Source organism: Pseudomonas sp. MWU13-2517, from assembly GCF_023242545.1.
Classification (GTDB): Bacteria; Pseudomonadota; Gammaproteobacteria; order Pseudomonadales; family Pseudomonadaceae; genus Aquipseudomonas.
Genome location: NZ_JALMFA010000022.1, coordinates 57,672 through 107,250, shown reverse-complemented (window position 1 = coordinate 107,250; position 49,579 = coordinate 57,672). Strand labels below are relative to the sequence as shown.

Genomic DNA, 49,579 nt, shown 5'->3' with positions numbered 1-49,579 from the left:
CAACGAGTAACTTGTGGCGAGGGAGCTTGCTCCCGTTGGGCTGCGTAGCAGGCCCAGTCTTTTCAAGTCCAAATCTGGGGCCGCTTCGCGACCCAGCGGGAGCAAGCTCCCTCGCCACAGTGACTATGCTCATCCTTAACTGACTGGCATTTAGCAAACCTGGCTCGATTACGAGTTGCCCGACCTGCGAAGCCTCGATCGGGCTTTTCGTTGGAGCTTATGAAACCAAGCGGCAAATGCTGGTTGTCGTGAATATCCGAGCAGGCAATGTATTGTGGAATTTCATGCAGACCGACGCCAAGGCACTGAACACGCGTCGTCATGGAGAGCTGCCGTACAAGCGCTACCAACTTTTATAACGGGCAAAGAAAAGGGCAGCTCTCTCGAACTGCCCTAAGTTAGCGCGCTTGATATTCATATACACACCCTCAAGCAGGGAGGTGGAGGTCTCACCCTACGCTGACGTCCAGCCATCAACGGGGTTCCTACGCCAGTTATTGCCGCTGGAGGCAACTGGTTTCGCGCTCAGGTCCAGTGTTGACGTGCTACTCGCTTTGAGCAACCCCCAAACTTCAGACCAGAATTGACGTCCCAGTCATCTCTTTAGGCTTCTCCAGCCCCATCAGCTTGAGCATGGTCGGTGCCACGTCCGCCAGCACGCCGCCTTCGCGTACTTTCAGGTCGCGCTTGCCGACATAGATGAACGGTACCGGTTCGGTGGTGTGTGCCGTGTGGGCCTGGCCGGTCGATTCGTCGGACATCTGTTCGCAGTTGCCGTGGTCGGCAGTGATCAGCGCTTCGCCACCGACTTTTTCCAGGGCGTCGACGATACGGCCGACACAGGTGTCCAGGCATTCAACGGCTTTGATCGCTGCTTCCAGGTTGCCGCTGTGGCCAACCATGTCGCCGTTGGCATAGTTGACCACGATCACGTCATAACGCTGGTGGTCGATGGCATCAACGATCTTGTCGGTCACTTCCGGCGCGCTCATCTCCGGTTGCAGGTCGTAGGTGGCGACTTTCGGTGACGGGATCAGGATGCGTTCTTCGCCTGGGAACGGCTCTTCGCGGCCACCGGAGAAGAAGAAGGTCACGTGGGCATATTTCTCGGTTTCGGCGATGCGCAGCTGGGTCTTGCCGTTTTTCGCGAGATAGTCGCCCAGCACGTTTTCCAGGCTGCCCGGCGCAAATGCCGAGGGGGCCGGGATATTGGCGGCGTATTGGGTCAGCATCACGAACTCGACGTTGGGCTGGCGCGAGCGCTCGAAGTCCTTGAAACCTTTGTCGACGAACACGTGGCTCAGCTCGCGGGCACGGTCGGCCCGGAAGTTCATGAACACCACGGCATCGCCGTCTTCCACTTTCACCGGCTCACCGATGGTGGTGGCTTTGACGAACTCATCGCTCTCGCCACGCTCGTATGCAGCTTGCAGACCTTCCTGTGCGGTGGCTGCGTTGAATTCGGCCTGGCCATTGACGATCAGGTTGTAAGCCTGGGACACGCGGTCCCAACGGTTGTCGCGGTCCATGGCGAAGTAACGGCCCACCAGGCTGGCGATGCGGCCCTTGCCAAGGGCGGCGAAGGTGGCGTCCAGCAGTTCGATGGACGATTGCGCGCTTTTCGGCGGGGTGTCGCGGCCGTCGAGGAAGGCATGCAGGTAAATCTTGTCGGCGCCGCGCTTGAAGGCCAGTTCGGCCATGGCGACCAGGTGATCCTGGTGGCTGTGAACGCCACCGTCGGAGAGCAAGCCCATGAAGTGCACGGCCTTGCCGGCCGCGACTGCTTTATCCACCGCCGCGCAGATGGTCGGGTTCTCGAAGAACTCGCCATCGCGAATCGCTTTGGTCACACGTGTGAAGTCTTGGTATACCACTCGTCCGGCGCCGAGGTTCATGTGGCCGACTTCCGAGTTGCCCATCTGACCGTCCGGCAGGCCCACGTCCATGCCGGAGCCGGAGATCAGGCCATTGGGCACAGTGGCGGTCAGGCGGTCCAGCACGGGCTTGTTGGCCGAATACACGGCGTTGTCGTGGTGGCTTTCGCTGTGTCCGAAGCCATCGAGAATTATCAGGACCAAAGGTTTAGGCGTAGTAGTCATAGATCCTCTCGTGGCGCTAATAAAGGAAGACAATTGAAAAGGGAGTGGCAGTTTAAAGCGAAGTTCCCACCACGTCACCGCTTTACGGGGGTTGGCCCCCCCTGGCGGCTGTGTATACTTACCGCCATTTTAACGCCCTGGAACCTCCTTGATGGTTGATCACCTGATTGCATTTGCCACTGCCCACTACCTGCTCGCGGGTGCCTTTGTCATCCTGCTGGCGCTGCTGATCGCTCATGAAATGAGCCGCGGTGGCCGCAGCCTGAGCACGTCGGAGCTGACCGCGCTGGTCAACAAGGATGAAGCCGTTGTCGTGGATATTCGCCCGGCCAAGGATTTTGCCGGCGGCCACATCGTTGGCGCCCTGAACATTCCGCAGGACAAGCTGATCGCACGCCTGGCCGAGCTGGAAAAATACAAAGCCAAGACCATCATTCTGGTCGACGCCCAAGGCCAGCACGCCGGCACCCACGCCCGCGAAATGCTCAAGGCCGGTTTCACCGCCGCCAAACTGTCCGGCGGTATCGGCAGCTGGAAGGCCGATAACCTGCCGCTGGTGAAGTGATATGAGCCAGGTTGTCGTGTATTCCAGCGATTGGTGCCCTTACTGCATGCGGGCCAAGGCCCTGCTTGAGAAGAAGGGCGTTGCCTTCGAAGAGATCAAGGTCGACGGCAAACCTCAGGTGCGTGCCGAAATGGCCCAGAAAGCGGGGCGCACGTCCGTGCCGCAGATCTGGATCGGCGCCAGGCACATCGGTGGTTGCGATGACCTGTTCGCTCTGGAGCGCGCCGGTAAGCTCGATGCGCTGCTCGGCTGACTCCCAAACCCTAAAAGACCCCAAGATTAAGAAGGATCTGCGATGACTGACCAACAGAACACCGAAGCGGCAGAAGCCCAAGGCCCACAATTCTCGCTGCAGCGCATTTACGTGCGTGACCTGTCGTTCGAAGCGCCGAAAAGCCCGGCCATCTTCCGTCAGGAATGGACCCCAAGCGTTGCGCTGGACCTGAACACCCGCCAGAAAGCCCTGGAAGCCGACTTCCACGAAGTCGTGCTGACCCTGTCGGTAACCGTCAAGAACGGCGACGAAGTGGCCTTCATCGCTGAAGTGCAACAGGCCGGTATCTTCCTGATCCAGGGCCTGGACGAAGCGTCAATGAGCCACACCCTGGGTGCTTTCTGCCCGAACATTCTGTTCCCGTATGCCCGTGAGACCCTGGACAGCCTGGTTACCCGTGGCTCGTTCCCGGCGCTGATGCTGGCTCCGGTGAACTTCGATGCCCTGTACGCTCAAGAGCTGCAGCGCATGCAACAGGAAGGTTCGTCGACGGTTCAGTAATTTCGAACCCAATGTGGGAGGGGGCTTGCTCCCGATAGCGGAGGACCAGTCACATAAGTGTCGACTGGCACTCCGTCATCGGGGGCAAGCCCCCTCCCACATTTGTTTGTGTATTACTTGAAACCGAGTTGCCGCCAGCCTTCATAGACAGCCACGGCTACGGTATTCGACAGGTTCAGGCTGCGGCAGCCCTCACGCATCGGCAAGCGCAGACGATGGCCGTCGGGCAGGGCGTCGAGTACATCGGCCGGCAGGCCACGGCTTTCCGGGCCGAACAGGAAGGCGTCGCCTTCGGCAAAGCTGGCATCATGAAATGGCCGCGAGCCTTTGGTGGTGAACGCGAACAGGCGCGGGTGGCCCAGGCTTTCCAGGCAACTGGCGAGGTCAGCATGACGCTTGAGGGTGGCGTACTCGTGGTAGTCCAAACCGGCGCGGCGCAGACGCTTGTCGTCCATGTCGAAGCCCAGCGGTTCGATCAAATGCAGGTGGCAGCCACTGTTGGCGCACAGCCTGATAACGTTGCCGGTATTCGGCGGAATTTCTGGTTGAAAAAGGATGACGTGAAACATGCACGGCTCCGAAGGCAAAGATGCGCTGCATTCTACCCCTGAAGACGACCCAAGGCCGAAGCTATTGCCGCGGGTCATGGGCTCTTTAGCGATTGTCGGTCTGATGATTGGCTTGATGATCGGCCGCCTGACCACGTCCGATCCCGTCGAGTTACAGCAGGTAGAGGCACAGGCGGACGGCTTGGTGGTGTGGTTCAACAGCGAACCCAAGCTGCACGGCGAGCATATCGACGGCACCGTGGCGCTGCTGTTCGAGGCCCAGGGCAAGGCCGCCGCGGGGCAACTCAAGGTCAACGACAAGGATGTGAACTGGCGCGTGCGCAAGACCGATGGCGGCTTGCTGCTGAACCTGGTGGCCGCTCGGCCCTTACTCGGGGAGTGGAAAGGGGATGAGGCCGATGGCCGCTGGCGATTGGAGATCCATCTCCAGGAGCAATAAAAGAGGGAATCCCCGGCCTGCCTGTACCAAGGTCCCCAAAACGGGCGGCTGCTGCGGGCGCTGTGCCGCATAAGCCTCGGGTGTAAAGAAGGGAGTTCCCGGCCTGCCTGTACCAGGGCTCCCAAAACTGGGTGAAGCCACGAAGGCTTCGGTGTTAAAGAGGGGATTCTCGGCCTGCCTGTACCAAGGTCCCCGAAACTGGGTAGTACCAGGGGTATTGCAGGGCGCGTGCCAGAACTGGAAATCTGTGCCGAAAATTTTTTCCAGAAAGCGCAAAGCCCCGGAATACGGGGCTTTGGTTTTTTCGAGTGTCTCAAAACACCAGTAGAGCCAGGCTTACGGGCTTTCGAATCGTGCGCGATGCCGGTTCATGGTGCATTGAAGCGGTGCACGCAATGTGGGGCTGAGATTCAGGCGTCATCGCCCTCGTCATCGTCACCACCGTCGACTTTCATCCCCAGCTCCTTGATCTTGCGAGTCAGGGTATTGCGGCCCCAGCCCAGCAGCACAGCGGCGTCGCGGCGGCGGCCGGCGGTGTGCTTCAGGGCGGTTTCGATCATGATCCGCTCGAAGGCCGGCACGGCGCTGTCCAGCAAGTTCGACTGGCCACGTGCCAAGGCCTGATCGGCCCATTGGCGCAGCGCCTGTTCCCAGTTGGTCACGGGGGCCGAATCCTGCGGCAGGCTCAACAGTTCCGGCGGCAGGTCGCTGATATGCACTTCACGGCCGGACGCCATCACCGTGATCCAGCGGCAAGTATTTTCCAACTGGCGCACGTTGCCGGGCCACGGCAGGTTCTTCAGGTATTCCTCGGTCTCGCTTTTAAGCAGCTTCGGTTCGACGGCCAGCTCCTGGGCTGCGCGGCTGAGGAAGTGGCGGGCGAGCGTCGGGATGTCTTCACGGCGATCCGACATACGCGGGATGTGGATGCGGATTACATTCAGACGGTGGAACAAGTCTTCACGGAATTTGCCCGCATGCACCAGGGTTTCCAGGTTCTGATGGGTCGCGGCGATGATGCGCACGTCCACTTTGACCGGTGTATGCCCGCCGACACGGTAGAACTCACCGTCCGCCAAAACGCGCAGCAAGCGGGTTTGGGTGTCGGCCGGCATGTCGCCGATTTCGTCGAGGAACAGCGTGCCGCCATCGGCCTGTTCAAAGCGGCCGCGACGCAGGTTGGCGGCACCGGTGAATGCGCCTTTCTCATGGCCGAACAGCTCGGACTCCATCAAGTCCTTTGGAATCGCCGCCATGTTCAGTGCGATGAACGGCGAGGCCGCCCGTGGGCTGTGACGGTGCAGGGCATGGGCCACCAGTTCTTTGCCGGTGCCCGATTCGCCGTTGATCAACACGGTGATGTTGGAGTGGCTCAAACGCCCGATGGCACGAAAAACTTCCTGCATTGCCGGCGCTTCGCCGATGATTTCCGGGGTGCGGGTCAGGGTGGGCGGGGCTTCCTGGTTTTGCTGTTCCTGGGCGTGCTGGTTCGCACGCTTGACCAGTGCCACCGCTTCGTCCACGTCGAACGGCTTGGGCAGGTATTCGAAGGCGCCGCCCTGATAGGACGCGACAGCGCTGTCCAGGTCGGAGTGCGCAGTCATGATAATCACCGGCAGGCGCGGGTGCTGCTCACGGATACGCGCCAGCAAGTCCAGGCCACTGGCACCGGGCATGCGTATGTCGGAGATGATCACGTCCGGCTGCTGGCGGGCCAGGCGGCTCATCACCCCGTCGGCGCTGTCGAAGCTCTGGGTGGCCATGCCTTCCTGTTGCAAGGCTTTCTCGAGGACCCAGCGGATAGAACGGTCGTCATCGACGATCCACACAGTTTCACTACGGCTCATGTCGATGGGGCTCCTTGTTCCAGGGGTAGAAAGATCGAGAAGGTGGTGTGGCCGGGATGGCTTTCACATTCGATCAGGCCCTGGTGCTGGCTGATGATGTTCTGGGTAATGGCCAGGCCCAGCCCGGTACCGTCCGGGCGGCCGCTGACCATGGGAAAGAAGATGGTTTCCTGAAGTTCCGCGGGAATGCCCGGGCCGTTGTCGATGATCTCGACCTTGGTCACCAGGCGATGGCGCACGTGGCCGATGGTGAACTGGCGCAGGGCACGTGTACGCAGGCTGATGCGGCCCAGTCGCAGCTCGTTCTGGCTGCTGATGGCTTGCATGGCGTTGCGCACGATATTGAGCACCGCCTGGATCATCTGCTCGCGGTCGATCAATACGTCGGGAATGCTTGGGTCGTAGTCGCGTACCAGGGTGATACAGCCTTGGCTTTCGGCTTCTACGAGCTGGCAGACTCGCTCCAGTACCTCATGCACGTTGGTCATCGCCAGGGACGGCAGCTTGTTGGAGCCGAGCATGCGGTCTACGAGGTTACGCAGGCGGTCGGCTTCTTCGATGATGACGTTGGTGTAGTCCTTGAGGTGCTCGTCCGGCAGCTCGCGGGCCAGCAATTGCGCCGCGCCGCGAATACCGCCCAGGGGGTTCTTGATCTCGTGGGCCAGGCCGCGCACCAGCATTTTGCTGGTTTCCTGCTTGGACAACTGGGCTTCTTCCTTGGTGATGCGCAGCAGTCGGTCGCGGGGGTGCACTTCCAGCAGCAGCAAAGTGGCGCCGTTGCTCAGGATCGGGGTCACGGCATAGTCGACGGTCAGCGTCTGGCCGGTGAGGGCGGTGAGCATCGCTTCGCGCTTGGTGAACGGGTGTGCCTGCTCCACTGCCTGGCGCAACGAGCTCAGGGCCTCGGCCGACTCGGTGAACAATTCGCTGATGAACTGCCCATGGCTGCGCTGGCCGCTGATCGCCAGGAGCATCTCCGCCGCCGGGTTCATGTACTCAAGGCGCAGGTCGTCGTTGAGCAGGATGGTCGCGGTGGTCAGGTTATCGAGTAGCAAACGGTGCAGTGCATCGCTGATGGTCATCAGGACCTCTTTTGGAGCAAGGCGCGGGCTTGAGGCTCACGCTGATACCGAGAAAATGCAAAAACCAAACCAAGGCTCCGAAAAGAAGCGCGAAACCTCTGGAATGGGGGGTTAAGGCGCGAAACTGTGGCGTTCTGCCAGCTCGATCGTGAAGTTTCGAACCAAAATGGGCTGGACAGAGGGGAAGAGTGCAACCACGCGCACCAATATAGTGCGGTTTTGTGGGTCTTGTTCAGCAAACAGCGAATTCACCCAAATCAAATGTGGAAGGGGCAAGCCCTCCCACATTCCTGGAGCGGGTTTACAGCCTTAGCCTTTGTAGATGCACAGCTCGGCCGTAGCGCGAATCATCGCCAGTTGCCGCATCGGGTCGTTCAACGGTTCATGGACGGCCTGTGCCAGCCATTGCGGGCACTGCGGGTCGGTGCGTTGTGGGGCGAAGTCCGCCAGTTGCCGGAGCAGGCGTTTTTGCAGTTCGTCCAATTGCGGGCGGATCTGCTTCACCAGATCCGGACGCGGGTCGTCGGGTGCCTTGCCCTGGAACTGCCAGTCGGACAGCAGGGTGTATTGCACCAGCTTGTTGGCTTCGATCTGCGCCGAGAAAAATTGCTCGGCGGCGGCGGTGTCCAGTTTGTAGCCGGGGGCTTGGGCGACCACGCTGGCGATCACCTCTTGTTCGCGCTTTTTGTCTTCTACCGGCTTGTGGCTGTCCCATTTGCTCAGGGCGACCTGGTCGGCGATGGCCAGGCGTTCGGCGATGCTATTGAGCAATGGTTCAAGCGTGGGCGGCGCGGCCGATGCGGCGGCACTGACAAACATCAAGGCAAACACGAATCGAAATTTCAAAGGAGATCCCCTGTAGGAGCGAGCTGGCTCGCGAAGGTCGCTAACGATAACGCGTAAATGTTGAAGCAATGCGGGGGCCTGGCGTTTTTCGCGAGCCAGCTCGCGCCTACAGTGAACGTGTAGGGCATCAGGTGTCCGCTCAGCTGAATCCTACGCAAAAAAAAGACCTCCCGAAGGAGGTCTTTTTCGTCACGCTACATCAAGCAGCGCTACCGGATCAGCAGCTGTAGTACAGCTCGTATTCCAGTGGGTGCACGAAGGTGCGTACTTTGATTTCTTCTTCGCTTTTCAGCTCGATGTAAGCGTCGATGAAGTCGTCGCTGAATACACCGCCTTTGGTCAGGAACGCACGGCCTTTGTCCAGCTCTTCCAGGGCTTCCTTCAGGCTGCCACACACTTGCGGGATCTCTTTGGCCTCTTCAGGCGGCAGGTCGTACAAGTTTTTGTCGGCGGCGTCGCCAGGGTGGATCTTGTTCTGGATACCGTCCAGGCCGGCCATTACCAGAGCGGCGAAGGCCAGGTACGGGTTGGCTGCCGGGTCCGGGAAGCGGGCTTCGATACGACGCGCGCGCGGGCTGGATACGTAAGGAATACGGATCGAAGCGGAACGGTTACGTGCCGAGTAGGCCAGCATGACCGGAGCTTCGAAGCCTGGGACCAGACGCTTGTAGGAGTTGGTCGACGGGTTGGTGAAGCCGTTCAGGGCCTTACCGTGCTTGATGATACCGCCGATGAAGTACAGGGCAGTGTCGGACAGGCCGGCATAACCTTCGCCGGCGAAGGTGTTCTTGCCTTCTTTGGCGATGGACAGGTGAACGTGCATACCCGAACCGTTATCGCCGTACAGCGGCTTAGGCATGAAGGTTGCGGTACGGCCGTAGGCGTCAGCCACGTTGTGTACGCAGTATTTCAGGGTCTGAACTTCGTCAGCCTTGGCAACCAGGGTGTTGAACTTCACGCCGATTTCGTTCTGGCCGGCAGTCGCCACTTCGTGGTGGTGAACTTCGATGACCAGGCCCATTTCTTCCATGGCGTTGCACATGGAGGTACGGATTTCGTGGTCGTGGTCGAACGGCGGAACTGGGAAGTAGCCACCTTTGATACCTGGACGGTGGCCTTTGTTGCCGCCTTCCACGTCCTGATCGGACATCCACGAACCTTGTTCGGAGAAGATTTTGAACATGGAGCCGGAGATGTCGGACTTGAACTTGACCGAATCAAAGATGAAGAATTCTGGCTCCGGGCCTACGAATACGGTGTCACCAATACCCGTGGACTTCAGGTATTCCTCGGCACGCTTGGCGATCGCACGTGGGTCGCGGTCGTAGCCCTGCATGGTCGAAGGCTCGATCACGTCGCAGACGATGATCAGGGTTGGGTCTTCGGTGAACGGGTCGAGAACGGCAGTGCTGTCGTCCGGCATCAGGATCATGTCGGAGGCTTCGATGCCTTTCCAGCCGGCGATGGAGGAACCGTCGAACATTTTGCCTTCTTCGAAGAAAGCATCATCCAGCGCATCGCGCGCCGGCATGGTCACGTGGTGCTGAGTACCTTTGGTGTCCGTGAAGCGCAGATCAATCCATTTAACGTCATGATCTTTGATGAGTTGAACCGACTTCGACATAGTGTCCTCCGGGTGGCTTCGGGCTGGGTAGTGGAGTTAGCCCTTAGAATGTGGGTGATGCCGGCGCGGATAGTCCGCCATGGCAACCTGCCTCACAAGAGAGCAAATTGCATGCCAGTGCGCCAACATGGTCTTTTTGCCTCAAAATGGCCCCTATAACGGTGCAATTCGCTCGAATGCAATAAATCTCGCACTGCAATGTGGCGCTATCTCAAGAAAATGACCTGTTTTGGTGCGTCGAAAGTGCAGTGCATATTAACTGGTTAAACCTTGAGCGATTTCCGCTATAATCCGCGCCCCCCTTTTTCAGCAGGCCCGGCGCGCGCTGTTTCCATGAAATTAATCGTTAAAGTCTTCCCCGAGATCACCATTAAAAGCCGACCGGTACGGACGCGTTTCATCCGTCAATTGGCCAAGAACATCCGTGCCGTGCTCCGTGACCTGGACCCGGCTGTGGTGGTGAACGGCGTGTGGGACAATCTCGAGCTGGAAACCCGTGTGACCGATGCCAAGGCCTTGAAGGACATGACCGAGCGCCTGAGCTGCATGCCGGGCATCGCGCATTTCCTGCAGGTGGATGAGTACCCGCTGGGCGACTTCGACGACATCACCGAAAAGTGCAAGCAGCACTTCGGCCACTCGCTTGAAGGCAAGATATTTTCCGTGCGCTGCAAGCGTGCCGGCAAACATCCGTTCAGCTCCATGGACGTTGAGAAATACGTCGGCAGCAAACTGCGTCGTGAGTGCGGCGCGGCCGGAATTTCGCTGAAATCGCCGGAAATCGAAGTGCGTATCGAAATTCGCGACCAACGGTTGTTCGTGATCCATAGCCAGCACAACAGCATCGGCGGCTACCCGCTGGGCGCCCTGGAACAGACCCTGGTATTGATGTCCGGCGGTTTCGATTCCACGGTGGCGGCCTACCAGATCATGCGTCGCGGCCTGATGAGCCACTTCTGCTTCTTTAATCTGGGCGGGCGTGCCCACGAATTGGGCGTGATGGAAGTTGCGCACTTTATCTGGAAGAAGTACGGCAGCTCCCAACGCGTGCTATTTGTGAGCGTGCCCTTCGAGGAAGTGTTGGGCGAAATTCTCGGCAAAGTCGATAACAGTCATATGGGCGTGGTATTGAAGCGTATGATGTTGCGCGCCGCGTCGAGCATTGCCGACCGCCTGCATATCGACGCGCTGGTGACCGGCGAGGCGATCTCCCAGGTGTCGAGCCAGACGCTGCCGAACCTGTCGCTGATCGATTGCGTGACCGACAAGCTGGTGTTGCGCCCGCTGATCGCCAGCCACAAGCAGGACATCATCGACCTGGCGGAAGAAATCGGCACCGCCGACTTCGCCAAGCACATGCCCGAGTACTGCGGGGTCATTTCGGTGAACCCCAAGACCCACGCCAAGCGTCACCGCGTGGAGCATGAAGAGAAAGAATTCGACATGGCGGTTCTGGAGCGTGCGCTCGAGAATGCCAAGCTGGTGCCGATCGATCGCGTGATCGATGAATTGGGCCAGGATGTACAGATCGAAGAAGTCAGCGAGGCTCTGGCCGGTCAGATCGTCATCGATATCCGTCATCCGGATTCCGCTGAGGACGAGCCGCTGGAAATTGCCGGCATCGACGTGCAAACGCTGCCGTTCTACGCACTGAACGCGCGTTTCAAGGAACTGGATAACAGCCGTCAGTACCTGCTGTATTGCGACAAAGGCGTGATGAGTCGCCTGCATGCCCACCATTTGCTCAGTGAGGGGTATGCCAATGTGCGCGTTTATCGACCGAGCTAAGAGCCCGGGGCTGTTTGCCTGTGGCCTGCGTCACCGGCCCCCCGACTCTGCCGTCAAGCTGTAACGGCAAGGCCTGACTCTATTGTTAATCGCTGCCACGACCTGTCAGCACACCGAATCCTCTGATCGAGATACACAAGTGATCGAAAATCTACGTAACATCGCCATCATTGCTCACGTTGACCATGGTAAAACCACCCTGGTAGACAAACTCCTGCGTCAATCCGGCACCCTGGAGCGCAACGAGCTCAACGACGAGCGCGTGATGGACTCCAACGACCAGGAAAAAGAGCGCGGTATTACCATCCTGGCAAAAAACACCGCCATCAACTGGAACGGCTACCACATCAACATCGTGGATACCCCGGGCCACGCCGACTTCGGCGGCGAAGTAGAACGCGTAATGTCGATGGTTGACTCCGTTCTGCTGCTGGTTGACGCTCAAGACGGCCCTATGCCGCAAACCCGTTTCGTGACCAAGAAGGCTTTCGAAGCCGGCCTGCGTCCGATCGTGTGCATCAACAAGGTTGACCGTCCAGGCGCACGTCCGGACTGGGTTCTGGACCAGATCTTCGACCTGTTCGACAACCTGGGTGCCACCGAAGAACAGCTGGACTTCAAAGTCGTCTACGCCTCGGCCCTGAACGGTATTGCCGGTCTGGACCACACCGACATGGCTGAAGACATGACCCCGCTGTACCAGTCGATCGTCGACAACGTACCAGCGCCGGCGGTTGACCGTGACGGTCCGTTCCAGATGCAGATCTCCGCACTGGACTACAACAGCTTCCTGGGTGTTATCGGTGTTGGCCGTATCGCTCGTGGTCGCGTCAAGCCGAACACTCCAGTCGTGGCTATCGGTGCTGACGGCAAGAAGCGCAACGGTCGTATCCTGAAGCTGATGGGTCACCACGGTCTGCACCGTGTAGACGTTGAAGAAGCAGCGGCCGGCGACATCGTGTGCATCAGCGGTATGGACTCGCTGTTCATCTCCGACACCCTGTGCCACCCGGACGCGGTAGAAGCGATGAAGCCTCTGACCGTTGACGAGCCAACCGTTTCCATGACCTTCCAGGTGAACGACTCGCCTTTCTGCGGTAAAGAAGGCAAGTTCGTGACCTCCCGTAACATCAAGGAACGTCTGGACAAAGAGCTGCTGTACAACGTTGCACTGCGCGTTGAAGAAGGCGACTCGGCTGACAAGTTCAAGGTTTCCGGCCGTGGTGAGCTGCACCTCTCGGTACTGATCGAAACCATGCGTCGCGAAGGCTTCGAAATGGGTGTTGGTCGTCCGGAAGTGATCATCCGTCAGGTTGACGGCGTGAAGCAGGAACCGTTCGAAAACGTCACCATCGACACCCCTGAAGAATCCCAGGGCAAGGTCATGGAAGAGATGGGCCTGCGTAAGGGCGACCTGACCAACATGGTGCCGGATGGCAAAGGCCGTGTGCGTCTGGAATACAACATCCCTGCTCGTGGTCTGATCGGTTTCCGTAACCAGTTCCTGACCCTGACCAACGGTGCTGGCATCCTGACCTCGATCTTCGATCGCTACGACACCATGAAGTCCGGCGACATGTCCGGCCGTCAGAACGGTGTTCTGGTATCGGTAGAAACCGGTAAGGCGCTGACCTACTCCCTGGAAACCCTCCAGGCGCGTGGCAAGCTGTTCGTTGAACACGGTCAAGAGATCTACAACGGCCAGATCGTTGGTCTGAACAGCCGTGACAACGACATGGGCGTCAACCCAACCAAAGGCAAGAAGCTCGACAACATGCGTGCTTCGGGTAAAGACGAAACCATCGCTCTGGTTCCACCTGTTCGCTTCACCCTGGAACAGGCTCTGGAATTCATCCAGGACGACGAGCTGTGCGAAGTCACGCCTAAGTCGATTCGCCTGCGTAAGAAGATCCTGGACGAAGGCGAGCGTACCCGCGCTGCCAAGAAAGCCAAGAACTGAGTTAGCTCAGGCTGAATGAAAAACGCCCCCGGTCGAAAGGCCGGGGGCGTTTTTTTGTGCCTGCAATATGGGGATTGTGCCGGCCTCATCGCGAGCCAAGCCCGCTCCTGCATTCGACCGCGTTCTTCAGGATGAATACGGCCAGGAGCTGGCTTGCTCGCAAAAACAGTCGTTCAAACAATGCAAGGCCTGGATCAGAACTTGTCGAGGGTCTTGAACTTGGTTTCGCGCACCACTTCCTTGGGCTTATACGCGCAATACCCCGGCCGCGGCCCGATCTTCGGGTGGTTGCGGCAGGTATCGGGGCGCTTGTCATAAATAGTGCAGAAGCGCGTCTTACGATCCAGGTACAGGCAATCGTTGTTGCTCATGCGCTGCAGGGTAAAAATCTCGGACTTGGAATTGAAGCGCTCGACGATGCCTTCTTTCTGCAAACGCTTGGCGATGTTCTTCGGCGGGTCGCCGCGCTCGAACTCATCGACGATGCCAATACGGATCAGGTCCTTGATCTTCACTTCGACCGGCAGCGTGCAGCAGCTGGACACGCAGCCGCCGCACATGTGGGCGGAATATTTCTGCCAGGTCTCGAGACGGTCGAGTTCCGCGGCGGCGATCAGTTGAGGCTTCATCGGGTTTCCAAAAGGTGGGGCTGTGTCCGGGCGCGCGATCATACCGGGATTGGTGGTTTTTTGAACAATATTTTGCGGGTTTCAGCTCAAAGGCTGATCGGGCACGACCCCTGCATCAAATTCGCACAAAGGTGAATGAGTAAAAAAACTGCCGAACCTGCACGTCTACCGTCTGTCAGACCGACTAGGCTCTAGCAACTCCTTCTATCTCGCCCGAGGTCGCACCGATGTCTCAGGAACCGCTTGCACGAGAAGCAGAGGTAGCCGCATTTCGCGAGGCTGTCTTGACCAAACTCACCTACGCGGTGGGTAAAGATCCCGACCACGCCTTCGACCATGACTGGTTCGAAGCCATTGCCCTGGCCGCCCGCGACCAGATGGTCGACCACTGGATGGACCACACCCGGCGCATTTATCGCAAAGGCCAGAAGCGGGTGTACTACCTCTCACTGGAATTTCTCATCGGCCGCTTGCTCTACGACAGCCTGAGCAACCTAGGCATTCTGGAAATCGCCCGTGAGGCGCTGTCCGAGCTCGGTGTGGACCTTGAACGCATCCGCCTGCTGGAGCCCGACGCGGCGCTTGGTAACGGTGGCCTGGGCCGCCTGGCGGCGTGTTTCATGGAAAGCATGTCAACCTTGGGCATTGCCGGCCATGGTTATGGCATTCGTTACGAGCACGGGTTGTTCCGCCAGGCGATAGTCGATGGCTGGCAGCAGGAGCAGACCGAGCGCTGGCTGGATTTCGGTAACCCGTGGGAGTTCGAGCGGGCCGAAGTGATTTACCCAATCGGCTTTGGCGGCAGCGTCGAAACCCTGGCCGACCCGTCCGGGAAGATGATCCAGGTGTGGACGCCCAACGAAACCGTGCGCGCGGTTGCCTACGACACGCCGGTGGTCGGCTGGCGTGGCGCGAGCGTCAACACCTTGCGCCTCTGGCGCGCGCGAGCGGTGGAAGACCTGCACCTGGAGCGCTTCAACGCCGGTGACCACCTGGGCGCCGTGGCCGAGGTCGCCCGCGCGGAAAGTATCTCGCGCGTGCTTTACCCGGCCGACAGCACCGAAGCGGGGCAAGAGTTGCGCCTGCGCCAGGAGTATTTCTTTGTCGCGGCCTCGTTGCAGGACCTGTTGCGCCGGCATAAAAACATGCACGGCTCGGTGCTGAGCCTGGGCGAACACGCCGCCATCCAACTCAACGATACCCACCCATCCATCGCCGTGGCCGAATTGATGCGCCAACTGGTCGATCTGCACGACATTCCGTGGGAAGCAGCGTGGGACGTCACCGTGGAAACGCTGTCGTACACCAACCACACCTTGCTGCCCGAGGCCCTGGAAACCTGGCCGGTCGGCCTGATGGAGCGCATGCTGCCCCGGCACATGCAGATCATCTACCTGATCAACGCCCAGCATATCGACTCGCTGCGCGCCAAAGGCATCCACGATTTCGATGTGCTGCGTGCGGTGTCGCTGATCGAAGAAGACAACGGCCGCCGCGTGCGCATGGGTAACCTGGCGTTCCTTGGCTCCCATAGCGTCAACGGCGTGTCCGGCCTACACACCCAATTGATGCGCAGCACGGTGTTTTCCGAACTGCACAAGCTGTACCCGGAGCGCATCAACAACAAAACCAACGGCATCACTTTCCGCCGCTGGTTGTACCAGGCCAACCCCAAGCTCACCGCGATGCTGGTGGAAGCACTGGGCCCCGATATCCTCGACAAGCCCGAAGAGCGCCTGGTCGAACTGGAGCCGTTTGCCGAGAAGCAAACCTTCCGCAAAGCCTTCGCCGAGCAACGCCTGCACAGCAAGCGCGCACTGGCCGAGATCATTCACGAGCGGCTGGGCATTGCGGTCAACCCGGCGGCGATGTTCGATGTGCAGGTCAAGCGCATCCACGAATACAAGCGCCAACTGCTCAACCTGTTGCACACCGTGGCGTTGTACCAGGCGATCCGCGCCGAGCCGGAAACTGACTGGGTGCCACGGGTAAAAATCTTCTCGGGCAAAGCGGCGGCCAGTTACCACCAGGCCAAGCTGATCATCAAACTGACGAACGATATCGCCCGTACCGTCAACAACGACCCGACCGTGCGTGGTTTGCTCAAAGTGGTGTTCCTGCCCAACTACAACGTCAGCCTGGCGGAAAGCATCATTCCGGCGGCGGACTTGTCCGAGCAGATTTCCACCGCCGGCTTCGAGGCCTCGGGCACCAGCAACATGAAGTTCGGTCTCAACGGCGCGTTGACCATCGGCACCATGGACGGCGCCAACGTGGAGATGCACGAGCGCGTCGGCGCCGAGCACATGTTCATCTTCGGCCTCAGCGCGCAGCAGGTGGAGGCGCGCAAGCATGCCGGTGAGTTCCATGCAGGCGCCGATATTGCCGGGTCGCACCGCCTCAATGATGTGCTGCAGGCGATTCGTGGCGGGGTGTTTTCGCCGGATGACCCGGGGCGCTATGTGGGGTTGATCGACGGGCTGATCAATTACGACCGCTTCCTGGTGTGTGCCGACTTCGATTCCTACTGGGATGCCCAGGCGCGGGTCGAGGCGCATTGGCATGACTCCAAGGAATGGTGGCGTTCGGCGGTGCTGAATACGGCGCGGATGGGCTGGTTCTCCTCGGATCGCACCATCAGGGAGTACGCCACCGAGATCTGGAAAGCACTGGATTAAATACTGCTGTTCACAATGTGAGGGGGCTTGCTCCCGATAGCGGCTTGCCCGTTGACTGATATGTCGACCGGTGCACGGTTATCGGCAGCAAGCCCTCTCCCACATTGGCCGCGCGTCGATATACTAGGCCCGGTTTGCCCGCCTCGGGCTGCTTAGGGATATCGACCATGCAATGGATTTTCATGCTGATTGGCCTGGTGCTCGGCTGGACACTCGATGAGTCGTTCAGTGATGCGGGTATCGGTGCGCTGCTGGGCTTGGGCATTGGCCAGGCGATTCGCCTGTCGCAGCTTGCGGCCCAGGCGCAACAGCAGGCGAGTCAGTTGGAAACCACGCAGAAGGCGCTGATCGCATTGGGTGAGCGCCTGCGGCAACTGGAAGTCCCGGTGCCGACGAACACTGTCATCGTAGAAACGCCTGCCCCTGAGCCGGCACCGGTTACCAAGGCGCCCGAGCTTGTCTGGGAACTGCCTGCCGAAATCACCCCCATCACCCTGGCCGTCGAAGCGAGCCAGCCGCTGCCGGACGACGTCTGGGCCCCTGCGCCAGCGCCTCGCCCTGAAGAGCCTGCCATTCCCCGCGGCCCTAACCTGATCGAACGCGCCATCAGCGGCGCGCGCACCTGGCTGTTCGGCGGTAATACCGTATTGCGCGTCGGCGTGGTGCTGCTGTTTCTCGGCCTGGCGTTCCTGCTTCGTTATGCCACCGAAGGCATGGTGGTGCCGATCGAGTTGCGTTATGCCGGTGTTGCCGCTGCCGCTATCGGCCTGCTGGGCCTGGGCTGGTGGCTGCGACTGCGCAATGGCAACTACGGTTTGATGCTGCAAGGCACCGGCATTGCGGTGCTGTACCTGACCGTGTTCGCCGCGATGCGCCTGCACCCGCTGATTGATCCGGGCGCGGCCTTGGGCCTGCTCGTGGCGGTTACGGTGTTCTCGGCGATTCTGGCGATTACCCAGGACGCTCTCGGCTTGGCTTGCGCGGCGGCGCTGGGTGGTTTTGCCGCGCCGATCCTTACGTCTACCGGCGCCGGTAACCATGTGGCGCTGTTCAGCTATTTCGCATTGCTCAACGCCGGCATCCTCGCCATCGCCTGGTTCAAGGCTTGGCGCTTGCTAAATCTGATCGGGTTCGTCGGCACCTTCGGTATCGGTTTTGCCTGGGGCATGCGCTCGTATACGCCGGAACTGCTGTGGAGCACCGAGCCGTTCCTGGTGCTGTTTTTCCTGATGTACCTGGTGATTGGCCTGTTGTTCGCCCGCCGCAAATTGCGGGAGATGAGCGACGCCCCCGAGGACGACAGCCGTGGCGCGTTGTTGCGCTGGTCGGCGGCCAAGGGCGATTACGTTGATGGCAGTATGCTGTTTGGCCCGCCGCTGGTGGGTTTCGGCCTGCAGTTCGCGCTGGTGCAGCATCTGGAATTTGCCGCTGCCTTCAGCGCATTGGGCCTGGGCATCATCTACATGGGCCTGGCCCGATGGCTCAGTGGCGGCCGCGCCTTGCTGCTGGCGGAAACCTGCCTGGCGCTGGGGGTGATCTTTGCCAGCCTGGCGATTCCCTTGGGCCTGGACGCGCGCTGGACAGCCGCAGCCTGGGCGGTGGAAGGCGCAGGGATCTTCTGGCTGGGCCTGCGTCAGCAGCGGCCGCTGGCGCGGGCATTTGGCCTGTTGCTGCAGTTGGGGGCGGCGCTGGCGTTCCTCAGCGAGCTACGGGTGGGCGAGCTGACCTTGCTTGACGGTGCACCGCTGGGGGCATTGCTGTTGGGCGCCGCTCTGTTGTTCAGCTTCGACCAATTGCGCAAGGCGTCGGCCGAACAGGCGGCGGGTTGGGAGCGCAAAGGCTTGCCGATATTGGCGAGCCTGGGCTTGAGTTTCTTGTATTTGCTCGCACCGTTGTTTTGGCTGACCCAGGGCACGGCCATCAGTTGGGCAATCGCCGGTCTGGTCACGCTGTTGATTGGCCTGCGCATCGGCTCGCGGACCTTTCTGTTTACCGCCTTTGCCGTGCAGTTGCTGGGCGGCGCGTTGTTCCTGTTGCGCTTGCAGGGCGGTGACGGGGCGGCGGTGTTCAATGCGGGTTGGACTGGCCTGTTGACGGCTTCGCTGATCGGCCTGGCCTTGGTGGGCGGCATGTTGCTGGCTGCGCGCGATGACATGGTTCGCAGCGACGTGCGGCTGTTGCGCGGGCTGTCGGTGGTATTGCTGGCCGGCCTGGTGCTGATCAACCTGGCGGTGCTGTTCGTACTGCCATGGGAAAGCGCCAGCGGTGTGTGGGCGGCCAGTGGTTTGTTGATCATCTGGTTGAGCCTGTACCTGCAACAGCGCGTCAGCTTCGTGTTTGGCTTGCTGTTGCAACTGGTCGGCGGCGCTTCATTCCTGCTGGCGGTGCCGGAACTGCTCGGGCCATTGACCCGCGACGGCTTGCGCCCTCTGGCCCACAGCGGCTTCTGGACCCCCATGGTCTTGGGCCTTGCCGCCCTGGTCGGCGCGTGGCGCTTGCAGCGTGAACCCCATGCGCCGGTGTTTAGCGTGTTGAAACTGCAACGTCTCTCCGACCTGTTGCTGGTGTGGGGGGCTGCCTGGTGGGCGCTGGCGTTGATCGGCGAAGTGTTGCGGTTTGTCCCTGATGAAATACAAGGCCCGTTCCTGCTGGCGATTGCGGCGGTGAGCGTGGCGATCTGGGCGCTGTTGGCCGAACGCTTGCGCTGGGCCTCGTTGGGTGTGCTGTGCACCTTGCTGATGCCGGCGGCGGGCCTGGTATTGCTGGTGTCCGCCCATGCCTATTACCACCCGGCGGCCCACTATGGCTGGCTGGCCTGGCTGGCGGTGTTCGGGGTGCACTTCATTGCGCTGCGTCGTTTGGCTGCGGTGATTCCAGGCAAGGTGTTGAGCATCGCTCACGTGCTTGGCTGCTGGATGTTGATCGGTGTGCTGGCCCTGGAGCTACGTTACGGCCTGTTGTTGCTGTCGAGCGAGTACAACGCCTGGCGCTGGCTGGGTTGGGCCGTGCTGCCAAGCCTGTATCTGGTGTTGGCGGCCGCACCACGCCGTTGGCCATGGCCGGTAGCGGCTTATCCGCGTGAGTACCGCGTGCTGGCGGCATTGCCATTGGCGGTGTTGATGCTCGGCTGGTTCTGGCTGGCGAATATCTTCAGCGACGGCTCGGCCAGGCCGCTGCCCTATGTGCCGCTGCTCAATCCGCTGGATCTGGGGTTGTTGTTCGCGCTGTTGGGGGTGTACTTGTGGTCGCGCAGTGTGGCGCCGCAACGCGGGCCGCGGGCCGAACTGATCGCCCAGGGTGTCGCGGGGGGCTCGCTGTTTGCGTTCTTTACGGCCTTGGTGATGCGCACCGCCCACCATTGGGGCGGCGTGCCGTTTCACTTGGACGCGTTGCTGGAGTCGATGCTGGTGCAGGCCGGGCTGTCGATCGTCTGGACCTTGATCGCCCTCGGTCTGATGATCGGCGGTCACCTGCGCCATCGTCGCGAAGTGTGGCTGATCGGCGCGGCGCTGATTGCCGTGGTAGTGGCCAAGCTGTTCTTTGTTGAACTGAGTAACCGTGGCGGTCTGGCGCGGATCGTATCGTTTATCGGCGTAGGCGGGCTGTTGCTGGTGGTGGGCTATTTTGCACCGCTGCCGCCCAGGCGCGCGGAACCTGTGCTTCAAACCGAGGGAGCGTCTTCTTGATGGGCAAGCTGAGTCTGGGTGGGTTGTTGGCAGGGATGCTGTGTTCGGTGGTTTACGCGCAGGAAGGGCCGGCTGACTTCACCACGCACGTGCCGCTGGCCGTGAGCGGCAATGGCCCCTGGTATCGCCTGGAGCTGCCGCTGGCGGTGCAACTGAGCGCGCGGCAGGCGGATCTCAGTGATGTGCGGGTATTCAACGCCGCCGGGGAGCCACAGGCTTATGCGTTGTCGCGCCAATCTGCGCAGCGCACTGAAAACCGTGAGGTTGCCGATGTGAAGTGGTTCCCGCTGTACGCCGCCGATACGCAGCAGGCGTTGCCCGGCGTAGTGATGAAATCCACGACCGAGGGCACCTTGCTGGAGGTTCGGCCGGCCATCAAGACTGAAAAACAGGTGCTGCGCGGTTGGGTGCTGGACGCCAGTGCGATCAAGGCGCCATTGCAGCAACTGAGCCTTGACTGGAGCCGCGAGCAGGATGGCTTCCAGCGTTTCAGCATTGAAGCCAGTGATGATCTGCAGCACTGGCAGTCCTGGGGTGACGGCCAAGTGGCACGCTTGTCGTTTGCCGACGAGCGGGTCGAGCAGCATGACGTGAGTTTGCCGGGGCAGTCGGCGCGCTATCTGCGTTTGGTGTGGCTGGGCCAGACAGCGCCGCAGTTGACCTCGGCCAAGCTGGTCAGCGCGACCAGCAGCAGCCTGCCGATGCCGTTGGTGTGGTCGCAGCCGTTGTCGGGCTCGCGCCTCAAGGCCGGCGAATACAGCTGGCAGCTGCCGACGGGGCTGCATGTCGAGCGCTTGCGTCTGGAGTTGAAGCAGCCCAACACGTTGGCCCCGGTGACCTTGTCGGGGCGTCGTGAAGTCAGTCAAGCCTGGCAGCCGTTGAGCAATGGGTTGTTGTATCGCCTGACCCGCAATGGCCAGGATGTGGTGCAGGATGAGCTGCAGTTGCCGGGTGTGGCCGTTGCCGAGCTCAAGTTGCAGGTGGACGAGCGGGGCGGTGGGCTGGGTGTCGAAGCGCCGGCCCTGCGCTTTGCCGTGCGTGCCACGCAATTGGTATTCCTGGCGCGGGGCGAGCCGCCGTTTACCCTGGCGCTCGGCAATGCTTCGGTGAAGGCGGCGAATTTGCCGTTATCCACGCTGATTCCCGACTACAGCGCTGAGCGTCTCAAGACATTGGGCCAGGCTATGGTCACGGGAGAGGTTGTGGTCAAAACCCCCGCCGTAGCCGTTTCGCCTGAAGTGGGCAGCGACTGGAAGAAGTTCGGTCTGTGGGCTGTGCTCCTGTTGGGCGTGGCGGCACTGGGGGCCATGGCCTACAGTTTGTTGCGCAAGCCTCAGGGTAACCCCTGAACTCTGTTGGGTTTAAATCCTCTGATTAGAGGAAATAAGCCTCGACTCGCGTTAAACTGCGCGGGTTTTTAAGCCCCCCATTCTTCGGAGCCTTCCATGTCCCGCGTTACCTTGAGTCGCTATTTGATCGAGCAGACCCGCAGCAACAACACGCCTGCCGATCTGCGCTTCCTTATCGAAGTGGTGGCGCGTGCTTGCAAGGAAATCAGCCACGCCGTGTCCAAAGGCGCGCTGGGTGGTGTCCTGGGCAGCATGGGCACTGAAAACGTCCAAGGCGAAGTGCAGAAGAAACTCGACGTGCTGTCCAACGAGATCCTGCTCGAAGCCAACGAATGGGGCGGTCACCTGGCCGGTATGGCGTCCGAAGAAATGGACAATGCCTACCAGATCCCGGGCAAATACCCGAAAGGCGCCTACCTGTTGGTGTTCGACCCACTGGACGGTTCGTCCAACATCGACATCAACGCTCCGGTCGGCACCATCTTCTCGGTACTGCGCTGCCCGAATGAATACCTGAGCCAGAACGAAGCCCTGAACGAAAAGGCTTTCCTGCAGCCAGGCACCGAGCAGGTCGCCGCCGGCTATGCAATCTACGGCCCGCAGACCATGCTGGTACTGACCCTGGGCGACGGCGTCAAGGGTTTCACCCTGGATCGCGAAATGGGCAGCTTCGTGCTGACCCACGAAGACATCTCCATCCCGGCTTCCACCCAGGAATTTGCCATCAACATGTCCAACCAGCGCCACTGGGAAGCTCCGGTGCAGCGTTACGTCAACGAGTTGATGGAAGGCGAAGAAGGTCCGTTGAAGAAGAACTTCAACATGCGCTGGGTCGCTGCGATGGTGGCCGATGTGCACCGCATCCTGACCCGTGGTGGTCTGTTCATGTACCCACGTGACAGCCGCGAGCCGTCCAAGCCGGGCAAACTGCGCCTGATGTACGAGGCCAACCCGATGTCCTTCCTGGTTGAACAGGCGGGCGGTGCATCCACCGACGGCCACCAGCGTATCCTCGACATTCAGCCTGAAGGCCTGCATCAGCGCGTGGCGGTGTTCCTGGGTTCGAAGGAAGAAGTCGAGCGTGTGACGGCTTATCACAAGGCGTAACACCTGACGGTAAAAAGCCCCGAGACGTTTCAGCGTTTTCGGGGCTTTTTTGTTTTTGCCCGTTGGGAACCAGACACCTCTTTTCCCTTCTAAGCTTCTGGCAGATACCCCAGCTGCTTTGTCTCTCCAGGAGCTTTTCCATGTCTCTACGCCGTCTCGCCTTGTTGGCTTTTTGCGTGCTGTTAGCCGCTTGCAGCAAGGTCACTCAAGAAAACTACGCGAAGCTGTCGGCCGGCATGGCCAAGGCCGAGGTTGAGTCGTTGCTGGGCAAGCCGACCGATTGTTCCGGTGCACTGGGTATGTCCAGTTGTACGTGGGGCGATAAAAACAGCTTTATCAGCGTGCAATACGCCGGTGACAAAGTTCTGATGTTTTCCGGGCAAGGCCTGAAGTAAACCGGGGCGCGAGCCTGCGGGAGAAGAAGAATGATGCGTTTTGTTTTATACCTTTGTGCCAGCCTGTTTTTGGCGGGCTGCGCCAGTCATTCTGGCGATGATCTGCAACCCAAGACCGCGAGCAACGTCAACCTCAAGCGTTACCAGGGCACCTGGTATGAGTTGGCCCGATTGCCGATGTACTTCCAGCGCAACTGCGCGCAGTCCGAAGCCCGCTACACGTTGCTCCCGGATGGCGACATGTCGGTGTTCAACCGCTGCCTGACGACCGAGTGGAAATGGGAAGAAGCCAAGGGCACCGCCACGCCGCAGGTGCCGGGCAAGACCGACAAGCTCTGGGTGGAATTCAATAACTGGTTCACGTCGCTGCTACCTGGCGTGGCCAAGGGCGATTACTGGGTGCTTTACGTCAGCGATGACTACAAGACCGCCATCGTCGGCAGCCCGAGCCGGCGCTATATGTGGCTCTTGTCGCGTACGCCGACGGTGAGTGCCGATACCCGCGAAGACTTGCTGAGCAGGGCGCGGCAGCAGGGGTATGACACCACTCGGTTGATCTGGCGTACGTCGGACAAGCAGATGGCGAAGACTTCGCAGTAACCCGAGCGCGCTCTCGATAAACGATGGAGGGGGCTTGCTCCCGATAGCGGTGGATCAGTCAAACATCTGTTGACTGACACCCTGCTATCGGGAGCAAGCCCCCTCTCACATTTCTAACCGAGCAGGTCTCTCAGTACTTGCGTGAACGCCCGGTTGCTTTCTTCCTCACCTGCATGGCGCCCGTCACGCACCACCCACTGGCCGTTAACGAGCACATCGCGCACCTGCCGGTCACCGCCGGCAAACAGCCAACGGTTGAGAATGCCGTCCTCGGACGCCGTCGCCAGGTAGGGATCGTTACCATCGAGCACCAGCCAATCCGCACGCTTGCCCACTTCCAATCGACCAATGGGCTGGCCCAGTGCCTGGGCGCCACCGTCCAGTGCGGCATCGAACAGGGTGCGCCCCACCATCGGCTGATCGCTGCGATACAGGCGGTTACGCCGCTGATCACGCAGCCGTTGGCCATATTCCAGCCAGCGCAGTTCTTCCACCACGCTCAATGACACATGGCTGTCGGAGCCGATGCCCATGCGTCCGCCTTGGGCCAGGAAATCCACCGCCGGGAAGATCCCGTCACCCAGGTTGGCTTCCGTCGTCAGGCACAACCCTGCAATAGCGCGGCTCCTGGCCATGCGCGCGACTTCTTCGCGGTCGGCATGGGTGGCGTGCACCAGGCACCAGCGTTCATCCACCGCGACATTGTCGTACAGCCATTGCAGAGGGCGTTTTCCGCTCCAGGCCAGGCAGTCATCGACTTCTTTTTGCTGCTCGGCGATGTGGATATGCACCGGGCATGCTTTGTCGCTGGCAGCCAGGACGTCACTGATCTGCTGTGGCGTGACGGCACGCAGCGAGTGAAAGCACAGGCCCATCTCCTGTGCCGGCTGCGCGGCGAGGAGCGGCTTGAGTCGCGCCTGCAGGTCGAGATAATTTTCGGTGCTGTTGATAAAGCGGCGTTGGCCGTCATTCGGCGCCTGGCCGCCGAAGCCTGCGTGGGTGTACAGCACCGGCAGCAATGTCAGGCCGATGCCGCTGCTTGCCGCCGCCTGGCTGATCTGCCGCGACAACTCCGTACGGTCGGCGTACGGCTGGCCGCTGACGTCGTGGTGCACATAATGAAACTCAGCCACCGAGGTGTAGCCGGCCTTGAGCATTTCGATGTACAGCTGGCGCGCGATGATGTGCAGTTGGTCAGGGTTGATCTTGCCGACCATGCGGTACATCAAGTCACGCCAGGTCCAGAAACTGTCATTCGGATTGCCCGCCACCTCCGCCAGGCCTGCCATCGCACGCTGAAACGCATGGGAATGCAGATTCGGCATGCCCGCCAAAACCGGGCCTCTCAGCCGTTCGGCAGCGTCTGCACTGGCATTGGCCTCAACCTTTGTCAGTAGCCCATCGGCGCTGACTTCAAGACGTACATCGTTGGCCCATCCATTAGGCAGCAGCGCGCGTTCGGCAAAGAAAGCGGACATGATCAAGGCACCCCGGTCGTGTGTTTATTTGTATATACATATACAGACGTTTGCCTGCTCGGTAAACTCCGGCAATCTATGCATCTTTTTCCCCTGCAAGGATTCCCTGTGCCGACTCCGCCCGCCAACTCTTCGCTGGCTGCCCACATGGACGAAAGTCCGGCGCCCTTGTATGCCCGCGTCAAACAGATGATCAGCCAGCAAATCCTCAACGGCAACTGGCCGCCTCACTACCGCGTGCCGTCGGAGAGCGAGCTGGTCAGCGAGCTGGGGTTCAGCCGCATGACCATCAACCGCGCCCTGCGCGAGCTCACCGCCGAAGGGTTGCTGGTGCGTATGCAAGGCGTCGGTACTTTCGTCGCCGAGCCCAAGAGCCAGTCGGCGCTGTTTGAAGTGCACAACATTGCCGATGAGATCGCCTCCCGCGGTCATCGGCACACGTGCAAGGTTATCCACCTGGGCGAAGAAGCTGCCGGCTCCGAGCGCGCCGTCGCCCTGGAAATGCGCGAAGGCGGACGGGTATTCCACTCGCTGATCGTGCATTTCGAAAACGACATCCCCGTGCAAATCGAAGACCGATTCGTCAATGCCCTGGTCGCGCCGGAATACCTGCAACAGGATTTCACCCAGCAGACGCCTTACGCTTATTTGAACCAGGTCGCGCCGCTCACCGAAGGCGAGCATGTGGTCGAAGCGATCCTCGCCGATGCCGAAGAATGCAAGCTGCTGCAGATCGAGCCAAGCGAGCCGTGCCTGTTGATCCGCAGGCGCACCTGGTCCGGCCGCCAACCGGTGACTGCGGCGCGTTTGATCCACCCCGGTTCCCGTCATAGCCTGGAAGGACGTTTCAGTAAATGAGTGCAGTGAAAGTCTGGCGCGCCACCGATTACGTGCGCATGCCGTGGAAAAACGGTGGCGGCAGCACCGAAGAAATCACCCGCGACTCGGGCATTGGCCTGGATGGTTTTGGTTGGCGCTTGTCGATTGCCGATATTGGCGAGTCCGGTGGCTTTTCCACCTTCGCCGGCTACCAGCGCGTGATCACGGTGATCAAAGGTGCAGGCATGGTGCTGACTGTCGATGGTGAAGAGCAGCGCGGGTTGTTGCCGTTGCAGCCGTTCGCGTTCAAGGGTGAAAGCGAAGTGTCATGCCGTCTGATCACAGGGCCGATCCGCGATTTCAACCTGATCTATTCGCCCCAGCGTTACCACGCGCGGTTGCAGTGGGTGGATGGCGTGCAACGTTTTTTCAGTACGGCGCATACGGTGTTGGTGTTCAGCGTGGCCGATGAGGTAAAGGTGCTGGACCAGACGCTGGGCCATCACGATTGCCTGCAAATCGACGGCAACACCGGCCTGTTGGATATCGCTGTAACAGGCCGCTGCTGCCTGATTGAACTGACTCCACTCGGTTAAGCGTCAGTCGCCATCTGTAGGAGCGAGCAAGCTCGCTCCTTGTACAAAAAGTCTTAATCTGTTTCCAACCCGCGCACCAGTTTGTTACCGAACGCCCCAGCGTGGCGCAAAGCCCCGCCATCGTGACAAAACACCTTCCCCGTAAAACGTCCTCGTAAGAAATTTTGCCATCCCTCGAAGTCTTGATTTTCAAGGCTTGCGCATGCCTTCAAAAAAATCTGCAGTGCTCCTTCATAAAGTTGGCCGCTTGATTGCATATGCTTGTATGTACAAGTAAAGATGTGTGCGTAAGACTCTCCTTCGCACCATCCATGTTCGCGCATAATGCCGAGGAGTCCAGTCGTGACCGATTTTTCTAAAGCCAAGCCTACAAAATACCGTGACGTTGAAATCCGCGCGGCCCGCGGTAACAAGCTCACCGCCAAAAGCTGGCTGACTGAAGCGCCGCTGCGCATGCTGATGAACAACCTCGACCCGCAAGTGGCCGAAAATCCGAAAGAATTGGTGGTGTACGGTGGTATTGGCCGTGCGGCACGTAACTGGGAGTGCTACGACCAGATCGTCGAGAGCCTCACTAACCTGAATGACGACGAAACCCTGCTGGTGCAATCCGGCAAGCCGGTCGGCGTATTCAAGACCCACAGCAACGCCCCGCGCGTGCTGATCGCCAACTCCAACCTGGTACCACACTGGGCCAGTTGGGAGCACTTCAACGAACTGGATGCCAAGGGCTTGGCCATGTATGGCCAGATGACCGCCGGCAGCTGGATCTACATCGGCAGCCAAGGCATCGTCCAGGGCACCTACGAAACCTTCGTAGAGGCTGGTCGCCAGCACTACAACAGTGACCTCACCGGCCGCTGGGTCCTCACCGCCGGCCTCGGCGGCATGGGCGGCGCTCAGCCATTGGCTGCCACTTTGGCCGGTGCCTGCTCGCTGAACATTGAATGCCAGCAGGTCAGCATCGACTTCCGCCTGAACAGCCGTTATGTCGACGAGCAAGCCACCGACCTCGACGACGCCCTGGCACGCATCGCCAAATACACCAAGGAAGGCAAGGCCATCTCCATCGCCTTGCTGGGTAACGCCGCGGAAATCCTGCCGGAACTGATCAAGCGTGGCGTGCGCCCGGATATGGTCACCGACCAGACCAGCGCCCACGACCCACTCAACGGCTACCTGCCGGCCGGCTGGACCTGGGACGAATACCGCGCCCGCGCCAAGACCGAGCCGGCTGCCGTGATCAAGGCCGCCAAGCAGTCGATGGCCGCGCACGTCAGAGCCATGCTGGAATTCCAGAAGCAGGGCATCCCGACCTTCGACTACGGCAACAACATCCGCCAGATGGCCCAGGAAGAAGGCGTGGAAGACGCCTTCGCCTTCCCAGGCTTCGTACCGGCCTACATCCGCCCACTGTTCTGCCGTGGCATCGGCCCGTTCCGTTGGGCGGCGCTGTCCGGCGACCCGCAAGACATCTACAAGACCGACGCTAAAGTCAAAGAACTGATCCCGGACGACGCCCACCTGCACAACTGGCTGGACATGGCGCGCGAGCGCATCAGCTTCCAGGGCCTGCCGGCACGTATCTGCTGGGTTGGCCTGGGCCAGCGCGCCAAGCTGGGCCTGGCGTTCAACGAAATGGTCCGCCGCGGCGAGCTGTCGGCACCCGTGGTGATCGGCCGTGACCACCTGGATTCCGGCTCGGTATCCAGCCCGAACCGCGAGACCGAATCGATGCAGGACGGTTCCGACGCCGTCTCCGACTGGCCGCTGCTCAACGCCCTGCTCAACACCGCCAGCGGTGCCACCTGGGTTTCGCTGCACCACGGCGGCGGTGTGGGCATGGGCTTCTCCCAGCACTCCGGCATGGTGATCGTCTGCGACGGTACCGATGAAGCGGCCGAGCGTATTGCCCGCGTGCTGCACAACGACCCGGCCACCGGCGTGATGCGCCACGCAGACGCCGGTTACCAGATCGCGATCGATTGCGCCAAGGAACAGGGCCTCAATCTGCCGATGATCAAGTAACCCAATGTGGGAGGGGCAAACCCTCTCCCACATCTTGATCGGCGGTGAACCCAAGACAATCCATCAGAGGTTGAACACACATGGCTGCAAACGACACCACCCCGTTGATCGAAAGGCGTTCGATCGACTACATCCCGGAAGCGGAAAGACATGGTCGTCTATTTAGCCAGTTCACCCTATGGATGGGTGCCAACCTGCAAATCACCGCGATTGTCACCGGGGCCTTGGCCGTGGTGCTGGGCGGTGATGTGTTCTGGTCGTTGATCGGTCTGTTGATCGGTCAACTGATCGGCGGCGGCGTCATGGCGTTGCATGCGGCGCAAGGGCCCAAGCTGGGTCTGCCGCAGATGATTTCCAGTCGAGTGCAGTTCGGCGTGTATGGCGCAGCCATCCCGATCGTACTGGTCTGTTTGATGTACCTCGGTTTCACGGCCACCGGGACTGTGCTGTCCGGTCAGGCGCTGGGCCAGTTGTTTGGGGTCAGCGACAGTGTCGGCATCCTGATGTTCGCCAGTGTCATCGTGCTGGTCACGGTACTGGGTTACCGGGTGATCCACTTCATCGGTCGTGTCGCCAGCGTCATTGGGGTGATCGCCTTTGTCTACCTGTTCAGTCGCCTGATGAGCCAGACCGACATCGGCGCCCTCCTGCAAATCCGCCACTTCGGCTGGAGCAGTTTCCTGCTGGCGGTGTCGCTCGCGGCCTCCTGGCAGATCGCTTTCGGCCCTTACGTGGCGGACTACTCGCGTTACCTGCCGAGCAAGACGTCGTCGGTGAAAACCTTTTTCGCCGCCGGCGCGGGTTCGGTCGTTGGCGCGCAGGTGGCGATGATCCTCGGCGTGTTTGCCGCAGCCATGTCCAACGGGCAGTTCGCCGGTCACGAAGTGGCCTACATCGTTGGCTTGAGCGGTACGGGGGCCACCGCCGCGCTGCTGTACTTCAGCATCGCATTCGGCAAGGTCACCATCTCGACGTTGAACTCCTACGGAAGCTTCATGTGCATTGCGACCATCATCAGCGGCTTCCGTGGTCGCCTGGAGGTCACGCGCCTGCAGCGCCTGGTGTTCGTACTGGTGATCGTCGGCACGGCAACCCTGATCGCGTTGCTCGGCCAGCACTCGTTCCTCGGTGCGTTCAAGTCTTTCATCCTGTTCCTGCTGGCGTTCTTTACGCCCTGGAGTGCGATCAACCTGGTGGACTACTACTGCATCACCCGTGAGCGCTATGACGTGCCGGCATTGGCCGACCCGAACGGTCGCTACGGCCGCTGGAACCTGCTCGGTATCAGCGTCTATGTCTTCGGCGTGCTGGTGCAGTTGCCGTTCATCTCCACCAAGTTCTACACCGGCCCACTGGTGGCCGCGCTGGGTGATGTGGATATTTCCTGGATTATCGGTCTGGTGCTGCCGGCAGCCTTGTATTACGTGTGTGCAAAAAAATGGCACGGCACGGTACCCGACCACCTGATCCTGCCGGTAGAGCAGGGCGCTATACCAACAACGACAAACGGGCTGGCTGCACAGGCCTGATGGGACGTGGACGGGGCAGGATGCCTACTGACTGCCGTAATCCATTTCAAGATTGGGAGCGTCACAACAATGAAAATGAATAAGACTTTGCTGGCCTCGTTGTTCTCCGCCGGCCTGCTCGCAAGCGCGGGTGCCCAGGCAGCCGGTTGGTGCGAGTCCGGAAAACCGGTGAAGTTCGCCGGTCTGAACTGGGAAAGCGGCATGTTGCTCACCGACATTCTGCAAACCGTGCTGGAAAAAGGCTACGGCTGCAAAACCGACAGCCTGCCAGGTAACTCCATCACCATGGAAAACGCCCTGAGCAGCAATGATATCCAAGTGTTTGCCGAAGAGTGGGTCGGCCGCAGCGAAGTCTGGAACAAAGCCGAGAAGGCCGGCAAGGTCGTCGGCGTCGGTGCGCCTATTGTCGGTGCTATCGAAGGCTGGTACGTGCCGCGCTACGTGATCGAAGGCGACGCCAAGCGCAAGCTCGAGCCCAAGGCGCCGGGCCTGAAAAATATCGCCGACCTGGCTAAATACGCCTCGGTATTCAAGGACCAGGAAGAGCCTTCCAAGGGCCGTTTCTATAACTGCCCCGCCGGTTGGACCTGTGAGCTGGACAACACCGAAATGCTGAAAAGCTACGGTCTTGAAAGCACCTACACCAACTTCCGCCCAGGCACCGGCCCGGCGCTGGATGCGGCGGTGCTGTCGAGCTACAAGCGTGGCGAACCGATCCTGTTCTACTACTGGTCTCCGACGCCGCTGATGGGCCAGGTCGACCTGGTCAAGCTGGAAGAGAAACCCGGTGTGGATAAAAGTGTGAGTATCAAGGTCGGCTTGTCCAAGACTTTCCACGAGCAGGCGCCGGAACTGGTGGCCGTGCTGGAGAAGGTCAACCTGCCGATCGACTTGCTGAACCAGAACCTGGGGCGCATGGCTAAAGAGCGAATTGAGTCGCCAAAACTGGCGAAAGTTTTCCTCAAGGAACATCCTGAAGTCTGGCACGCATGGGTGAGCGACGACGCAGCCAAGAAAATCGACGCGGCCTTGTAGGTCAAGCGTGCCCGGCTACCCTGAGGGGCGAGCCGGGCGCCTGGCCACAACCCACTGGATCGAGAGCACGATATGTTTCCTGAGAGTTTTACGTTTTCCATCGCCGACTGGGTCAACGGTTGGGTGGACTCACTGGTCACCAACTATGGCGATGTGTTCCGGCACATTTCTGACACCCTGCTATGGGCCATCGTCAACCTGGAAGGCTTGCTGCGCGCAGCGCCCTGGTGGCTGATGCTGATCATCGTCGGCGGTGTCGCCTGGCACGCCACCCGCAAAGTGGTAACCACGGTGGTGATCGTCGGTCTGCTGTTCCTGGTGGGTGCCGTTGGCCTGTGGGACAAACTGATGCAAACCCTGGCGCTGATGATGGTCGCCACGGTGATTTCGGTGCTGATCGGCATTCCATTGGGCATCCTGTCGGCGCGCAGCAACCGCTTGCGTTCGGTGTTGATGCCGCTGCTCGACATCATGCAGACCATGCCCAGCTTCGTGTACCTGATTCCGGTGCTGATGTTGTTCGGCCTGGGCAAGGTGCCGGCGATTTTCGCCACGGTGATCTACGCCGCGCCGCCGCTGATTCGCCTCACCGACCTGGGCATTCGCCAAGTCGACGGCGAAGTCATGGAGGCCATCAACGCGTTTGGTGCCAACCGCTGGCAACAACTGTTCGGCGTGCAGTTGCCGTTGGCCCTGCCGAGCATCATGGCCGGGATCAATCAGACCACCATGATGGCGTTGTCCATGGTGGTGATCGCTTCGATGATCGGCGCCCGTGGCTTGGGTGAGGATGTGCTGGTCGGCATCCAGACCCTCAACGTCGGGCGTGGCCTTGAAGCGGGGCTGGCAATCGTGATTCTTGCAGTGGTCATTGACCGCATTACCCAGGCCTATGGTCGTCCACGGCATGAGGCGAGCAAATGACTACCGTCAGCAAAATAGAAGTTAAAAACGTCTTCAAGATTTTCGGCAACCGCTCCCAGGAAGCCCTGGCGCTGGTGGGCCAGGGCAAGACCAAGGACCAGGTGCTGGCCGAAACCGGTTGTGTGGTCGGCGTGAACGATTTGTCCCTGAGCATCGGCACCGGCGAGATCTTCGTGATCATGGGCCTGTCCGGCTCCGGCAAGTCCACGCTGGTGCGCCACTTCAACCGCCTGATCGACCCCACCAGTGGCGCGATCCTGGTGGACGGCGAAGATATCCTGCAACTGGACATGGAGGCCCTGCGCCAATTCCGTCGACACAAGATCAGCATGGTCTTCCAGAGCTTCGGCCTGCTGCCCCACAAAAGTGTGCTCGACAACGTCGCCTATGGCCTGAAAGTGCGCGGCGAAACCAAGCAGGTCTGTGCCGAACGTGCCCAGCACTGGGTCGAAACCGTGGGCCTCAAAGGCTACGAAAAAAAGTACCCGCACCAGCTCTCCGGCGGCATGCGCCAGCGCGTCGGCCTGGCCCGGGCGTTGGCGGCCGACACCGATATCATCCTGATGGACGAGGCCTTCAGCGCCCTCGACCCATTGATCCGTGCCGAGATGCAGGACCAACTGCTGGAACTGCAGAAGACGCTGCACAAAACCATCGTGTTCATCACCCATGACCTCGACGAGGCCGTGCGCATCGGCAACCGCATTGCGATCCTCAAGGACGGCAAGCTGATCCAGGTCGGCACGCCCCGGGAGATCCTGCATTCGCCGGCGGATGAGTACGTGGACCGGTTTGTCCAGCGGCGGGCGGCGGTGGTCTGAGCCTCGATCATCTGTAGGAGCTGGCTTGCCGGCGACGAGGCCGGCAAGGCTGCACAAGCATTCAAGAAGGTATGAAGATGTCCCAGGCAACAAAAATCACCATCGCCGATACGCCATTGCGCTGGCAGGACGTCGTCGCTGTCGCCCGCCACGGTGCGGTACTCGAACTGTCGGGGCAGGCCTGGGCGCGGATCGACAATGCCCAGGCCATCGTGCAGCGCATCGTCACCAGCGGTGAACGCGCCTACGGCGTGAACACCGGGCTGGGCGCGCTGTGCAATGTGTCGCTCAAGGGCGAGCAGCTCAGCCAGCTGTCACGCAATACCCTGCTGAGTCATGCCTGCGGTGTCGGCCCGATGCTGAGTGACGAGCAGACCCGCGCGATCATTTGCGCCGCCGTCATCAATTACAGCCATGGTAAGTCCGGCCTGCACCCGCAGGTGGTGCATTCGCTGCTGGCGCTGCTCAACCACGGCATCACGCCGCAAGTACCGTCCCAGGGTTCGGTGGGTTACCTGACCCATATGGCCCATGTCGGTGTGGCCTTGCTGGGGGTTGGCAATGTGAGCTATCGCGGGCAGATCGTTGCGGCGCAACAGGCCCTGAGCGCGGAAGGTTTACAGCCTGTGGTACTGGGCGCCAAGGACGGCTTGTGTCTGGTCAACGGCACACCTTGCATGACCGGCCTGAGCTGCCTGGCCCTGGCCGACGCGCATCATTTGCTGCAATGGGCCGATTTGATTGGTGCCATGAGTTTCGAGGCCCAGCGCGGCCAGATCGATGCCTTCGACGAAGAAATCATCGCCCTCAAGCCGCACCCCGGCATGCAGCAGGTCGGCATCAACCTGCGCGCCTTGCTCGATGGCAGCGAGGTGATCGCCAGCAGCAAAGGCATCCGCACCCAGGACGCGTTGAGTATCCGTTCGATCCCGCAGATCCACGGTGCGGCGCGTGATCAAGTGGATCATGCCGCCCGCCAGATCGAGACCGAACTCAACAGCGCCACTGACAACCCGTTGGTGCTCGGCACACCGGACAACTACCGCGTGGTGTCCCAGGCCAACCCTCATGGCCAGTCCGTCGCGTTAGCGGCCGACATGCTGGCGATTGCCATGGCCGAAATCGGCTCGGTGGCCGAACGTCGCCTGGACCGCCTGATCAACCCTCATGTCAGCGGGTTGCCAGCATTCCTGGTCAGCAACCCCGGCGTCAACTCCGGGATGATGATCGTGCAGTACGTTGCCGCCTCGCTGTGTGCGCAGAACCGTCAACTGGCGCAACCGGCGGTGCTCGATAACTTCGTCACCTCGGGCCTGCAGGAAGATCACCTGAGCATGGGCACCAACGCTGCGCTCAAGCTGCATCAGCTGTTGGCCAATGTCACCCAGATCCTGGCCATTGAGTACCTGCTGGCGGCCCAGGCATTTGAGTTCCTGAAAGACCAGCGCTTTGGCGCTGGCACCGACAGTGCCTGGCGCTTGCTGCGTGAAGTGGTCCCCGCGTACGAGCAGGACCGCTGGCTGGCGCCGGATATCGCCGCCGCCGCCAAGTTGCTCAAGGACACTGCGTTACCGAATTTGCACTGAACACTTATTCAAAAGAACAATTCACAAGGAGTATGAATGTGACTGCGCTAAATCTGATTCCAGGCCAACTGAGTCTTGCCCAGCTGCGGGCCATCTACCAACAGCCGGTAAGCCTCAGCCTGGATGACAGCGCCACGGCGCAGATCGAAGCCAGCGTCGCCTGCGTGGAGCAGATTCTCGCCGAGAACCGCACCGCTTACGGTATCAACACTGGTTTCGGCTTGCTGGCCTCCACCCGCATCGCCAGCGAAGACCTGGAAAACCTCCAGCGTTCCCTGGTGCTGTCCCACGCCGCCGGCGTCGGTGAGCCGATCAGCGACGCACTGGTGCGCCTGATCATGGTGCTCAAGGTCAACAGCCTGAGCCGTGGGTTCTCCGGGATTCGCCGCCAGGTGATCGACGCGCTCATCGCGCTGATCAACGCCGAGGTGTACCCGCACATTCCACTCAAGGGCTCGGTGGGGGCGTCCGGTGACTTGGCGCCATTGGCCCACATGTCGCTGGTGTTGCTCGGCGAAGGCAAGGCGCGTTACAAGGGCGAGTGGCTGGAAGCCACTGAGGCGCTGAAAGTCGCCGGCCTGACGCCGCTGACCCTGGCCGCCAAAGAAGGCCTGGCGCTGCTCAACGGCACCCAGGTGTCCACGGCTTATGCCCTGCGTGGCCTGTTCGAAGGCGAAGACCTGTTCGCCGGCGCCCTGGCGTGCGGTGGCCTTACCGTGGAAGCCGTACTCGGCTCGCGCTCGCCGTTCGATGCGCGCATCCACGCCGCTCGCGGCCAGCGCGGGCAGATCGATTCGGCTGCGGCCTATCGCGACCTGCTGGGCGACAGCAGTGAAGTGTCCAAGTCGCACCAGAACTGCGACAAGGTACAAGACCCGTACTCCCTGCGCTGCCAGCCGCAAGTCATGGGCGCCTGCCTGACCCAGTTCCGCCAGGCTGCCGAAGTGCTGGTGGTGGAAGCCAATGCCGTGTCGGATAACCCACTGGTATTTGCTGCGGAAGGTGACGTGATCTCCGGCGGTAACTTCCACGCCGAACCGGTGGCCATGGCGGCCGACAATATGGCACTGGCCATCGCCGAAATCGGCTCCCTGAGCGAGCGTCGTATCTCGTTGATGATGGACAAGCACATGTCGCAACTGCCGCCGTTCCTGGTGGGCAATGGCGGAGTGAACTCCGGCTTCATGATCGCCCAGGTGACTGCGGCGGCACTTGCCAGTGAGAACAAGGCATTGGCCCATCCCCATAGTGTCGACAGCCTGCCGACGTCCGCCAACCAGGAAGACCATGTGTCGATGGCCCCGGCTGCCGGCAAACGTCTGTGGGAAATGGCTGAAAACACCCGTGGCGTTCTGGCGGTTGAATGGTTGGCCGCCTGCCAGGGCCTGGATTTGCGCGATGGCCTGAAAACCTCGCCGAAACTGGAAAAGGCCCGCGGCCTCCTGCGCGACAAAGTGGCGTTCTACGACAAGGACCGCTTCTTCGCTCCGGACATCAACGCCGCCAGCGAACTGCTCGCCACCCGCTGCCTGAATGAGCTGGTGCCGGCCAAACTGCTGCCAAGCCTCTAACGCAGCGCCGACTTTACTGTAGGAGCGAGCTTGCTCGCGAAAGTCGCCAACGATGACACGGGAAACCTGTCACCCCTCGGCGCTCTCAGGTTTTTCGCGAGCAAGCCCGCTCCAACAGTAGAGGTCGCGTTTTTCTCGGGATAAAAATAATTAGGGAAGAGAAATGCACCAGCAAGAAAAGGGTTTGAAACGCGGGCTTTCCGCTCGACATATTCGCTTCATGGCACTCGGTTCCGCGATCGGCACCGGGCTATTCTACGGCTCCGCCTCAGCCATCCAGATGGCCGGGCCCGCTGTACTGCTGGCCTACCTGATCGGTGGCGCAGCCGTGTTCATGGTGATGCGCGCCCTCGGAGAGATGGCCGTGCACAACCCGGTGGCCGGTTCTTTCGGCCATTACGCCAGTACCTATCTGGGCCCCATGGCCGGCTTCATTCTCGGTTGGACCTACGCGTTTGAAATGATCATCGTCTGCCTCGCAGACGTCACCGCGTTCGGCATCTACATGGGCTTCTGGTTTCCCGAAGTTGCGCGCTGGGTCTGGGTGCTCGGCATCGTGTTTCTGATCGGCGGCCTGAACCTGTGCAACGTCAAAGTGTTTGGCGAGATGGAGTTCTGGCTGTCGCTGCTCAAGGTCGGCGCCATTGTCGCCATGATCCTCGGCGGCTTGGGCATCATGCTGTTCGGCATTCACTCGGCCGGTGAAACCCAGGCCAGTGGCCTGAGCAACCTCTGGGCCCATGGTGGCTTTATGCCTAATGGCGTCGGTGGCTTGATCGCCTCGTTTGCGGTAGTGATGTTCGCCTTCGGTGGCATAGAGATCATCGGCATCACCGCCGGTGAGGCCAAGGACCCGCAACGCGTGATCCCCAAGGCGATCAATGCGGTGCCGTTACGTATCCTGCTGTTCTACGTGCTGACCCTGTTTGTGCTGATGGCTATCTACCCATGGCCGCAGATCGGCAGCCAGGGCAGTCCGTTCGTGCAGATCTTCAGCAACCTCGGCATCGGCTCGGCCGCGACCATCCTCAATATCGTGGTGATTTCGGCGGCGGTGTCGGCCATCAACAGTGACATCTTCGGCGCCGGCCGCATGATGTATGGGCTGGCCCAACAAGGGCAGGCACCCAAGGGCTTTGCCCGGTTGTCCAGACACGGCGTGCCGTGGATGACCGTGGTGGTAATGGGCGCGGCGCTGCTGGGCGGCGTTGTGCTCAACTACCTGATCCCGGAAAACGTCTTCCTGCTGATCGCTTCGATTGCCACCTTCGCCACCGTGTGGGTGTGGCTGATGATCCTGTTCACCCAGGTCGCCATGCGCCGTTCCATGACCCCGGAGCAAGTGGCCGAACTGAAATTCCCCGTGCCGTTCTGGCCCTATGCGCCGGCTGCGGCCATTGTGTTCATGCTGTTCGTGTTTGGTGTGCTGGGTTACTTCCCGGACACCCAGGCCGCTTTGCTGGTCGGTGCCGTATGGATCGTGTTGCTGGTGGTTGCTTACCTGCTGTGGGTCAAGCCTGCTGCCGGGCAAGCGGCCAAGGTCCATTACGACCCGGTTTTGTCTCATCGTTAACTTAGGGAGGCGTTGATGAAAACGCTTTGGCAACACTGCCACGTCGCAACCATGGCCCACGGCAAATACTCGATCATCGAGGATGCCGCCATGGTGACTGCCGGTTCGCTCATCGAGTGGATCGGCCCCCGCAGCCAGGTGCCGACGGCGGATTACGCTCAGGTGCATGACCTGCAAGGCGCGTGGGTTACCCCCGGGCTGATCGACTGCCACACCCATACGGTGTTCGGCGGTAACCGCAGCGGTGAATTCGAGCAGCGCCTGGAAGGCGTGAGCTACGCCGAGATCGCGGCCAAGGGTGGCGGTATTGCCAGCACCGTGCGTGCCACCCGCGCCGCCAGCGAGGACGAGCTGTTTGCCAGTGCCCACAAGCGCCTGCGCAGTTTGCTGCGCGACGGCGTGACCACGGTAGAGATCAAGTCCGGCTACGGCCTGGACTTGGTCAACGAACGCAAAATGCTGCGCGTGGCCCGTCGCCTCGGCGAAGCGCTGCCGGTCAGCGTACGGGCGACCTGCCTGGCCGCCCATGCATTGCCGCCTGAGTACAAGGACCGCGCCGACGACTACATCGAGCACATCTGCGCCGAGATGCTGCCGGCCCTGGCAGCAGAAGGGCTGGTGGACGCGGTGGATGCGTTCTGCGAATACCTGGCGTTCTCTACCGAGCAGGTGGAGCGCGTGTTCAAGGTCGCCCGGCAACTCGGCCTGCCGGTGAAACTGCACGCCGAGCAGCTCTCGTCGCTGCACGGCTCCAGCCTGGCGGCGCGTTACCAAGCGCTGTCGGCGGATCACCTGGAATTCATGACTGAAGAGGACGCCATCGCCATGGCTGCCTCCGGCACCGTCGCAGTACTGTTGCCGGGCGCCTTCTACTTCCTGCGCGAAACCCAACTGCCGCCGATGGATGCCCTGCGCAAGCACGGCGTGAAGATCGCTATCGCCAGCGATCTCAACCCCGGCACCTCGCCGGCGCTGTCGGTGCGCCTGATGCTGAATATGGCCTGCACGCTGTTCCGCATGACCCCGGAAGAAGCCCTGGCCGGCGCCACGCAACATGCCGCCACCGCTCTGGGCATGGGCGACACCCATGGTTCGCTGGAAGTGGGCAAGGTTGCGGACTTCGTCGCCTGGCAAATCGATCGCCCCGCCGACCTGGCCTACTGGCTGGGCGGGGAGCTGGATAAACGCGTTGTGCGCCACGGCGTCGACGTCAACGTTTGAGGAGTGTTGTTGTGGATAAGGTTCTGACATTCAAACAAGGCCGTGTGCCGCTGTTGATCAGCATGCCCCACGCCGGTGTGCGCCTGACGCCGGCCGTCGAGGCCGGCTTGATTGCCGAGGCGCAAAGCCTGCCGGACACCGACTGGCATATCCCCACGTTGTATGACTTTGCCGAAGAGCTGGGCGCCAGCACCCTGTCGGCCGAGTACTCGCGGTTTGTGATCGACCTTAACCGCCCGTCCGATGACAAGCCGCTCTATGCCGGTGCAACGACCGGCCTGTACCCGGCGACATTGTTCGACGGCGTGCCGTTGTTCCGAGAAGGGCTCGAACCTGGCGAGGCCGAACGGGCCAGTTACCTGCAAAAGGTCTGGGGGCCGTATCACCGCGCGCTCCAGGAAGAGCTGGCACGGCTCAAGGCTGAGTTCGGCTATGCCTTGCTGTTCGATGCGCACTCGATCCGTTCGGTCATCCCGCACCTGTTTGACGGAAAGCTGCCGGACTTCAACCTCGGCACCTTTAACGGGGCCGCTTGCGACCCTGAGCTGGCCGCTCAACTTGAGGCTATCTGCGCCAGGCATCCGCAATACACCCACGTACTGAACGGTCGCTTCAAGGGTGGACACATCACCCGGCACTACGGCGACCCCGCTCAGGACATCCATGCCGTACAGCTGGAGTTGTGCCAGAGCACTTATATGGAAGAGTTCGAGCCATTCCGTTATCGCGCGGATTTGGCTGAGCCGACACGCGTGGTGTTGAAGCAGTTGCTGGAAGGTTTCTTGTCCTGGGGCCAAGCGCACTACCGATGATTCGGGGCTGAACCAGCGCCTTTCCCACATCTGGATCTGTGAACGCAGCCGTCTGTGGGGGAGGGCTTGCTCCCGACGACGGCCTCACAGTCGCTCCAGTGCAACTGCCGGTCGCTGCAGTTCGTGTTAACAGCATTCTTGCTCGGTAAGGTTGTGGATACGGCGCGTCAGACGCCACTTCCCACAATAAAAGCTGCCGAGTGAGACTTCTTCCATGAAAAGACTGTTCAACCGCTTTTTATTGACCCTCACCGGTGCCGCCCTGCTCAGCGCACAGGCGGTGGCTGCAGAACCGGCGTCCTGCAAAACCGTGCGCATGGGAGTGGTCAGCTGGACCGACGTGATCGCCACTTCCGGTATGGCCGACGTACTGCTCAACGGCCTGGGCTATGACAGCAAGCAGACCACCGCCGTGCAGCAGATCATCTTTGCGGGGATTCGCGACAAGCGCCTGGATATCTTCCTGGGGTACTGGAAGCCGGCGATGGACAATAACATCGCGCCGTTCCTGGCGGCCAAGCAGCTCAAGGTCTTCGACAAGCCCAGCCTGGCCGATGCCCAGGCCACCCTGGCGGTGCCGCAATACGTTGCGGATGCGGGCCTGAAAACCTTCGCCGATATCGCCCGTTTCAAGGACAAGCTGGGCGGCAAGATCTACGGCATCGAGCCCGGCAGCGGGGCCAACACCGATATCCAGAAAATGATCGACACCGACCACTTCGGTCTCGGCGGTTTCAAGCTGGTCGCGTCGGGTGAGGCCGGCATGTTGGCGGCGGTGCAGCGCGCGGTGAATCGCAAGGAGTTCGTGGTGTTTGTCGGTTGGACCCCGCACCCGATGAACATCAATATGAAAATGACCTACCTCACCGGCAGCGAAGATGTGTTTGGCCCTGACGAAGGCCGTGCCACCGTCTCCACCGTCACGGCGCCGGACTTCGCCGAGCGCTGTCCCAACGCCAACCGGTTGCTGGAAAACCTGACCTTCACCGCCGCCCAGGAAAGCCAATTGATGGTGCCGATCATGGAGCGCCAGTCGCCCCAGGATGTTGCCAGGCAGTGGTTGCGCGATCACCCCGAGGATCTGCAGCGCTGGCTGGTCGGCGTTACGGCGTTCGATGGCTCCGATGGCGCAGCGGCAGTGCAGGCCAGCCTCAAACCTTAAGCGGCATGAAGATCCAAATGTGGAAGGTGCCCCTTTCACACTTGATCCATCATCAGGGATGTTCGCCCATGTACCCGATTTCTCCCCAGCTTGCAGCGTTTGTCGCCAAGACCGAGTCCTTCACCAGCAACGACGCTTCCCTGGCGGGCCTGCGCCAGCACTACGAGCGCATGTGCCAGGCATTCACCCCGCCGAAACCAGAAGGTTTGCACATCGACGACTTCACCCTGGCCGGGGTTCGTGTGCGCAGCTATTTGCCGACCGCACCCACTCCCGCTGAGGGTTGGCCATGCCTTCTTTATATACACGGCGGTGGCTGGGTGGTCGGTGGGTTGGATTCCCATGATTTCATCTGCTTCGAACTGGCCAGTGCGCTGCAGGTGCTGGTCATCGCCGTCGACTACCGCCTGGCGCCGGAGCATCCGTTCCCGGCGGCTTATGACGATTGCCGCGACGTGTGGCAGGCCATCCAGGCAGGGCAGGGGCCGCACTCCATCAACCTGCAACGCAGGGTGGTGATCGGCGACAGTGCCGGCGGTAACCTGGCGGCGGCGTTATGCCTGGGTCTGCGGGATGATGGCCATGCGCTGCCCAAGGCCCAAGTGCTGATTTACCCCGGCTTGGGTGGCTCGGCCGATTTGCCGTCACGTCGTGATTGCATGGACGCGCCGCTGCTCAGCACCGATGACACCGAGTATTACTCGGCGCTGTACCTGCAAGGTGCAGGCAAGCCATCGGCCTATGCCATGCCGCTGTTGGCCGGGGATTTGCGTGGTTTGCCCAGCGCCCTGGTTGCCGTTGCCCAATTCGACCCGCTGCGCGACGACGGCATGCTGTATGCCGAGCGCCTGCAGGCGGCGGGTGTCAACGCCGTGCTGTACCCAGGCAAAGGTTTGATCCATGGCTGTTTGCGCGCACGCGGCCATGTGCCGGAGGTGGATCGACTGTATGACTATCTGCTGCAATTCCTGAGGAGCGAAGTGCTGACACAGGTCTAAGTGCTCAAGGACATGCTCATTGCACAATTCGGGTTTATGATGCCAGACGGCAGAATAATAGACGTCCCCCCAGGGATGGACCCGACACCCTACGGAGCGCGCAATGCAGACTTGGTACCCGCAGATCAAACCCTACGCCCGGCACGATCTGGCCGTCGATGACATCCACACCCTGTACGTCGATGAGAGTGGCTCCCCCGAAGGCCTGCCCGTGATCTTCATCCATGGTGGACCCGGCGCCGGCTGCGACGCCAACAGCCGCTGCTACTTTGACCCGAACCTGTACCGCATCGTCACCTTCGACCAGCGCGGTTGCGGGCGCTCCACCCCTCGCGCCAACCTGGAAAACAACACCACCTGGGACCTGGTCGCCGACATGGAGCGCATCCGCGAACACCTGGGCATCGATAAATGGGTACTGTTCGGTGGCTCCTGGGGTTCGACCCTGGCGCTGGCCTACGCGCAAACCCACCCGGAGCGCGTGCATGGCCTGATCGTGCGCGGCATCTTCCTGGCTCGCCCCAAGGACATCCACTGGTTCTACCAGGAGGGCGCCAGCCGCATGTTCCCGGATTACTGGCAGGATTACCTCGCGCCTATCCCTCAGGATGAGCGCCATGATCTGCTCGGCGCCTACCACAAGCGCCTGACCGGCAATGACCAGATCGCCCAGATGCACGCGGCCAAGGCATGGTCGACCTGGGAAGGACGCATGCTGGGCCTGTGCCCGAATCCGGCGCAGGTGGAGCGTTTTGCCGAACCGCAGCGTGCGCTGTCCATCGCTCGCATCGAATGCCATTACTTCACTAACAATTCCTTCCTTGAGCCCAACCAGCTGATTCGCGATATGCACAAGATCGCTCATCTGCCTGGCGTAATCATCCATGGCCGCTACGATATGATCTGTCCGCTGGATAACGCCTGGGAGCTGCATCAGGCGTGGCCCAACAGTGAGCTGCAAGTGATTCGCGAAGCGGGCCATGCCGCGTCCGAACCAGGCATCACTGATGCGCTGGTGCGTGCAACCGGCGAAATGGCTCGCAGCCTGCTTGATTTGCCGCCTGAAGAAGCATGAAGGGCTTGTTGCAACGGGTGCGTGGCGCCCGGGTCGAGGTGGCGGGCGAGATCGTGGGGGCGATCGACCAGGGTTTGCTGGTGCTGGTAGCCGTCGAACCCGAAGATACGCCCGAGAGCGCCGACAAACTTTTGCAAAAGCTGCTCAAGTATCGGGTGTTCAGCGACGATGAGGGCAAGATGAACTTGTCTTTGAAGGATATCGACGGTGGTTTGTTGCTGGTATCCCAGTTCACGCTGGCGGCGGATACCAGGAGCGGGCTACGGCCGAGCTTCTCCACGGCGGCCCCTCCGGCCCTGGGAGCGGCGCTTTTTGAACACTTGCTGTTACAAGCGCAACAATTGCATGGCAAGGTGGCGTCAGGGCGTTTTGGCGCTGATATGCAGGTGCATCTGGTCAATGATGGCCCTGTGACCTTCCTCTTACAGACATGAATGTATTAAAAACGACTTTAATGCCTAAAAACGCAGGGTTTCGCTACAAATACTTCGTTGTCCCTGATGCGTTGTGTCGCGGCCTACTAGATAATCGCGCGCTACGGGGATCAGCGTTGTTTGGTCCATTTTTGACTTAGGTAGAGACTTGTCCGATAGCCTTTGGGGAATCATTTTGACCCAGGGGAGTCGGAACAATGCTCGCCAACCTGGCATATAGATAGCTGGCCGTTGGTTTTTTGATCTGTTTTCGGCGAGGGTTGCTCGTGATTGTTAGTCCCTGTAATGCACCAAAATTGTCTGCCAAACGGTTACGAAACGCACTGGTGACGGGCTCCGCCCTGTTTTGCCTGTTCGGCGCGGGTCAACTGTGGGCATTCAGTCTGGATGATGTGTCGGCCAAGGCAAAAGAGCTGGCTGGGCAGAAATACGAAGCTCCGCGCAGCAATTTGCCAAACGAATTCCGCGAAATGAAATTCGCTGACTACCAAAAGATTCGTTTCCGCAACGAAAAGGCCGAATGGGCCGATCAGAACACCCCGTTCAAGCTTTCGTTCTATCACCAGGGTATGCATTTCGATACACCGGTGAAAATCAACGAAGTGACCGCCGATAGCGTCCAGGAAATCAAGTACGACCCGACTCGTTTCGATTTCGGCGACGTGAAGTTTGATCCTAAAGCCACCGAACAACTGGGTTATGCCGGTTTCCGTGTGCTGTACCCGATCAACCAGACCGACAAGCAAGACGAAATCATGACCATGCTGGGCGCGAGCTATTTCCGTGTCGTCGGCAAGGGCCAGTCTTATGGTTTGTCCGCCCGCGGCATGGCGATCGACACCGCCTTGCCGTCCGGCGAAGAATTCCCGCGTTTCACCGAGTTCTGGATCGAACGTCCGAAACCGGGTGAAAAACAGCTGGTGATCTTCGCCTTGCTGGACTCTCCACGGGCCACCGGCGCCTATCGCCTGACCCTGCGTCCGGGCACCGACACCATTGTCGACGTCAAATCCCAGATGTACCTGCGTGACAAGGTCAGCAAGCTGGGCGTTGCCCCTCTGACCAGCATGTACCTGTTCGGCGCCAACCAGCCGTCCAAGGTGCTCAACTATCGTCGTGAGCTGCACGACTCCAGCGGCCTGTCGATCCATGCCGGTAACGGCGAGTGGATCTGGCGCCCGCTGAACAACCCTAAACACCTGTCGGTCAGCAACTTTGCCGTGGAAAACCCGCGTGGTTTCGGCTTGCTGCAACGCGGTCGCGATTTCAGCCACTACGAAGACCTGGACGACAACTACGACAAGCGCCCAAGCGCCTGGATCGAGCCTGAAGGCGACTGGGGCAAGGGCTCCGTCGACCTGGTAGAGATTCCGACCGCGGACGAAACCAACGACAACATCGTTGCCTTCTGGAGCCCGGCCGAGTTGCCGAAAGTCGGTGAGCCGCTGGATGTCAGCTACCGCCTGCACTGGACCATGGACGAAAAGGACCTGCACCCGGCCGACAGCGCCTGGGTCAAGCAGACCCTGCGCTCCACCGGCGATGTGAAGCAGTCCAACCTGATCCGCCAGCCTGACGGCAGCGTGGCTTATCTGGTGGACTTCGAGGGTCCATCCCTCAAGGCTCTGCCGCCGGATGCCCCAGTGCGCAGCCAGGTGAGTGTTGGCGAGAACGCCGAGATCGTTGAAAACAGCGTGCGTTACAACGAGCACACCAAAGGCTGGCGCTTGACCCTGCGTATGAAGATCAAGGACGCCGGCAAGCCGACCGAGATGCGTGCGGCGCTGGTTCAGGACATCGTGAAGCCGGAGCCTGAGAAGGTTTCGACCCAGGTGCTGAAGGCTGACAAAGTGCTGGCGAAACAGCATGAAAAACAAGCCAAGAAAGACGCCAAAGAAGCGAAGGACAAGGAAGCCAAGCAGCCAGATGCTGCCCCAGCCACCCCGGAGCCGGCCAAGACAGAACAAGTCCTGACCGAGACCTGGAGCTACCAGTTGCCAGCCGATGAGTAATTCACAAGCCAAGCCGGAGACTCTGTCCGAGTACCTGGCACATCTGCCGATGACCGCTGAGCAGCGCGCCGAACTGGCGGGCTGCACGTCCTTCAGCGAATTGCACGAACGCCTGTCGTCCAAGGCGTTCGATGCACCGACCGACGCTGCCCAGGCGTCGGTTGGTACTCGCTTGACCCTCAGTACCGCCGAGGAACTGCAAGACGCCGAAATGCTGGCGCTCGACGCCAGCGGCCGGGTCACCCTGAAGGCCACGCCGCCGATCCGTCGGACCAAGGTAGTGCCCGAGCCATGGCGTACCAATATCCTGGTACGTGGCTGGCGCCGGTTGACCGGTCGCACCAACCCGCCCAAGCCGCCGAAAGACGAGCGTGTATTGCCGGCCGCGCGCTGGCGTACCGTCGGCTCGATCCGTCGCTATATCCTGCTGATATTGATGCTCGGCCAGACCATCGTGGCCGGCTGGTACATGAAAGGCATCATGCCGTACCAGGGTTGGTCGCTGGTCGACTTCGACGAGATCCGCAACCAGACCCTGCTGCAAACCGCCACCCAGGTACTGCCTTACGCGCTGCAAACCAGCATCCTGATTATGTTCGGGATCTTGTTCTGTTGGGTTTCGGCAGGTTTCTGGACCGCGCTGATGGGCTTCCTGGAACTGCTTACCGGTCACGATAAATACCGGATCTCCGGTAAAAGTGCCGGTGACGAGCCGATTCCGAAGGATGCCCGCACCGCGTTGGTGATGCCGATCTGCAACGAAGACGTGCCCCGGGTATTTGCCGGCCTGCGCGCCACCTTCGAATCGGTGGCGGCCACGGGTGACCTGGACCGCTTCGATTTCTTCGTGCTCAGCGACAGCAACGATGCCGATATCTGTATCGCCGAACAGCAGGCCTGGCTGGATGTGTGCCGCGAGGCCGGTGGCTTCGGCAAGATCTTCTATCGCCGCCGCCGCCGCCGCGTCAAACGTAAAAGCGGCAACCTCGACGACTTCTGCCGTCGTTGGGGCGGTGACTACAAGTACATGGTGGTGCTCGACGCCGACAGCGTGATGAGTGGCGAATGCCTGACCAGCCTGGTGCGCCTGATGGAAGCCACGCCGGACGCGGGGATTATCCAGACCGCGCCACGTGCGTCGGGCATGGACACCCTGTATGCACGCATGCAGCAGTTCGCCACACGTGTGTACGGCCCGTTGTTCACGGCCGGCCTGCACTTCTGGCAGCTGGGTGAATCCCATTACTGGGGCCATAACGCAATCATCCGCATGAAGCCGTTCATCGAGCACTGCGCCCTGGCGCCGTTGCCGGGCAAAGGCGCGTTCGCCGGTGCGATTCTGTCCCACGACTTTGTTGAAGCTGCGCTGATGCGCCGTGCCGGCTGGGGTGTGTGGATCGCCTACGACTTGCCGGGCAGCTACGAAGAACTGCCACCGAACCTGCTGGATGAACTCAAGCGTGACCGTCGCTGGTGCCACGGCAACCTGATGAACTTCCGCCTGTTCCTGGTCAAGGGCATGCACCCGGTACACCGCGCGGTGTTCCTCACCGGCGTGATGTCCTACCTGTCGGCACCGTTGTGGTTCTTCTTCCTGGTGTTGTCGACCGCGCTGCTGGCGGTGAATACGCTGATGGAGCCGCAGTACTTCATGGCGCCACGCCAGTTGTACCCGCTGTGGCCGCAATGGCATCCGGACAAGGCCGTGGCGCTGTTCTCCACCACCATCGTGCTGCTGTTCCTGCCTAAGCTGCTGAGCATCATCCTGATCTGGGCCAAGGGCGCGAAAGAGTTCGGTGGCAAGTTCAAGGTGACATTGTCGATGCTGCTGGAGATGCTGTTCTCCATGCTGCTGGCGCCGGTGCGGATGATCTTCCACACCCGTTTCGTACTGGCCGCGTTCCTCGGCTGGGCGGCGACCTGGAATTCGCCGCAACGTGACGATGATTCCACGCCATGGAGCGAGGCGGTCAAGCGCCACGGCCCGCAAACCGTGCTTGGCTTCCTGTGGGCGCTGCTGGTGGTGTGGTTGAACCCAAGCTTCCTGTGGTGGCTGATCCCGATCGTCGGCTCGCTGATGCTGTCGATCCCGGTCTCGGTGATTTCCAGTCGGGTCAAGTTGGGCCTCAAGTCCCGTGACGAGAGCCTGTTTCTGATCCCTGAGGAATACAACCCGCCGCAAGCGTTGTTGTCGACCGAGCAGTACACCCACGAAAATCGTTGGCACGCCCTGCAGGACGGGTTTGTGCGCTCGGTGGTCGACCCGCAGCAGAACGCCCTGGCCTGCGCCCTGGCGACGTCGCGCCACCGTGAGGCGGAGCCGATCGAGCACCTGCGTGCCGAGCGTGTGCGTCATGCGTTGAAAGTCGGCCCGGCCGCCCTCAACAACGCTGAACGCCTGGCCCTGCTCAGCGATCCGGTCGCCCTCGGCCGTCTGCACCAGCAGGTCTGGACTGAAGGTCATGCCGAATGGCTGGGTGCCTGGCGCGCCTCGATCAAGGCTGATCCGCACGCGCCGTTGCTGCCGCTGCAACCGTTGTCGTCCCAGGCCCAACCGGCCTGATTCAAACGCCCCCGAAGGCCCACTTCGGGGGCGCTTGAAACGCTGATCCTACAGCGTTTCGCGCCTCTTCCTTTTGGCGCTAACTCCTTGTTATTTCGAAACAAAATACCTCGATTCGAGGCGTATTGCCGTGCCTGTGGCTGGGGTAGCATCGCCCTCCAAATCTGACTCGCCATGGGGGTATTCATGTTCAAAAGGTACGGTTCAGCATGGCTGATCGGCGCGGTCGTCATGCTGTACGCAGGCTGGTTGAATGCCGGTGCCCTTGATGATGCGGTTCGGCGGGGCGTGCTGAGGGTTGGCACTACACCCACTTACATTCCCTTTGAAATGACAGATAAGCAGGGGCGCATCGTTGGCTTCGAGATTGACCTGCTGCAGACCATGAGCCGCGCGCTGGGGGTGGAACTCGAGTTGGTCGCGGTGCCTTATACCGAGTTGCTGCCGGGCCTGATGGCAAAGCAGTTTGATCTGATCGGCAGTGGCATGACGGTGACCCAGGAGCGCAACCTGAAACTGAATTTCAGCGACTCCTTTATCGTGGTCGGCCAGACCATCCTGTTGCATCCAAGCCTGGCCGGTACGGTTTCCAGCATCGAAGACCTGGACAACGCCGAGTACCGGGTCGCTGCCACGCAAGGCACCACCGGGCTGGCGGCAGCGCAGCGCTTTCTGGGCGCGGCGCGGATAAGCAGTTTCGCTACCCCCGAACAAGGTGTGCGCCAGGTTGTAGAAGGCAAGGCCGATGCCTTTGTGCATGACGCACCCTACAACCTGATTGCAATGACCCGCGCCGAGAACAGTGCTTTGCTGGCGCTGGAGCAGCCTTTCACCTTTGAGCCACTGGCCTTCGGCCTGAAGAAAGGCGACTACGACAGCCTCAATTGGATCAACCATTTCCTCAACCAGGTGGCCCAGGATGGGACCTACGATCGCCTGCACGACAAGTGGTTCAAGGACACTGCCTGGATGGCGGAAATCGACTGAAGTCATTACCGGTTACACATAAAACCATGGTCGAGCGACCTGAGCGATGTGTCTACGGCTGCGCTTCGCTGCACGGTTGTGGGGCATTTCCGACATACGCCGATAACAATTACCCGTGAAACCTTTGTGACAGGCAACGAGTGGGTTAGGATCGCACCCCGAAATGGTGCAGCCCTTTTGCGCGCCGATCTTATAAGAACCGTTCAGGGGACTTGATGATGAAAAAGTATCTTTCGATGCTGATGCTCGGCGTCACGGCGTTGGTCGCCGCCACGGCGGCCCACGCCGGTGCCATCGATGATGCGGTCAAGCGCGGC

General features: G+C 60.6%; 39 protein-coding genes and 2 pseudogenes (1 of these 41 running past the window's edge). 33 read left to right on the top strand and 8 right to left on the bottom strand.

What is annotated here, in order from left to right; all coding sequences use genetic code 11:
• Positions 1–572: 572 nt before the first annotated feature.
• Complete coding sequence (gene gpmI / locus M5B97_RS26070) at positions 573–2,099, bottom strand: 2,3-bisphosphoglycerate-independent phosphoglycerate mutase (protein ID WP_248733083.1); 1,527 nt, start codon at positions 2,097–2,099, stop codon at positions 573–575.
• Between the two features lie 151 nt (positions 2,100–2,250).
• On the opposite strand from gpmI, the gene M5B97_RS26065 reads away from it, so the two are divergent.
• Genes M5B97_RS26065 through secB form a run of 3 tightly spaced genes read left to right on the top strand, consistent with a single transcriptional unit; the run spans position 2,251 to position 3,439 of the window.
• Positions 2,251–2,664 carry a rhodanese-like domain-containing protein gene (locus M5B97_RS26065; protein ID WP_123716273.1) on the top strand — a complete coding sequence of 138 codons (414 nt, stop codon included), beginning with the start codon at positions 2,251–2,253 and terminating at the stop codon, positions 2,662–2,664.
• Between the two features lies 1 nt (position 2,665).
• Positions 2,666–2,917: a glutaredoxin 3 gene (grxC, locus tag M5B97_RS26060; protein WP_134660414.1), complete on the top strand. Its 252-nt coding sequence runs from the start codon at positions 2,666–2,668 to the stop codon at positions 2,915–2,917.
• Positions 2,918–2,959: 42 nt separating this feature from the next.
• Complete coding sequence (gene secB / locus M5B97_RS26055) at positions 2,960–3,439, top strand: protein-export chaperone SecB (protein ID WP_123716271.1); 480 nt, start codon at positions 2,960–2,962, stop codon at positions 3,437–3,439.
• 113 nt (positions 3,440–3,552) lie between these two features.
• Here the strand turns inward: secB and M5B97_RS26050 are convergent, their stop codons facing one another.
• The gene (locus M5B97_RS26050; protein ID WP_034095446.1) at positions 3,553–4,008 is read right to left on the bottom strand and encodes a tRNA (cytidine(34)-2'-O)-methyltransferase; all 456 of its coding nucleotides are present in this window, start codon (positions 4,006–4,008) and stop codon (positions 3,553–3,555) included.
• Here M5B97_RS26050 and M5B97_RS26045 point away from each other — a divergent pair.
• Complete coding sequence (locus tag M5B97_RS26045) at positions 4,007–4,447, top strand: hypothetical protein (protein WP_248733082.1); 441 nt, start codon at positions 4,007–4,009, stop codon at positions 4,445–4,447. The genes M5B97_RS26050 and M5B97_RS26045 overlap by 2 nt on opposite strands.
• Before the next feature lie 410 nt (positions 4,448–4,857).
• On the opposite strand, the gene ntrC is transcribed toward M5B97_RS26045, so the two are convergent.
• The 4 genes from ntrC to glnA form a co-directional block, all read right to left on the bottom strand.
• Positions 4,858–6,294 (bottom strand): nitrogen regulation protein NR(I), encoded by a 1,437-nt coding sequence (gene ntrC / locus M5B97_RS26040; RefSeq protein ID WP_123716269.1) that lies wholly within the window; start codon positions 6,292–6,294, stop codon positions 4,858–4,860.
• Positions 6,291–7,376, bottom strand: a complete 1,086-nt coding sequence (gene glnL, locus M5B97_RS26035) for a nitrogen regulation protein NR(II) (protein ID WP_024072896.1) — start codon at positions 7,374–7,376, stop codon at positions 6,291–6,293. The genes ntrC and glnL overlap by 4 nt, the downstream gene beginning before the upstream one ends.
• 309 nt (positions 7,377–7,685) lie before the next feature.
• Positions 7,686–8,222 carry a chorismate mutase gene (locus tag M5B97_RS26030; protein ID WP_248733081.1) on the bottom strand — a complete coding sequence of 179 codons (537 nt, stop codon included), beginning with the start codon at positions 8,220–8,222 and terminating at the stop codon, positions 7,686–7,688.
• Between the two features lie 217 nt (positions 8,223–8,439).
• The gene (gene glnA, locus M5B97_RS26025; protein ID WP_024072899.1) at positions 8,440–9,846 is read right to left on the bottom strand and encodes a glutamate--ammonia ligase; all 1,407 of its coding nucleotides are present in this window, start codon (positions 9,844–9,846) and stop codon (positions 8,440–8,442) included.
• A 333-nt stretch (positions 9,847–10,179) separates the two neighbouring features.
• Here glnA and thiI point away from each other — a divergent pair, with 333 nt between their 5' ends.
• Positions 10,180–11,634, top strand: a complete 1,455-nt coding sequence (gene thiI, locus M5B97_RS26020) for a tRNA uracil 4-sulfurtransferase ThiI (RefSeq protein WP_134660416.1) — start codon at positions 10,180–10,182, stop codon at positions 11,632–11,634.
• Positions 11,635–11,773: 139 nt separating this feature from the next.
• Entirely contained in the window at positions 11,774–13,594 is a 1,821-nt protein-coding gene (gene typA / locus M5B97_RS26015) for a translational GTPase TypA (RefSeq protein ID WP_034108771.1), read from the top strand.
• Positions 13,595–13,788: 194 nt separating this feature from the next.
• Here the strand turns inward: typA and M5B97_RS26010 are convergent, their stop codons facing one another.
• Complete coding sequence (locus M5B97_RS26010) at positions 13,789–14,223, bottom strand: YkgJ family cysteine cluster protein (protein ID WP_017529542.1); 435 nt, start codon at positions 14,221–14,223, stop codon at positions 13,789–13,791.
• A gap of 227 nt (positions 14,224–14,450) precedes the next feature.
• Here M5B97_RS26010 and M5B97_RS26005 point away from each other — a divergent pair, with 227 nt between their 5' ends.
• The 6 genes from M5B97_RS26005 to M5B97_RS25980 all read left to right on the top strand — a co-directional run bounded on the left by M5B97_RS26005 (position 14,451) and on the right by M5B97_RS25980 (position 24,038).
• Entirely contained in the window at positions 14,451–16,901 is a 2,451-nt protein-coding gene (locus M5B97_RS26005) for a glycogen/starch/alpha-glucan phosphorylase (protein ID WP_248733080.1), read from the top strand.
• A 167-nt stretch (positions 16,902–17,068) separates the two neighbouring features.
• Positions 17,069–20,587 (top strand): DUF2339 domain-containing protein, encoded by a 3,519-nt coding sequence (locus tag M5B97_RS26000; protein WP_248733079.1) that lies wholly within the window; start codon positions 17,069–17,071, stop codon positions 20,585–20,587.
• Positions 20,587–21,936, top strand: a complete 1,350-nt coding sequence (locus M5B97_RS25995) for a DUF3999 domain-containing protein (protein ID WP_248733078.1) — start codon at positions 20,587–20,589, stop codon at positions 21,934–21,936. Before M5B97_RS26000 ends, M5B97_RS25995 begins: the two co-directional genes overlap by 1 nt.
• 96 nt (positions 21,937–22,032) lie before the next feature.
• Positions 22,033–23,043: a class 1 fructose-bisphosphatase gene (locus tag M5B97_RS25990; RefSeq protein WP_065899834.1), complete on the top strand. Its 1,011-nt coding sequence runs from the start codon at positions 22,033–22,035 to the stop codon at positions 23,041–23,043.
• 140 nt (positions 23,044–23,183) lie between these two features.
• A complete protein-coding gene (locus M5B97_RS25985; protein WP_060754591.1) occupies positions 23,184–23,438 on the top strand; it encodes a hypothetical protein in 255 nt (84 codons plus the stop codon).
• Positions 23,439–23,468: 30 nt separating this feature from the next.
• The gene (locus M5B97_RS25980; protein WP_134660420.1) at positions 23,469–24,038 is read left to right on the top strand and encodes a lipocalin family protein; all 570 of its coding nucleotides are present in this window, start codon (positions 23,469–23,471) and stop codon (positions 24,036–24,038) included.
• Between the two features lie 113 nt (positions 24,039–24,151).
• Here the strand turns inward: M5B97_RS25980 and M5B97_RS25975 are convergent, their stop codons facing one another.
• A complete protein-coding gene (locus M5B97_RS25975) occupies positions 24,152–25,516 on the bottom strand; it encodes a formimidoylglutamate deiminase (RefSeq protein WP_248733077.1) in 1,365 nt (454 codons plus the stop codon).
• A gap of 147 nt (positions 25,517–25,663) precedes the next feature.
• Here M5B97_RS25975 and hutC point away from each other — a divergent pair, with 147 nt between their 5' ends.
• The 21 genes and pseudogenes from hutC to M5B97_RS25870 form a co-directional block, all read left to right on the top strand.
• Positions 25,664–26,374, top strand: coding sequence for a histidine utilization repressor (hutC, locus tag M5B97_RS25970; RefSeq protein WP_177421604.1), 711 nt, complete (start codon positions 25,664–25,666; stop codon positions 26,372–26,374).
• The gene (locus M5B97_RS25965; RefSeq protein WP_248733076.1) at positions 26,371–26,931 is read left to right on the top strand and encodes a HutD family protein; all 561 of its coding nucleotides are present in this window, start codon (positions 26,371–26,373) and stop codon (positions 26,929–26,931) included. Before hutC ends, M5B97_RS25965 begins: the two co-directional genes overlap by 4 nt.
• Positions 26,932–27,273: 342 nt before the next feature.
• Positions 27,274–28,959, top strand: coding sequence for a urocanate hydratase (gene hutU / locus M5B97_RS25960; RefSeq protein ID WP_248733075.1), 1,686 nt, complete (start codon positions 27,274–27,276; stop codon positions 28,957–28,959).
• Positions 28,960–29,039: 80 nt separating this feature from the next.
• Positions 29,040–30,488 (top strand): cytosine permease, encoded by a 1,449-nt coding sequence (locus tag M5B97_RS25955; protein ID WP_248733074.1) that lies wholly within the window; start codon positions 29,040–29,042, stop codon positions 30,486–30,488.
• A 69-nt stretch (positions 30,489–30,557) separates the two neighbouring features.
• Positions 30,558–31,523 carry an ABC transporter substrate-binding protein gene (locus M5B97_RS25950; protein ID WP_123716256.1) on the top strand — a complete coding sequence of 322 codons (966 nt, stop codon included), beginning with the start codon at positions 30,558–30,560 and terminating at the stop codon, positions 31,521–31,523.
• Between the two features lie 72 nt (positions 31,524–31,595).
• On the top strand, positions 31,596–32,447 hold the full coding sequence (locus tag M5B97_RS25945) for a proline/glycine betaine ABC transporter permease (protein WP_248733073.1): 852 nt from the start codon (positions 31,596–31,598) through the stop codon (positions 32,445–32,447).
• A complete protein-coding gene (locus M5B97_RS25940; RefSeq protein ID WP_123716254.1) occupies positions 32,444–33,268 on the top strand; it encodes a glycine betaine/L-proline ABC transporter ATP-binding protein in 825 nt (274 codons plus the stop codon). The genes M5B97_RS25945 and M5B97_RS25940 overlap by 4 nt, the downstream gene beginning before the upstream one ends.
• Positions 33,269–33,345: 77 nt before the next feature.
• A complete protein-coding gene (hutH, locus tag M5B97_RS25935) occupies positions 33,346–34,854 on the top strand; it encodes a histidine ammonia-lyase (protein WP_134660423.1) in 1,509 nt (502 codons plus the stop codon).
• A gap of 32 nt (positions 34,855–34,886) precedes the next feature.
• Entirely contained in the window at positions 34,887–36,425 is a 1,539-nt protein-coding gene (hutH, locus tag M5B97_RS25930; protein WP_248733072.1) for a histidine ammonia-lyase, read from the top strand.
• A gap of 30 nt (positions 36,426–36,455) precedes the next feature.
• Positions 36,456–36,545, top strand: a pseudogene (locus M5B97_RS25925) (outer membrane lipoprotein carrier protein LolA); the annotation flags it as partial.
• A gap of 43 nt (positions 36,546–36,588) precedes the next feature.
• Positions 36,589–37,998, top strand: coding sequence for an amino acid permease (locus tag M5B97_RS25920; RefSeq protein ID WP_248733071.1), 1,410 nt, complete (start codon positions 36,589–36,591; stop codon positions 37,996–37,998).
• A gap of 15 nt (positions 37,999–38,013) precedes the next feature.
• Entirely contained in the window at positions 38,014–39,219 is a 1,206-nt protein-coding gene (gene hutI / locus M5B97_RS25915; protein WP_248733070.1) for an imidazolonepropionase, read from the top strand.
• An 11-nt stretch (positions 39,220–39,230) separates the two neighbouring features.
• A complete protein-coding gene (hutG, locus tag M5B97_RS25910) occupies positions 39,231–40,031 on the top strand; it encodes an N-formylglutamate deformylase (protein ID WP_248733069.1) in 801 nt (266 codons plus the stop codon).
• Between the two features lie 214 nt (positions 40,032–40,245).
• Entirely contained in the window at positions 40,246–41,193 is a 948-nt protein-coding gene (locus M5B97_RS25905; RefSeq protein WP_248733068.1) for a choline ABC transporter substrate-binding protein, read from the top strand.
• A gap of 68 nt (positions 41,194–41,261) precedes the next feature.
• Complete coding sequence (locus tag M5B97_RS25900) at positions 41,262–42,191, top strand: alpha/beta hydrolase (protein ID WP_248733067.1); 930 nt, start codon at positions 41,262–41,264, stop codon at positions 42,189–42,191.
• 103 nt (positions 42,192–42,294) lie between these two features.
• Complete coding sequence (pip, locus tag M5B97_RS25895) at positions 42,295–43,266, top strand: prolyl aminopeptidase (RefSeq protein ID WP_123716247.1); 972 nt, start codon at positions 42,295–42,297, stop codon at positions 43,264–43,266.
• On the top strand, positions 43,263–43,700 hold the full coding sequence (gene dtd, locus M5B97_RS25890; protein WP_134660430.1) for a D-aminoacyl-tRNA deacylase: 438 nt from the start codon (positions 43,263–43,265) through the stop codon (positions 43,698–43,700). The genes pip and dtd overlap by 4 nt, the downstream gene beginning before the upstream one ends.
• A gap of 266 nt (positions 43,701–43,966) precedes the next feature.
• Positions 43,967–45,712, top strand: coding sequence for a glucan biosynthesis protein G (locus M5B97_RS25885; RefSeq protein ID WP_134660431.1), 1,746 nt, complete (start codon positions 43,967–43,969; stop codon positions 45,710–45,712).
• Positions 45,705–48,313: pseudogene (gene mdoH, locus M5B97_RS25880) on the top strand (glucans biosynthesis glucosyltransferase MdoH). Before M5B97_RS25885 ends, mdoH begins: the two are co-directional and overlap by 8 nt.
• 148 nt (positions 48,314–48,461) lie before the next feature.
• Positions 48,462–49,262, top strand: a complete 801-nt coding sequence (locus tag M5B97_RS25875; protein WP_248733066.1) for a transporter substrate-binding domain-containing protein — start codon at positions 48,462–48,464, stop codon at positions 49,260–49,262.
• Between the two features lie 218 nt (positions 49,263–49,480).
• A protein-coding gene (locus tag M5B97_RS25870) for a transporter substrate-binding domain-containing protein (RefSeq protein WP_134660432.1) crosses the window boundary here: on the top strand, positions 49,481–49,579 show its beginning. It continues 699 nt past the right edge of the window; only the first 99 of its 798 coding nucleotides appear in the window; its start codon is at positions 49,481–49,483; the stop codon falls past the right edge of the window.

Bases quoted from the DNA above. Each gene is read 5' to 3' on its own strand.
- M5B97_RS25940 (WP_123716254.1), top strand. From the start codon at position 32,444: ATGACTACCGTCAGCAAAATAGAAGTTAAAAACGTCTTCAAGATTTTC.
- thiI (WP_134660416.1), top strand. From the start codon at position 10,180: ATGAAATTAATCGTTAAAGTCTTCCCCGAGATCACCATTAAAAGCCGA.
- M5B97_RS25985 (WP_060754591.1), top strand. From the start codon at position 23,184: ATGTCTCTACGCCGTCTCGCCTTGTTGGCTTTTTGCGTGCTGTTAGCC.
- M5B97_RS25975 (WP_248733077.1), bottom strand. From the start codon at position 25,516: ATGTCCGCTTTCTTTGCCGAACGCGCGCTGCTGCCTAATGGATGGGCC.
- hutC (WP_177421604.1), top strand. From the start codon at position 25,664: ATGGACGAAAGTCCGGCGCCCTTGTATGCCCGCGTCAAACAGATGATC.
- hutI (WP_248733070.1), top strand. From the start codon at position 38,014: ATGAAAACGCTTTGGCAACACTGCCACGTCGCAACCATGGCCCACGGC.
- M5B97_RS25920 (WP_248733071.1), top strand. From the start codon at position 36,589: ATGCACCAGCAAGAAAAGGGTTTGAAACGCGGGCTTTCCGCTCGACAT.
- M5B97_RS26045 (WP_248733082.1), top strand. From the start codon at position 4,007: ATGCACGGCTCCGAAGGCAAAGATGCGCTGCATTCTACCCCTGAAGAC.
- M5B97_RS25900 (WP_248733067.1), top strand. From the start codon at position 41,262: ATGTACCCGATTTCTCCCCAGCTTGCAGCGTTTGTCGCCAAGACCGAG.
- M5B97_RS25875 (WP_248733066.1), top strand. From the start codon at position 48,462: ATGTTCAAAAGGTACGGTTCAGCATGGCTGATCGGCGCGGTCGTCATG.
- glnA (WP_024072899.1), bottom strand. From the start codon at position 9,846: ATGTCGAAGTCGGTTCAACTCATCAAAGATCATGACGTTAAATGGATT.
- M5B97_RS26050 (WP_034095446.1), bottom strand. From the start codon at position 4,008: ATGTTTCACGTCATCCTTTTTCAACCAGAAATTCCGCCGAATACCGGC.
- hutH (WP_248733072.1), top strand. From the start codon at position 34,887: ATGAATGTGACTGCGCTAAATCTGATTCCAGGCCAACTGAGTCTTGCC.
- M5B97_RS26065 (WP_123716273.1), top strand. From the start codon at position 2,251: ATGGTTGATCACCTGATTGCATTTGCCACTGCCCACTACCTGCTCGCG.
- M5B97_RS26010 (WP_017529542.1), bottom strand. From the start codon at position 14,223: ATGAAGCCTCAACTGATCGCCGCCGCGGAACTCGACCGTCTCGAGACC.
- dtd (WP_134660430.1), top strand. From the start codon at position 43,263: ATGAAGGGCTTGTTGCAACGGGTGCGTGGCGCCCGGGTCGAGGTGGCG.
- M5B97_RS25955 (WP_248733074.1), top strand. From the start codon at position 29,040: ATGGCTGCAAACGACACCACCCCGTTGATCGAAAGGCGTTCGATCGAC.
- pip (WP_123716247.1), top strand. From the start codon at position 42,295: ATGCAGACTTGGTACCCGCAGATCAAACCCTACGCCCGGCACGATCTG.
- gpmI (WP_248733083.1), bottom strand. From the start codon at position 2,099: ATGACTACTACGCCTAAACCTTTGGTCCTGATAATTCTCGATGGCTTC.
- M5B97_RS25995 (WP_248733078.1), top strand. From the start codon at position 20,587: ATGGGCAAGCTGAGTCTGGGTGGGTTGTTGGCAGGGATGCTGTGTTCG.
- M5B97_RS26005 (WP_248733080.1), top strand. From the start codon at position 14,451: ATGTCTCAGGAACCGCTTGCACGAGAAGCAGAGGTAGCCGCATTTCGC.
- secB (WP_123716271.1), top strand. From the start codon at position 2,960: ATGACTGACCAACAGAACACCGAAGCGGCAGAAGCCCAAGGCCCACAA.
- ntrC (WP_123716269.1), bottom strand. From the start codon at position 6,294: ATGAGCCGTAGTGAAACTGTGTGGATCGTCGATGACGACCGTTCTATC.
- M5B97_RS25965 (WP_248733076.1), top strand. From the start codon at position 26,371: ATGAGTGCAGTGAAAGTCTGGCGCGCCACCGATTACGTGCGCATGCCG.
- hutH (WP_134660423.1), top strand. From the start codon at position 33,346: ATGTCCCAGGCAACAAAAATCACCATCGCCGATACGCCATTGCGCTGG.
- M5B97_RS25945 (WP_248733073.1), top strand. From the start codon at position 31,596: ATGTTTCCTGAGAGTTTTACGTTTTCCATCGCCGACTGGGTCAACGGT.
- M5B97_RS25905 (WP_248733068.1), top strand. From the start codon at position 40,246: ATGAAAAGACTGTTCAACCGCTTTTTATTGACCCTCACCGGTGCCGCC.
- M5B97_RS25950 (WP_123716256.1), top strand. From the start codon at position 30,558: ATGAAAATGAATAAGACTTTGCTGGCCTCGTTGTTCTCCGCCGGCCTG.
- M5B97_RS25980 (WP_134660420.1), top strand. From the start codon at position 23,469: ATGATGCGTTTTGTTTTATACCTTTGTGCCAGCCTGTTTTTGGCGGGC.
- M5B97_RS26000 (WP_248733079.1), top strand. From the start codon at position 17,069: ATGCAATGGATTTTCATGCTGATTGGCCTGGTGCTCGGCTGGACACTC.
- M5B97_RS25990 (WP_065899834.1), top strand. From the start codon at position 22,033: ATGTCCCGCGTTACCTTGAGTCGCTATTTGATCGAGCAGACCCGCAGC.
- glnL (WP_024072896.1), bottom strand. From the start codon at position 7,376: ATGACCATCAGCGATGCACTGCACCGTTTGCTACTCGATAACCTGACC.
- grxC (WP_134660414.1), top strand. From the start codon at position 2,666: ATGAGCCAGGTTGTCGTGTATTCCAGCGATTGGTGCCCTTACTGCATG.